Annotated in this window: 41 protein-coding genes and 1 pseudogene; 25 read left to right on the plus strand and 17 right to left on the minus strand. The window is 59.2% G+C overall.

Annotation, left to right across the window (positions count from 1 at the left end; translation table 11 throughout):
* Window positions 1-3: 3 nt before the first annotated feature.
* The 4 genes from K5E40_RS05750 to mreB form a co-directional block, all read right to left on the minus strand.
* Entirely contained in the window at window positions 4-600 is a 597-nt protein-coding gene (locus tag K5E40_RS05750; RefSeq protein WP_221730046.1) for a nucleoside triphosphate pyrophosphatase, read from the minus strand.
* 37 nt (window positions 601-637) lie between these two features.
* Window positions 638-1,129: a rod shape-determining protein MreD gene (gene mreD / locus K5E40_RS05755; RefSeq protein WP_221730047.1), complete on the minus strand. Its 492-nt coding sequence runs from the start codon at window positions 1,127-1,129 to the stop codon at window positions 638-640.
* The gene (mreC, locus tag K5E40_RS05760) at window positions 1,129-2,232 is read right to left on the minus strand and encodes a rod shape-determining protein MreC (protein WP_221730081.1); all 1,104 of its coding nucleotides are present in this window, start codon (window positions 2,230-2,232) and stop codon (window positions 1,129-1,131) included. The genes mreD and mreC overlap by 1 nt, the downstream gene beginning before the upstream one ends.
* A gap of 141 nt (window positions 2,233-2,373) precedes the next feature.
* On the minus strand, window positions 2,374-3,411 hold the full coding sequence (mreB, locus tag K5E40_RS05765; RefSeq protein WP_015093487.1) for a rod shape-determining protein MreB: 1,038 nt from the start codon (window positions 3,409-3,411) through the stop codon (window positions 2,374-2,376).
* 211 nt (window positions 3,412-3,622) lie between these two features.
* Here mreB and gatC point away from each other — a divergent pair, with 211 nt between their 5' ends.
* The 6 genes from gatC (at window position 3,623) to K5E40_RS05795 (ending at window position 8,843) form a co-directional block, all read left to right on the plus strand.
* Complete coding sequence (gene gatC / locus K5E40_RS05770) at window positions 3,623-3,910, plus strand: Asp-tRNA(Asn)/Glu-tRNA(Gln) amidotransferase subunit GatC (RefSeq protein ID WP_007915356.1); 288 nt, start codon at window positions 3,623-3,625, stop codon at window positions 3,908-3,910.
* A 16-nt stretch (window positions 3,911-3,926) separates the two neighbouring features.
* A complete protein-coding gene (gene gatA / locus K5E40_RS05775) occupies window positions 3,927-5,378 on the plus strand; it encodes an Asp-tRNA(Asn)/Glu-tRNA(Gln) amidotransferase subunit GatA (RefSeq protein ID WP_221730048.1) in 1,452 nt (483 codons plus the stop codon).
* A gap of 10 nt (window positions 5,379-5,388) precedes the next feature.
* Window positions 5,389-6,834, plus strand: coding sequence for an Asp-tRNA(Asn)/Glu-tRNA(Gln) amidotransferase subunit GatB (gatB, locus tag K5E40_RS05780; RefSeq protein ID WP_201235380.1), 1,446 nt, complete (start codon window positions 5,389-5,391; stop codon window positions 6,832-6,834).
* Between the two features lie 149 nt (window positions 6,835-6,983).
* A complete protein-coding gene (locus K5E40_RS05785) occupies window positions 6,984-7,358 on the plus strand; it encodes a septal ring lytic transglycosylase RlpA family protein (protein WP_221730049.1) in 375 nt (124 codons plus the stop codon).
* A 46-nt stretch (window positions 7,359-7,404) separates the two neighbouring features.
* Window positions 7,405-8,466, plus strand: coding sequence for a calcium/sodium antiporter (locus K5E40_RS05790; protein ID WP_221730082.1), 1,062 nt, complete (start codon window positions 7,405-7,407; stop codon window positions 8,464-8,466).
* A gap of 41 nt (window positions 8,467-8,507) precedes the next feature.
* Entirely contained in the window at window positions 8,508-8,843 is a 336-nt protein-coding gene (locus K5E40_RS05795) for a carboxymuconolactone decarboxylase family protein (RefSeq protein ID WP_260455539.1), read from the plus strand.
* 96 nt (window positions 8,844-8,939) lie between these two features.
* Here the strand turns inward: K5E40_RS05795 and K5E40_RS05800 are convergent, their stop codons facing one another.
* From K5E40_RS05800 to kdgD, 5 genes are all read right to left on the minus strand, one after another.
* Window positions 8,940-9,881: an AEC family transporter gene (locus K5E40_RS05800; protein ID WP_221730051.1), complete on the minus strand. Its 942-nt coding sequence runs from the start codon at window positions 9,879-9,881 to the stop codon at window positions 8,940-8,942.
* 156 nt (window positions 9,882-10,037) lie between these two features.
* Window positions 10,038-11,591: a galactarate dehydratase gene (garD, locus tag K5E40_RS05805; protein WP_221730052.1), complete on the minus strand. Its 1,554-nt coding sequence runs from the start codon at window positions 11,589-11,591 to the stop codon at window positions 10,038-10,040.
* An 11-nt stretch (window positions 11,592-11,602) separates the two neighbouring features.
* Window positions 11,603-13,054, minus strand: coding sequence for an MFS transporter (locus K5E40_RS05810; RefSeq protein ID WP_260455530.1), 1,452 nt, complete (start codon window positions 13,052-13,054; stop codon window positions 11,603-11,605).
* A 61-nt stretch (window positions 13,055-13,115) separates the two neighbouring features.
* The gene (locus tag K5E40_RS05815) at window positions 13,116-14,561 is read right to left on the minus strand and encodes an aldehyde dehydrogenase family protein (protein WP_221730054.1); all 1,446 of its coding nucleotides are present in this window, start codon (window positions 14,559-14,561) and stop codon (window positions 13,116-13,118) included.
* A 74-nt stretch (window positions 14,562-14,635) separates the two neighbouring features.
* Window positions 14,636-15,547 (minus strand): 5-dehydro-4-deoxyglucarate dehydratase, encoded by a 912-nt coding sequence (gene kdgD / locus K5E40_RS05820; RefSeq protein WP_221730055.1) that lies wholly within the window; start codon window positions 15,545-15,547, stop codon window positions 14,636-14,638.
* Between the two features lie 234 nt (window positions 15,548-15,781).
* Between kdgD and K5E40_RS05825 the strand changes: the two genes are divergently transcribed.
* The 4 genes from K5E40_RS05825 (at window position 15,782) to K5E40_RS05840 (ending at window position 18,364) form a co-directional block, all read left to right on the plus strand.
* Complete coding sequence (locus K5E40_RS05825) at window positions 15,782-17,095, plus strand: phospholipase (protein WP_221730056.1); 1,314 nt, start codon at window positions 15,782-15,784, stop codon at window positions 17,093-17,095.
* A 2-nt stretch (window positions 17,096-17,097) separates the two neighbouring features.
* Window positions 17,098-17,289, plus strand: a complete 192-nt coding sequence (locus K5E40_RS05830; RefSeq protein ID WP_221730057.1) for a hypothetical protein — start codon at window positions 17,098-17,100, stop codon at window positions 17,287-17,289.
* A 208-nt stretch (window positions 17,290-17,497) separates the two neighbouring features.
* The gene (locus K5E40_RS05835; RefSeq protein ID WP_311775940.1) at window positions 17,498-17,812 is read left to right on the plus strand and encodes a hypothetical protein; all 315 of its coding nucleotides are present in this window, start codon (window positions 17,498-17,500) and stop codon (window positions 17,810-17,812) included.
* Between the two features lie 198 nt (window positions 17,813-18,010).
* A complete protein-coding gene (locus tag K5E40_RS05840; RefSeq protein WP_221730059.1) occupies window positions 18,011-18,364 on the plus strand; it encodes a hypothetical protein in 354 nt (117 codons plus the stop codon).
* A gap of 7 nt (window positions 18,365-18,371) precedes the next feature.
* On the opposite strand, the gene K5E40_RS05845 is transcribed toward K5E40_RS05840, so the two are convergent.
* The 4 genes from K5E40_RS05845 to K5E40_RS05860 all read right to left on the minus strand — a co-directional run bounded on the left by K5E40_RS05845 (window position 18,372) and on the right by K5E40_RS05860 (window position 22,889).
* The gene (locus K5E40_RS05845) at window positions 18,372-19,118 is read right to left on the minus strand and encodes a FadR/GntR family transcriptional regulator (RefSeq protein ID WP_221730060.1); all 747 of its coding nucleotides are present in this window, start codon (window positions 19,116-19,118) and stop codon (window positions 18,372-18,374) included.
* A 131-nt stretch (window positions 19,119-19,249) separates the two neighbouring features.
* Window positions 19,250-20,977 (minus strand): ABC transporter ATP-binding protein/permease, encoded by a 1,728-nt coding sequence (locus K5E40_RS05850; protein WP_221730061.1) that lies wholly within the window; start codon window positions 20,975-20,977, stop codon window positions 19,250-19,252.
* Window positions 20,978-21,073: 96 nt separating this feature from the next.
* Window positions 21,074-21,634 (minus strand): response regulator transcription factor, encoded by a 561-nt coding sequence (locus tag K5E40_RS05855; RefSeq protein WP_003221630.1) that lies wholly within the window; start codon window positions 21,632-21,634, stop codon window positions 21,074-21,076.
* Entirely contained in the window at window positions 21,627-22,889 is a 1,263-nt protein-coding gene (locus K5E40_RS05860) for an ATP-binding protein (RefSeq protein ID WP_221730062.1), read from the minus strand. Before K5E40_RS05860 ends, K5E40_RS05855 begins: the two co-directional genes overlap by 8 nt.
* Window positions 22,890-23,202: 313 nt before the next feature.
* On the opposite strand from K5E40_RS05860, the gene K5E40_RS05865 reads away from it, so the two are divergent.
* Window positions 23,203-23,919, plus strand: a complete 717-nt coding sequence (locus K5E40_RS05865; RefSeq protein ID WP_221730063.1) for an SIMPL domain-containing protein — start codon at window positions 23,203-23,205, stop codon at window positions 23,917-23,919.
* A 188-nt stretch (window positions 23,920-24,107) separates the two neighbouring features.
* On the opposite strand, the gene K5E40_RS05870 is transcribed toward K5E40_RS05865, so the two are convergent.
* Entirely contained in the window at window positions 24,108-24,470 is a 363-nt protein-coding gene (locus tag K5E40_RS05870; protein WP_221730064.1) for a DUF6124 family protein, read from the minus strand.
* A gap of 763 nt (window positions 24,471-25,233) precedes the next feature.
* Between K5E40_RS05870 and K5E40_RS05875 the strand changes: the two are divergent.
* The 9 genes and pseudogenes from K5E40_RS05875 to K5E40_RS05915 all read left to right on the plus strand — a co-directional run.
* A pseudogene (locus tag K5E40_RS05875) lies at window positions 25,234-25,626 on the plus strand (ABC transporter substrate-binding protein); the annotation flags it as partial.
* Window positions 25,627-25,886: 260 nt separating this feature from the next.
* Complete coding sequence (locus K5E40_RS05880) at window positions 25,887-27,512, plus strand: ABC transporter substrate-binding protein (protein ID WP_221730065.1); 1,626 nt, start codon at window positions 25,887-25,889, stop codon at window positions 27,510-27,512.
* Between the two features lie 301 nt (window positions 27,513-27,813).
* Window positions 27,814-29,412, plus strand: a complete 1,599-nt coding sequence (locus K5E40_RS05885; RefSeq protein WP_221730066.1) for an ABC transporter substrate-binding protein — start codon at window positions 27,814-27,816, stop codon at window positions 29,410-29,412.
* 178 nt (window positions 29,413-29,590) lie between these two features.
* Window positions 29,591-31,012, plus strand: coding sequence for an OprD family porin (locus tag K5E40_RS05890; protein WP_221730067.1), 1,422 nt, complete (start codon window positions 29,591-29,593; stop codon window positions 31,010-31,012).
* A gap of 77 nt (window positions 31,013-31,089) precedes the next feature.
* Window positions 31,090-32,685, plus strand: a complete 1,596-nt coding sequence (locus tag K5E40_RS05895) for an ABC transporter substrate-binding protein (RefSeq protein ID WP_221730068.1) — start codon at window positions 31,090-31,092, stop codon at window positions 32,683-32,685.
* 73 nt (window positions 32,686-32,758) lie between these two features.
* A complete protein-coding gene (locus K5E40_RS05900; protein WP_221730069.1) occupies window positions 32,759-33,769 on the plus strand; it encodes an ABC transporter permease subunit in 1,011 nt (336 codons plus the stop codon).
* 12 nt (window positions 33,770-33,781) lie between these two features.
* The gene (locus K5E40_RS05905) at window positions 33,782-34,708 is read left to right on the plus strand and encodes an ABC transporter permease subunit (protein WP_221730070.1); all 927 of its coding nucleotides are present in this window, start codon (window positions 33,782-33,784) and stop codon (window positions 34,706-34,708) included.
* 10 nt (window positions 34,709-34,718) lie between these two features.
* The gene (locus K5E40_RS05910) at window positions 34,719-35,687 is read left to right on the plus strand and encodes an ABC transporter ATP-binding protein (RefSeq protein WP_221730071.1); all 969 of its coding nucleotides are present in this window, start codon (window positions 34,719-34,721) and stop codon (window positions 35,685-35,687) included.
* A complete protein-coding gene (locus K5E40_RS05915) occupies window positions 35,687-36,667 on the plus strand; it encodes a peptide ABC transporter ATP-binding protein (protein ID WP_221730072.1) in 981 nt (326 codons plus the stop codon). Before K5E40_RS05910 ends, K5E40_RS05915 begins: the two co-directional genes overlap by 1 nt.
* Window positions 36,668-36,977: 310 nt before the next feature.
* Here the strand turns inward: K5E40_RS05915 and K5E40_RS05920 are convergent, their stop codons facing one another.
* The 3 genes from K5E40_RS05920 to K5E40_RS05930 all read right to left on the minus strand — a co-directional run bounded on the left by K5E40_RS05920 (window position 36,978) and on the right by K5E40_RS05930 (window position 40,921).
* A complete protein-coding gene (locus K5E40_RS05920; RefSeq protein ID WP_221730073.1) occupies window positions 36,978-37,238 on the minus strand; it encodes a hypothetical protein in 261 nt (86 codons plus the stop codon).
* Between the two features lie 180 nt (window positions 37,239-37,418).
* Complete coding sequence (locus K5E40_RS05925) at window positions 37,419-38,621, minus strand: MFS transporter (protein ID WP_221730074.1); 1,203 nt, start codon at window positions 38,619-38,621, stop codon at window positions 37,419-37,421.
* Window positions 38,622-39,337: 716 nt separating this feature from the next.
* Complete coding sequence (locus tag K5E40_RS05930; RefSeq protein WP_221730075.1) at window positions 39,338-40,921, minus strand: peptide chain release factor 3; 1,584 nt, start codon at window positions 40,919-40,921, stop codon at window positions 39,338-39,340.
* A 358-nt stretch (window positions 40,922-41,279) separates the two neighbouring features.
* Between K5E40_RS05930 and K5E40_RS05935 the strand changes: the two genes are divergently transcribed.
* The 5 genes from K5E40_RS05935 (at window position 41,280) to K5E40_RS05955 (ending at window position 46,514) form a co-directional block, all read left to right on the plus strand.
* Complete coding sequence (locus K5E40_RS05935; RefSeq protein WP_221730083.1) at window positions 41,280-41,969, plus strand: ABC transporter permease; 690 nt, start codon at window positions 41,280-41,282, stop codon at window positions 41,967-41,969.
* A 20-nt stretch (window positions 41,970-41,989) separates the two neighbouring features.
* Window positions 41,990-42,883: a glycine betaine ABC transporter substrate-binding protein gene (locus tag K5E40_RS05940; protein ID WP_221730076.1), complete on the plus strand. Its 894-nt coding sequence runs from the start codon at window positions 41,990-41,992 to the stop codon at window positions 42,881-42,883.
* A 14-nt stretch (window positions 42,884-42,897) separates the two neighbouring features.
* Window positions 42,898-43,551 carry an ABC transporter permease gene (locus tag K5E40_RS05945; RefSeq protein ID WP_221730077.1) on the plus strand — a complete coding sequence of 218 codons (654 nt, stop codon included), beginning with the start codon at window positions 42,898-42,900 and terminating at the stop codon, window positions 43,549-43,551.
* Window positions 43,548-44,705 carry a betaine/proline/choline family ABC transporter ATP-binding protein gene (locus K5E40_RS05950; RefSeq protein ID WP_034154441.1) on the plus strand — a complete coding sequence of 386 codons (1,158 nt, stop codon included), beginning with the start codon at window positions 43,548-43,550 and terminating at the stop codon, window positions 44,703-44,705. Before K5E40_RS05945 ends, K5E40_RS05950 begins: the two co-directional genes overlap by 4 nt.
* 645 nt (window positions 44,706-45,350) lie before the next feature.
* The gene (locus K5E40_RS05955; protein ID WP_008088754.1) at window positions 45,351-46,514 is read left to right on the plus strand and encodes a type III PLP-dependent enzyme; all 1,164 of its coding nucleotides are present in this window, start codon (window positions 45,351-45,353) and stop codon (window positions 46,512-46,514) included.
* Window positions 46,515-46,646: the final 132 nt, after the last annotated feature.

A 46,646-nucleotide genomic window follows, 5' to 3' on the forward strand; every position in this document is an offset into this window, starting at 1 on the left:
CGCTCATTGCGCGTTCAGGTTTTGCCAACAGGGTATGCCGAAATGGCCCAACAGTTCTGCGGTTTCGCAAACAGGCAACCCGACCACCGCCGAATAGCTGCCATTGAGCCCCGCGACAAACACCGCGCCGAGCCCCTGAATACCGTAACCGCCGGCCTTGTCCCGGGGTTCACCGCTGGCCCAGTAGGCAGTAGCCTCTTCACTGCTGATCGGGCGGAACCGCACCAGACTGCGCACCACCCGCGACTCGCAATGCTGGTCTTCAAGCACCGCGATAGCGGTCAGCACTTCATGCTCCTTGCCGGACAACAGCATCAGCATGGCGCATGCGTCGGCTTCGTCCACCGGTTTGCCGAGAATTTTGCCGTTGAATACCACGGCGGTGTCGGCCCCCAGGACACAGCATGCCTGGTCGGACGCGAGCATACGGCGCCCGGCCTCGGCCTTGCCGCGTGCCAGGCGCTCAACGTATGCCGAGGGCGATTCTTCAGGGAGAGGGGTTTCATCAATGTCTGCGCTGATGGCGCAGAACGCAACGCCGATCTGCGTGAGCAACTCACGCCGACGCGGCGATCCAGAGGCGAGGTAAAGCGGCTTCATCAAAACATCTCCCTGTTCAGTGCCTTGCTTCACCGGATCAATTGATTTTGTAGCGCCGGCTCAACCCACGCAAAGCAAAGCTGACCCAAGGCCAAAGCAAGGCACTGACCAGTGCCGGCAGCAGCAGCGCCAGGGTCGGCTGACGGTTGCCAGTCAAAGCGCTGAGCCACAACTGTACGAGTTGCGCGAGGCCGAAAATCACCAGAATAACCAGACACTGCTGCCACATCGGGAACATTCGCAGGCGCTGTTGCAATGACAACACCAGGAAAGTGATCAACGTGAGGATGAGTGCGTTTTGCCCAAGCAACGTGCCGTAGAGCACGTCTTCACCCAACCCCAGACAGAACGCGGTGACCATGCCGACCATATGCGGCATGTACAGCGCCCAGAATGTCAGGAGCAAGGCCAGCCACAGCGGGCGAAGAATTTCCATGAATTGCGGCAGCGGCGACACGCTGAGCAGCATGCCGATGAGAAATGTCAGCCAGACGATCCAGCCGTTTCGCGATGCGGTAGCCCCGACCATTACTCTTGTCTCCCGGTGGTGGCCGGCGCGGCGACAGGCGGTTTAGCCGCTGGCCGGGCAGCAGGCTGGTTCGCCGGTGGTTTTGCAGCGGCGGGCGGTTTGTTCGCAGGTGGTTTCACGGGGGTAGCACCGGCAGCGGCGGGCGTTGCAGGTGTGGCGGCAGGCGTTGCAGCCGCCGCGGGTGCGGTTTTGGGCACAGTCGCCGGCATCATCGGGCCACCGCCCTGCGCATCCAGATCCTCCTGCGCTTGCGCTGCATCGTTGGCGCGCTCTTCGGCGGTGCGATTGTCGCTGAATACCAGCAGCATGTAGCGGCTACGATTGAGCGCTGCCGTCGGTACCGCACGGACGATGGCAAACGGCTGGCCGGAATCGTGAATCACTTCTTTCACGGTTGCGACCGGATAGCCTGCCGGGAAGCGCTGGCCGAGACCGGAACTGACCAGCAGATCGCCTTCCTTGATGTCGGCGGTATCCGCCACATGACGCAGTTCCAGGCGTTCAGGGTTGCCGGTGCCGCTGGCAATCGCCCGCAGACCGTTACGGTTTACCTGCACGGGGATGCTGTGAGTGGTGTCGGTCAACAGCAATACACGGGAGGTGTAAGGCATCAACTCGACCACCTGCCCCATCAGACCGCGCGCATCGAGCACCGGCTGACCGAGGACCACACCGTCGCGCTCACCTTTATTGATGATGATGCGATGGGTGAAGGGATTGGGGTCCATGCCGATCAACTCGGCCACTTCGACCTTTTCGTTGACCAGCGCGGAGGAATTGAGCAACTCGCGCAGCCGAACGTTCTGCTCGGTGAGGGCCGCTAGCTTTTGCATGCGCCCCTGCAGCAGCAGGTTTTCGGTTTTGAGTTTTTCGTTTTCGGCGACAAGCTCGGTGCGGCTGCCGAACTGGCTGGCGACACCTTCCCACAAGCGACCGGGCAGGTCAGTGATCCAGTAAGCGTCCATCAGCACCAGCGACATCTGGCTGCGTGCAGGCTTGAGCAGACTGAAACGCGCATCGACCACCATCAGTGCGACCGAGAGCACGGCCAGCACCAGCAGGCGAACGCCCAACGAAGGGCCCTTGGCGAAAAGCGGTTTAATAAGCCGCTCCTCCCAGGCAAATGTTCTGTTTATTCATACGGCATCAAACCGGCCTGGATGAAGACTGACAGAAGATAAACGCCAACAGGCAGCACTGCAAAGTGCTGCCTGCGCGCTCACCCACGTATTGCAATCCGCGACTTATTCGCTGGAGAGCAGATCCATGGTGTGCTTATCCATCATTTCCAATGCACGGCCACCGCCGCGAGCAACACAGGTCAGCGGATCTTCGGCAACGATCACCGGCAGACCGGTTTCCTGAGCCAGCAACTTGTCGAGGTCACGCAGCAGCGCGCCACCACCGGTCAGCACCAGGCCGCGCTCGGCGATGTCGGAAGCCAGTTCCGGCGGCGATTGCTCCAGAGCGCTTTTCACCGCCTGAACGATGGTTGCCAGGGACTCTTGCAGAGCTTCCAGCACTTCATTGGAGTTCAGGGTGAATGCGCGTGGAACGCCTTCGGCCAGGTTGCGACCGCGAACATCGACTTCGCGAATTTCGCCACCCGGGTAGGCCGTACCGATTTCCTGTTTGATGCGCTCAGCGGTGGATTCACCGATCAGGCTGCCGTAGTTTCGGCGCACGTAGGTGATGATCGCTTCGTCGAAGCGGTCGCCGCCAACGCGCACGGATTCGGCATAGACCACACCGTTCAGGGAGATCAGTGCGATTTCAGTGGTACCACCACCGATATCCACGACCATCGAGCCGCGAGCCTCTTCTACCGGCAGGCCGGCACCGATCGCAGCGGCCATTGGCTCTTCGATCAGGAACACTTCACGGGCACCGGCGCCAAGGGCCGATTCACGGATGGCGCGACGCTCAACCTGGGTGGATTTGCATGGAACGCAGATCAGTACACGAGGGCTAGGCTGCAGAAAGCTGTTTTCGTGAACCTTGTTGATAAAGTATTGCAGCATCTTTTCGCAGACGCTGAAGTCGGCAATTACGCCGTCCTTCATCGGACGAATGGCAGCAATGTTGCCCGGTGTACGGCCGAGCATGCGCTTGGCCTCGGTGCCGACAGCAACGACACTTTTCTGGTTACCGTGTGTCCGAATGGCCACAACCGATGGTTCATTCAGGACGATACCGCGCTCGCGCACGTAAATAAGGGTGTTGGCAGTGCCCAGGTCAATGGAGAGATCGCTGGAAAACATGCCACGCAGTTTCTTGAACATGGGAAAGGGACCCTAGGCAACGCGTGGGTAAAAAAGTGCGGCAAACTCTAACAACGACAGGGATTTTGGGCAAGGCGCCAATATGTTAAATTGGCCGCTTTTCTGTGCACCAAGCCCCACAATCGCGGCCTTATGACCGTAGAAGTGCGGTAGTGTTCCGACAATCTAACACACGGACGCCGTCCGTTCTGTTTTCCACTGGAGAATCCCGATGGCGCTAGAACGCTCCGACGTGGAAAAAATCGCTCATCTGGCCTGTCTTGGCCTTAATGATGCCGATCTTCCGCACATTACTTCCGCCCTCAACAGCATTCTCGGGCTGGTCGACGAAATGCAGGCCGTCAATACCGACGGTATCGAGCCTTTGGCCCACCCGCTGGAAGCCAGTCAGCGCTTGCGCGCCGACGTCGTGACTGAAAGCAATCATCGCGAGGCCTATCAGTCCATCGCACCAGCGGTCGAAAACGGCCTGTATCTGGTTCCGAAAGTCATCGACTAAAGGGAAAGAGCCTGCAATGCATCAAATGACTCTGGCCGAGATCGCCCGCGGTCTCGCCGATAAAAAGTTTTCCTCCGAAGAGCTGACCAAAGTCCTGCTGGCGCGTATCACCCAGCTCGATCCGCAGCTCAACAGTTTCATCAGCCTCACCGAAGAGCTGGCCCTCGAGCAGGCGAAAGCCGCCGATATGCGACGGGCCAACGGTGAGAGCGGCGCCCTGCTCGGCGCGCCGATCGCCCACAAAGACCTGTTCTGCACCCAAGGCATTCGCACCAGCTGCGGCTCGAAGATGCTCGACAACTTCAAGGCCCCGTATGACGCCACCGTGGTTGCGAAACTGGCGGCTGCCGGCGCCGTGACCCTGGGCAAGACCAACATGGACGAATTCGCCATGGGTTCGGCCAACGAGTCGAGCTGGTACGGCGCGGTGAAAAACCCGTGGAACCTGGAACACGTGCCGGGCGGTTCGTCCGGTGGTTCGGCGGCGGCGGTTGCCGCTCGTCTGTTGCCAGCGGCGACTGCCACTGACACGGGTGGTTCGATCCGTCAGCCAGCCGCATTCACCAACCTCACGGGCCTGAAGCCGACCTACGGCCGCGTTTCGCGCTGGGGCATGATCGCTTACGCTTCCAGCCTCGATCAGGGCGGCCCGTTGGCGCGCACTGCCGAAGACTGCGCAATTCTGTTGCAAGGTATGGCCGGCTTCGATCAGAACGACTCCACCAGCATCGATGAGCCCGTGCCGGATTACTCCGCCAGCCTCAATACGTCGCTGCAAGGCCTGCGCATCGGCGTGCCGAAGGAATACTTCAGCGCCGGTCTCGACCCGCGCATCGCCGAGCTGATCCAGAACAGCATTAAAGAGCTGCAGAAGCTCGGTGCCGTGATCAAGGAAATCAGCCTGCCGAACATGCAGCACGCGATTCCTGCGTACTACGTGATCGCGCCGGCAGAGGCCTCCTCCAACCTGTCGCGTTTCGACGGCGTGCGTTTCGGCCACCGTTGCGAACACCCGAAAGACCTGATCGATCTGTACAAGCGCTCCCGTGGCGAAGGTTTCGGTACCGAAGTGCAGCGCCGGATCATGGTCGGTGCCTACGCGCTGTCCGCCGGTTACTACGACGCCTACTACCTCAAAGCGCAGAAGATCCGTCGCCTGGTGAAGAACGATTTCATGGCGGCCTTCAACGAGGTCGACATCATCCTCGGCCCAACCACGCCGAACCCGGCCTGGAAGCTTGGCGCCAAGAACAGCGACCCGGTCGCGGCTTATCTGGAAGACGTCTACACCATCACCGCCAACCTCGCGGGCCTGCCGGGCCTGTCGATGCCAGCCGGTTTTGTCGACGGTCTGCCGGTGGGCGTGCAGTTGCTCGCGCCGTATTTCCAGGAAGGCCGTTTGCTCAACGTTGCGCACCAGTATCAGTTGAACACCGACTGGCACACTCGCACCCCAACCGGCTTCTGAGGAGACACACATGCAATGGGAAGTCGTGATCGGGCTGGAGATTCACACTCAGCTCACTACCCGGTCGAAAATCTTTTCCGGTAGTTCCACCACGTTTGGCTCCGAGCCGAACACGCAGGCCAGCCTGATCGACCTGGGCATGCCCGGCGTATTGCCGGTGCTGAACCAGGAAGCCGTGCGCATGGCCGTGATGTTTGGTCTGGCGATTGACGCCGAGATCGGTCAGCACAACGTGTTCGCGCGTAAAAACTACTTCTACCCTGACCTGCCGAAGGGCTACCAGATCAGCCAGATGGAATTGCCGATCGTCGGCAAGGGCCATCTGGACATCGCGCTGGAAGACGGCACGGTCAAACGTGTCGGCATCACCCGCGCGCACCTGGAAGAAGACGCCGGCAAGAGCCTGCACGAAGAGTTCAACGGTGCCACCGGTATCGACCTGAACCGTGCCGGCACGCCGCTGCTGGAAATCGTTTCCGAGCCGGACATGCGCAGCGCCAAGGAAGCCGTGGCTTACGTCAAGGCGATCCACGCGCTGGTGCGTTATCTGGGCATCTGCGACGGCAACATGGCCGAAGGTTCGCTGCGTTGCGACTGCAACGTGTCGATCCGTCCGAAAGGTCAGGTTGAGTTCGGCACGCGCTGCGAGATCAAGAACGTCAACTCGTTCCGTTTTATCGAGAAGGCGATCAACTCCGAGATCCAGCGTCAGATCGAGCTGATCGAAGACGGCGGCAAAGTGATCCAGCAGACCCGCCTGTACGATCCGAACAAGGACGAGACCCGTCCGATGCGTTCGAAAGAGGAAGCCAACGACTACCGTTACTTCCCCGATCCGGATCTGCTGCCGGTGATCATCGAAGAGTCGTTCCTCGGCGAGGTGCGCGCCACCCTGCCGGAACTGCCACCGCAAAAACGCGAGCGCTTCCAGAGCCAGTTCGGTCTGTCGGCCTACGACGCCAACGTGCTGGCCACCAGCCGTGAGCAAGCGGACTACTTCGAGAAAGTTGCAGCCATCGGCGGCGACGCCAAACTGGCGGCGAACTGGGTGATGGTCGAGTTGGGCAGCCTGCTCAACAAACAAGGCCTGGACATCGACGAGTCGCCGGTTTCCGCTGAGCTGTTGGGCGGCATGTTGCAGCGCATCAAGGACAACACCATCTCCGGCAAAATCGCCAAGGTAGTGTTCGAAGCGATGGCCAACGGTGAAGGCAGCGCTGACGAGATCATCGAAAAGCGCGGCCTCAAGCAAGTGACCGACAGCGGCGCGATCTCGGCAGTGCTGGACGAAATGCTCGCGGCCAACGCCGAGCAGGTCGAGCAATACCGCGCGGCAGACGAAGCCAAGCGCGGCAAGATGTTCGGCTTCTTCGTCGGTCAGGCCATGAAAGCCTCCAAGGGCAAGGCCAACCCGCAGCAAGTGAACGAACTGCTGAAAAGCAAGCTCGAAGGCTGACCACAATGGAGCCAGAGCCAAAGCCTGGCTCCGATCCCTGTGGGAGCGAGCCTGCTCGCGAAAGCGTCATGACATCCAATAGAGATATTGAATGTGATGGCCTCTTCGCGAGCAGGCTCGCTCCCACATTGTTAATTGGGAGCTTTCGAATGAAACACCTGCTCGGCGCCTGCGCCCTGCTCTCTTTACTGGCCGGTTGCGCCAGCACCGACATCATCGACCCGCACGGTTACGACCAGACCGGCGTCGCCTCCTATTACGGTGCCAGGCACCACGGTAAACGGACCGCCAGTGGCGAGCCGTTCAACCAGAACTCCCTGACCGCCGCCCATCGCCAGCTCCCCTTCGGCACGCGGGTGAAGGTCACCAACCTGAAAAACGATGAATCAGTCGTAGTGCGCATCAATGATCGCGGCCCGCATACCCGTGGGCGGTTGATCGATGTGTCTCGCGAGGCGGCCGAACAACTCGGTATGCTGCGCAGCGGCACCGCACGGGTTCGCGTGCAGGCCCTCGACGACTGATGGAGTGCCGACCATTTTCGGACTGACCGATCTACCACTGATCAGCGTGATCGAACTGCTTGCCGGGCTGTGCCTGCTGATCTTCGGCGCCGAACTGATGGTGCGTGCAGCCGTGCGCCTGGCCGCGCGGCTGAATGTACGGCCACTGATCATCGGTCTGACCCTTGTTGCCCTGAGCAGCAGCGCACCGCAGATGGCGGTGAGCCTGCAAGCCGCGCTGGCACACAACCCTGACATTGCCGTCGGCAGTGTGGTCGGCAGCAGCATCTTCAACATCCTCGTGACCCTCGGTTTGTCGGCGCTGATCATTCCGCTGCGCGTGTCGCGACAACTGGTGCGCCTGGACATTCCGCTGATGATCGGCGCCTGTCTGCTGGTGTTCGTCCTGGCCTGGAATGAGGAAATCGGTCGTTTCGACGGTTTCCTGCTACTGACCGCACTGGCGCTTTACCTGGGTTTACTGCTGCGCCAGTCACGGCATTCGACACGACCGCACTCGGAACACGGCGAAGCAACGCAGACGTCCTGGATCGGCAGTTCGCTGATGATCCTCGTCGGTCTGGCGATGCTGGTGTTCGCCGGGCACCTGCTGTTGGGCGCTGCTGTTGTGGTGGCGACCGATCTTGGTTTTTCCGAACGTGTCATTGGTCTGACGGTGGTTGCCGTAGGCACCTCGCTGCCGGAACTCGCCACGTCGCTGATCGCGGCATTGCGCGGGCAACGGGACATCGCCGTAGGCAACGTGATCGGCGCCAACCTGTTCAACTTGCTTGGCGTGCTTGGCATCACCGCATTGATCGCACCGACACCGTTGTCGGTCTCACCCAACGCGCTGGATTTCGACCTGCCGGTGATGCTCGGCGTCGCCGTGCTGAGCCTGCCAGTGTTCTATTCCGGCTACCGGGTGACCCGCGCCGAAGGTCTGTTGCTGCTCGGCTTGTATCTGGCGTACGGACTGCACGTGGTGTCGTTCACCACTGGCATGCCGCTGGCCGGCAAACTCGAGCGGCTGATGCTGTTTTATGTCTTGCCGACGCTGCTGACGTTTCTGCTGTTCACGTCGATACGCGCCTGGCGCCGCCAACACCACAAGAGGGATGTGCCGTGACCGATTCGAAGCAATCCGGGGTTGAAATACGCCGCCAGGTAATGGGCGATGCGTTCGTTGATCGCGCGCTGGGCAACGCCACCGAGTTCACCCAACCGTTGCAGGATTTCGTCAATGAGCATGCCTGGGGTGGCGTGTGGAATCGCGAAGGGCTGCCGCTGAAAACCCGCAGCTTGATTACGCTGGCCGCGTTGACTGCACTGAAGTGCCCACAAGAGTTGAAAGGTCACGTACGCGGCGCGTTGAACAATGGCTGCACAGTGGAAGAGATACGCGAGGCGTTGCTGCATTGCGCGGTGTATGCCGGCGTGCCGGCGGCGATTGATGCGTTTCGGGCGGCGCAGGAAGTGATCGACAGTTACCGGAAACCTGAGTGACTGGACTGACGTCTTCGCGAGCAAGCCCGCTCCCACAGGGGCATGCAGTGCAAATGTGGGAGATTCTATGTTGCTCAACACCCCTTGAATCTCAGGTCAGATCCACCCACCCCACTGCAAGATGAAGATCCCGAGATTGGTGGTCACCGCGGCCATCAACGTGGTCAGCACGATAATCGCCGCCGCGAGTTCATGATTGCCCTGCGCCGCCCGGGCCATGACAAAACTGGCCGCCGCCGTCGGGCTGCCAAAATAGAGAAACAGAATCCCCAACTCCGGCCCGCGAAAACCCCACAGCCAGGCACCGACCGTTGCCAGCAGTGGCAGACTGATCATTTTCACCAGACTCGAACTCAGCGCCATGCTGCCGCTCTTGCGCAACGCCGCCAGCGATAGCGTGCCGCCAATACAGATCAACGCCAGCGGCAAGGTGGTCTGCGCCAGATACTGACCCGAGGTTTCCAGCCATCCCGGCAGACTGATCTTGAAATAGGCAAACGGTGCCGCCGCAATCACGCTGATGATCAGCGGATTGCTGAACACGCTTTTACAGATGCTCCATGGATCGGACTTGATCACCGGGCTGTACACCGCCAGCACAATGGTCGAGAGCGTGTTGTAAAACAGAATCACCAGCGCGGCGAGAATCGCCCCGACGGAAATCCCGTAGTCGCCGTACATGCTGGCGGCGAGCGCCAGACCGATGACGCCGTTATTGCCGCGAAACGCGCCTTGGGTATAGATGCCGCGATCTTCGCGCGGGCATCTGAAAATCGCCCAGCCCCAGGCAATGGCGAAGCAGACAAGGGTGGCGAGCGAGAAGTAAATCAGCAACGCCGGTTGCAATGCGGCGTGCAGGTCAGCATGCAGAATGCCGAGGAACAGCAACGCCGGCATGGAAACATTGAACACCAGTGCCGACGCTGTATGGATGAAGTTGTCGTTGATCCAGTCGATGCGCTTGAGCAGCACACCGAGAAACAGCATGGCAAACACCGGCGCGGTGATGTTCAGGGTTTCGAGGAAAATAGCCAGCATGCCGCAGAGCCTTGGGTGAGCGTCGTTAGGGGGCTAATGATAAGCCACAAGTTCTCCGGCGTCTGTGAGTCACTCTTCGCGAGCAAGCCCGCTCCCACATTTGAACTGCGTTTCCCTGTGGGAGCGGGCTTGCTCGCAAAGAACGATGACGCGGTCTCAGGTAATCGGCGCCGGATTGAACAACGTAATGTCGTTGTGCAGCTTGTGTTTCTCCGCCCACGTTTGCTGCTTGCCGCTCGCCACATCCAGGTAGTAGTGGAACAACTCCCAACCCAGTTCCTCGATCGTCGCTCGCCCGGTGGCAATCCGCCCGGCGTCGATGTCGATGAGGTCAGGCCAGCGCTGCGCCAACTCGGTACGCGTCGAGACCTTCACCACCGGCGCCATCGCCAGCCCATAAGGCGTGCCGCGCCCAGTGGTGAACACATGCAGGTTCATCCCTGCCGCCAACTGCAATGTGCCGCAGACAAAATCGCTGGCCGGGGTCGCACAGAAAATCAAACCCTTGTGCTTGAAGCGCTCACCCGGGCCAAGCACGCCATTGATCGCGCTGCTGCCGGATTTGACGATCGAGCCCAAGGACTTCTCGACAATGTTCGACAACCCGCCCTTCTTGTTGCCCGGCGTGGTATTGGCGCTGCGATCTGCTTCACCCTTGGCCAGATACCGGTCGTACCAGTCCATCTCGCGGACCAGTTCCTCGGCGATCGCCTTGGTCTTGGCCCGAGACGTCAGCAGATAAATCGCATCGCGCACTTCGGTGACTTCAGAAAACATCACCGTCGCCCCCGCCCGCAACAGCAAGTCCGAGGCATACCCCAGCGCCGGGTTAGCGGTGATGCCGGAGAACGCATCGCTGCCGCCGCACTGCATGCCGAGAATCAGCTCGGACGCCGGCACGGTTTCCCGGCGGCGCTGATCGAGCTTCTTCAGACGGACTTCGGCCAGCGCCATGATCTGCTCGATCATTTCGGTGAAACCGTGACTGGAATCCTGCAAGCGATACAGCCACGGCTCGCTGAGATCCACCGACGCATCGTCCTCATGCATCACCTGCCCGGCCTGCAATTTCTCGCAACCCAGGCTGATCACCAACGCCTCGCCCCCCAGGTTCGGGTTGCGCGCCAGATTGCGCACCGTGCGAATCGGGATGTACGCGTCGGTGGCAGTGATCGCCACGCCGCAGCCGTAACTGTGGGTCAGTGCGACCACGTCATCGACGTGCGGGTACTTGGGCAGCAGCTCATCCTTGATGCGTTTCACCGCGTGATCAAGCACGCCGGTCACGCACTGCACGGTGGTGGTGATCCCGAGGATATTGCGCGTGCCGACGGTGCCGTCAGCGTTGCGATACCCCTCGAAAGTGAAACCTTCCAGCGGCGCCTGAGCGTCCGGCACCTCGGTGGACAGCGGCAAACTGTCCAGCGGCGGCGCAGTCGGCATGCGCAGTTGATCTTCCTTGACCCAACTGCCACGGGGGATCGGCTGCAATGCGTAGCCAATGATCTGGCCGTAGCGAATCACTTGCCCGCCCTCGGGAATGTCCTGCAGCGTGACCTTGTGGCTCTGCGGCACAAAATCTACCGTCACCAGGCCATCCGGAAATTCAGTACCGGCCGGTACCCCTTGGTCATTGACCACAATCACTACATTGTCCCGCTCGTGCAGGCGGATGTAGCGCGGCGAGTCGGAATGTTCAATCAACTGCATGACGCCGCTCCTCAGGAATGCGCTTGAGACAATTTACCCGTGGTTTCGGAACCACCCTGGGTGGGTGGCTCTTTGAGCACCACACGTTTGATCGGGCCGACGATGACCAGATAGCTGAACACCGCCACCAAGGCGTTGGCACCGACGAACACCAGCGCCCATTTGAACGAACCGGTGGAGCTGATGATGTAGCCGATCACGATCGGCGTGGTGATCGAAGCAATGTTGCCGAAGGTGTTGAACAGGCCACCGCTCAGACCGGCGATCTGTTTTGGCGACGTGTCGGACACCACCGCCCAGCCCAGTGCGCCAACGCCCTTACCGAAGAAGGCCAGCGCCATGAAGCCAACGACCATCCATTCAACATCAACATAGTTGCAAGCGACGATGCTGCTGGAAACCAACAGGCCGGCAATGATTGGCGCCTTGCGGGCGAACGTCAGTGAATGCCCCTTGCGCAGCAGGTGATCGGAAATCACCCCGCCCAGCACGCCGCCGATAAAACCACAGATTGCTGGCAACGACGCAATGAAACCGGCCTTGAGAATGGTCATGCCACGCTCTTGCACCAGATACACCGGGAACCAGGTCAGGAAGAAGTACGTGATGCCGTTGATGCAGTACTGGCCCAGGTACACGCCGAGCATCATGCGGTTGGTCAGCAATTGGCGGATGTAGTCCCACTTCGGGCCATCAGCCTTTTTGCCTTTGTTCTGATCCATATCGACCATGCCGCCGTTGTCGGCGATGAACTTTACTTCCGCTTCGTTGGCCATCGGGTGTTGGCGCGGGCTGTGGATAACCTTCAGCCAGATCAGCGAGAAGACGATGCCGAACACGCCCATCACAATGAACACGTGCTCCCAGCCGTATGAATAGACGATCCAGCCCATCAGCGGCGCGAACAGCACCGTGGCAAAGTATTGCGCCGAGTTGAAGATCGCCGAAGCAGTGCCGCGTTCAGCGGTCGGGAACCACGCCGCCACAATCCGTGCGTTGCCGGGGAACGATGGCGCCTCAGCCAGCCCGACCAAAAAGCGCAACATGAACAGCGCGACGATGGCCGTGGACATGCCGAACTCACCGACAAAGCCTTGCAGCACGGTGAACAGCGACCAGGTGAAGATGCTCAGGGCATAGACTTTTTTTGAGCCGAAGCGATCGAGCAGCCAGCCGCCGGGGATTTGCCCGGCCACGTAGGCCCAACCGAATGCAGAGAAGATGTAACCGAGGGTGACCGCGTCGATACCGAGGTCTTTTTGCAGGCTGGAACCGGCAATGGCGATAGTCGCGCGGTCGGCATAGTTGATCGTGGTCACCAGAAACAGCATGAGCAGGATCAGATAGCGGACGCGAGTCGGCTTGGACGATTGCATGTAGATGTACTCCCACTGATTATTTTTATGCGCGGGTGAATCTTCTTTGGTGTTGCTTTTGTGGGAGCGGGCCTGCCGGCGATGCAATCACCTCGGTTTTTCAATTACACCGCAGTGATGCCATCGCTTGCCGGCAAGCTCCCACAGATCAGGAGCCGATGTAGCTGGTCTTCACGACCGTGTAAAACTCTTGCGCATAGCGGCCTTGCTCACGAGATCCATAGGATGAACCTTTACGCCCACCGAACGGAACGTGGTAATCCACGCCCGCTGTCGGCAGGTTGACCATCACCATCCCGGCCTGGGAGTGGCGCTTGAAATGGTTCGCGTACTTGAGCGACGTGGTGGCGATGCCCGCCGACAGACCGAATTCAGTGTCATTGGCCATCGCCAGCGCAACATCGTAATCAGCCACGCGCACGATGTTGGCCACCGGGCCGAAAATCTCTTCACGGCTGATACGCATCGACGCTTCACTGTCGGCAAACAGCGTCGGGGCGAGGAAGTAGCCTTCGGTATCGCACGTCACCAAACCACCGCCGCTGACCAGACGCGCGCCTTCGGATTGGCCGATGTCGATGTACTTCATGTCCTGTTCAAGCTGCGCTTGCGAGACGACGGGGCCAATATCGGTGCCGGTTTTCAGCGCGTGGCCGACCTTGATCGACTTCATGCGCTCGGCCATGGCTTCCACGAACTTGTCGTGAATCCCGGCGGTAACGATCAAGCGGCTCGATGCGGTGCAACGTTGGCCGGTGGAGTAGAACGCGCTCTGCACCGACAACTCGACCGCTTGCTTGAGGTCGGCGTCGTCGAGAATGATCTGCGGATTCTTGCCGCCCATTTCCAGCTGAACCTTGGCCTGACGCGACACGCAGTTGACGGCGATCTGCCGCCCGACGCCAACCGAGCCGGTGAAGCTGATGCCATCGACTTTCGGGCTGTTGACCAGTGCTTCGCCCACCACACGACCGCTGCCCATCACCAGGTTGAACACACCGGCCGGGAAACCGGCGCGGGAGATGATTTCGGCCAGCGCCCAGGCGCAGCCCGGCACCAGATCCGCCGGTTTCAGCACCACGCAGTTGCCGTAGGCCAGGGCCGGGGCGATTTTCCACGCAGGGATCGCAATCGGGAAGTTCCACGGTGTGATCAGACCGACCACACCCAGCGCTTCGCGGGTGACTTCGACGTTGACGCCCGGGCGCACCGAGGGCACATAGTCGCCGGACAGACGCAGGCATTCACCGGCGAAGAATTTGAAGATATTGCCGGCGCGGGTCACTTCGCCGATGGCTTCGGGCAGGGTCTTGCCCTCTTCCCGGGCCAGCAGGGTGCCGAGTTCTTCGCGGCGGGCGAGAATTTCAGTGCCGACTTTATCCAGCGAATCGTGACGGGCCTGAATCCCCGAGGTCGACCACGCCGGGAAAGCGGCGCGAGCGGCGTCGATGGCGGCGTGAACCTGAGTCAGGTCAGCCTTGGCGTAATCGCCAATGGTGTCGTTCAGCTCGGACGGGTTGATGTTGGCCGAGTAGTCGGCACCGGCAACCCATTCACCGTTGATGTAGTTGTCGTAGCGTTTTGCATTGGTCACAGAGCAGCCCTCAAAACTAAAAGCCTTCACGCAAAAAGCCGCTGATTGCTCAGCGGCCTCGCATTTTTCAGGTGTTATTGCGCACCTTGCTTGTCGATCAGCGCGGCGAGCATTTCGTACTCTTCGCCCGTCAGATCGGTCAGCGGTGCCCGCACCGGGCCTGCGTCATAGCCGGCGATTTTGGCGCCTGCCTTGACGATGCTCACGGCATAACCAGCCTTGCGGTTGCGGATGTCCAGGTACGGCAGGAAGAAGTCGTCAATGATCTTGCCGACGGTGGCGTGATCTTCGCGGGCAATCGCGTGGTAGAAGTCCATCGCGGTTTTCGGAATGAAGTTGAACACCGCCGACGAGTAAACCGGCACGCCCAGCGCCTTGTAGGCAGCGGCGTAGACTTCGGCAGTCGGCAGACCACCCAGGTAGCTGAAGCGATCACCGAGGCGGCGACGAATCGACACCATCAACTCGATATCACCCAGACCGTCCTTGTAACCAATCAGATTCGGGCAGCGCTCGGCCAGACGTTCCAGCAACGGCGCAGTCAGGCGGCAGACGTTACGGTTGTAGACGACCACCCCGATGTTGACCGATTTGCACACCGCTTCAACGTGGGCGGCAACCCCGTCCTGGCTCGCTTCGGTCAGGTAGTGCGGCAGCAGCAAAAGGCCTTTGGCGCCCAGACGCTCGGCTTCTTGTGCGTATTCGATGGCCTGACGGGTCGAACCGCCAACGCCAGCGAGGATTGGCACGCTGGTCGCGCAGGTGTCGACGGCAGTCTTGATGATTTCCGAATATTCGCTGGCGGCCAGGGAGAAGAACTCACCGGTGCCGCCGGCAGCAAACAATGCCGAGGCGCCATAAGGGGCCAGCCATTCCAGACGCTTGATATAGCCCGCGCGGTTGAAATCACCCTGCGCGTTGAAATCGGTGACCGGGAAGGACAGCAGACCGGTGGAGAGGATGGACTTCAGTTCTTGTGGATTCATTATTCGAACACCCTGGGTAGCAATATTGTTTTGGTTGGACCGTTCAGCCTTCGCCGAGGTTGTAGGTCATCGTACAACTTAAAAAATAACCGTCAACTGCATTTCATCGCAGGGCACGTTTTTTTGTCGGACAAGATCGATTCTTGACGTAGGAGTTTTCTCGACTAAAGTTAGTTTTACTGTATATCCATACAGTCAAATAAAACCTGCCGACGACATATCAAGGAGATAGAAATGTCCGGTCTACAAACGAAACCCCAGGAAAAACCCAAACCGGTCACTGCCCGTTTTGATGATCTGTTTACTCAATCCGGCATCGACATCAGCACCGAAAATCCGCATCTGGTGCTGCACATCGCCGATGCCCACAGCGATGTAGAGCCTGCCACCGCCCTCCCCGATCAAGCCTTGAAGGGCAAGCTGCAAGCACGGTTCGAGGGCGCTGAACACACGGCCATCGGCGACAACACACTGCTGCGCTTCAACGAAGATGCCCAACCGATCCTCGCGCAAAACGTGCCATTGCATCTGCCCAATGGCTTGGTGCTCACCTACGGCCAAGTGCTGGCGCTGGGCGGCGACTTCTACGGCATCGTCGATCAGCCGATCAACGAAGGCGCAACACCGGTCGACCGCCTGCAACGCTTCAACGCGGCGTTCAATTCTCTCGCGGTCACTGCCGCTTCAAGGGCCGAAGCAACACAGATTCTCGCGGTCATGCAAAAAGAGATCGACGCGGTTAAACAGGCAATAAAGGACGGTAAACATCCTCACGAGGCCTATGACGCGCTAGGAGATACGTTGTCCGAAGAGTGGAACAGAATCACCGGCGGCGGCAGTTTTATCTCGGCGCTGTTTCCACTGGGGCGCTATCTGAAACTGGCGGCGAACAATGCTGATCATTTCGGCGAATGGGCAAAACTGGCCTACATCGCCGGCCACACTGCGGCCTTGCAAACCGCCATGGCCGCCCACGCCAATCACGATGAGCCGCAACTGGAACGGGCTTACGCGATGAACGCGTTTGCCGACCACTTCCTCGCCGACCTGTTTTCCTCCGGCCACCTGCGTGTGCCACGCAAGGCGTTGGCTGCTGCGGTCACGCCGAGCGATCTGGGTTCATTGATTACGCGTTTCATGCACGACGAGGACAGCAAATTCGGCCTCAGCGTGCGCAACGCTTATGGCGATCAATGGCGTGCGTTCGGCGACAAGCGCTACTTCGAAGCCACCGACGCCGACAACCGCCAGCAGGTCAATCAAGCGGTGCAAGCCTCGGCGGACGAAGTGTTTGCGGCGTATCTCAGCGGAAAAATGCCCGTTCCGTCCACGTTTTCTGCACTGCAACGGCTGCCGGATCTGACGGCTGTGTTGAACCCGGCAAACAATTTCTCGGCGCTGTTTCGCACACAGGGCAGCAAGGTGCTGCGGCGCAAGGATGTAAACAACCTCAATGACACCGCGACCGTCGACGACTGGTGGGGTTGGAGCACGTACCTGCTGCTCAAGGATTACCACCCCAGCGGCAACACCAATCAAGGAGATTGACCATGACGATCAAACTGAAACTGGAACTGGCCTCGGGCCAATCACTGAAGGGCGCGCCTCTGGAGTTATTGGCCAAAGGCCTGCCAATTGCCCGGGCGACGGTGGATGCCCAAGGTTATGCAACCTTTGATGCCAACCCCATTGCCGGCCTCCTCGCTGTAAGGGTCGACCGTTCAATTCTGCCGCGCCACTGACAACATCCGCCCCCCCTGTAGGGACTGCCGCAGGGGGGCTTTGAAATGGCTGGAAATGAACGGTTTAAAACACGCCCAGCAAAAGTCTCTTACCGTGCAGAACCGCCGTGAATGGATCACGGCCCACTACGCACGGAGAGCGCCCCTCATGATTTTTGTCCCACCCACACTTGCGCAATTTCTGCCTCATTCATCTGAAACGGCAACCGTGAACCTATCGGAACTGAGCGATCACCTGATCATTGAAGTCCCGGACTCCAGCGACTTTGCAGCCAACTGGAGCGTCTACGCCATTCTCGGCGAAGATCCCGAAGAGCCTGAATGGGCTGGCGAAGAAGTCGACACCGGCGCCTGGGATGACGCCGAGGACGAGATGGAAAAACTGACGGGCATCGAATTGCAGATTCCAAAGGAAGTGCTGAAGACGTACGTGAATTGCGAAATCGAACTGCGCTACAAGTTTCAGGATGAATCGAGCATGGAGCCGTTTTCGGCCCCGTTGATGCTGCGTATCGAAGCCTGATGTCCGGGCGTGCCTGTTGATCGGGCGCGCCGCTCAAAAGACATAGACCGTTCGTCGGGACTGGTATTTCTTACAGGTGCCAGCCATTTCGGATCTCGGCCTTAATGGCTGAGGAGTTAACGAACCGGCTCCGACAGCGCCAAGCCGTAACTTGCGCTCATTCAACGGTTTGAAGGGACAGTGAAAAGGAATTTGATCATGACTGCACACGTAAAAGTGTTGGCTGCTCCAGAGCTCCAGGAAGCCGTGAACGGGGTACTACACGTTGGCAAATTGCAGGAAAAAGCCCACGGTGTGGTAAACGCTTACGCAAACCAGGCTGCCGGCGACGTAGTTGCGCTACACGTAAAAACGTCTACCGGTAACAGCTTTGAAACCGAAATCACAGTGACTGACTTGCAGGCCGGAAAGCCCCTCGTGCTCGCTGTTCCCAAAGATGTTTTTGAGAAAAAACTCGTTCCAAAAGCCACTGCCGATCTGCACTACACCGTGGCAAGAGGAGGGCAGAATCTCGGGAGCTCCGACATTCTGCATGTGAATCTCGAACGCTAAACAGCAATCACCCCTGCGCCTGCGCCTCTTCATGGGCCTGGCGCAGTCTTTCACGGCTATTGGTCAGGTGCAGACGCATGGCCGCACGGGCCGCATCGGAATCCTGGCGGGCGATCGCCTCATAAATTTCTTCGTGCTCGCGGCTCAGGCGATTCATGTAGTGCTGTTGATCATCATGGGCCAGACGCGCCGAATTCAGCCGCGTGCGCGGGATGATGCTGGTGCCCAGGTGGGTCATGATGTCGGTGAAGTAGCGGTTGCCGGTGGACAAGGCTATTTCGAGGTGGAAGGCAAAGTCCGACGCGACGGCATCACTGGCATGGGACACGCTATCGTTCAGCGCATCGAGGGCGGCGCGCATGGTCGCCAGTTGCTCGGGGCTGCGGCGTTGTGCAGCGAGGCCGGCGGACTCCACTTCAAGGCTGATGCGTAATTCAAGAATAGCCAGCACATCACGCAGGGTGACGACCGTGGCCGGGTCGATACGGAAGCCGCTGGGGCTCGGCGTATCGAGTACAAAAGTGCCGATGCCATGACGGGTTTCCACTTGCCCGGCCGCTTGCAGTCGGGAAATCGCCTCACGCACCACGGTGCGGCTGACGCCATGGGCTTCCATGATCGCCGACTCGGTGGGCAACTTGTCGCCGCGCTTGAGCAGGCCATCACGGATCTGCTCGCTCAGCACCGTCACTAATTCCTGTGCGAGGCTGCGGCGCTTGCGCGGAAGGCGCGGGGTGTCGATCAGGTTTTCCATGGTTTGTATCGGGTCTCGAAAATTCGGCTTGGTTGGCATCATAGCTCAAGCGGGTTGTACGATCACTTTCCGTTAACACCACAAATCCTGTGGGCGTTGGCTTGCCAGTTCCCACGGGATTTGTGTCGTGATCATGCCGTTACGGTTTGCTCAACCAAATGGCCGCCGTCGATCCGCACATGCCGTGGGTGGAATCGTTTCAGGCTGCTGCGATGGCCGACGCTGACGATGCTCAACCCCGGCAATTGATCGATCAGCGCCTGATACAGCGTCGCTTCGTCTTCTTCATCCATCGCCGACGTGGCTTCATCCATGTACAGCCATTGTGGTGCGTAGAGCAGCGCGCGGGCGAAGGCCAAGCGCTGTTGCTCGCCCGGCGACAACATGCGCTGCCAGTGATTGGCTTCATCTACACGGGCTACCAGATGCGGCAACCGACAGGTTTCCAGCACTTGTGCATAACGCTGCGGCGTATAGGTATCGCCCGGCTGTGGATAACTCAGCGCTTCGCGCAGGGTGCCGATGGGCAGATAGGGTTTCTGCGGCAGGAACAGATAACGCGCCGCTGGCAGACGAATATTGCCGTGCCCCGCCGGCCACAAATGCCCCATCGCGCGCAACAGCGTGGACTTGCCACTGCCGGAACGGCCACTGAGCATGACGCGCTCGCCCGGTTCAACGGTCATGTCGGCACTGGTCAACAGATGACGACCGTCGGCCAGATCCAGCCCCAGGTCATGCACCTTCAGCTCACTGCCTTGATTTTGCACATCAATGGCCGGCGGGCGGTCTTCGTTGTCGGTCATCGCCTGCCGGAAACTCAGCAAACGATCACAGGTGGCGCGCCAGGAGGCGAGGCTCTGGTACGCGTTGATAAACCAGCTGAAACTCTCTTGAACGTTGCCGAATGCCGAGCTGATCTGCATCAACTCGCCCAGTTCGATCTTGCCGGCGAGGTAACGCGGCGAAGCAACGATGAACGGGAAGATAATCGCGGCCTGGCTGTAACCGGCGGTGAAAAACGTCAGGCGCTTGGACACTTTCATGATGTCCCAGAAGTTATGCCAGACCATCCCGAAACGGCTGCTCAAGCGACGGTTCTCGTTCGGTTCGCCGTTGTACAACGCGATACTTTCGGCATTCTCGCGAATCCGTACCATGGAAAAACGCAGGTCAGCTTCAAAGCGTTGTTGCTGGTTGTTCAGACCGATCAAGCGACGACCGATCAAATGCGTCAGCCAGCTACCCACCACGGCGTAAACCAGCACGCACCAGAACATGTAGCCGGGAATGGTGATGCCATAGATTTCGATGCTGCCCGATACGCCCCACAAAATGATCGAGAACGACACCAGACTGACGATATTGCGCAACAGCCCGATACCCAGTTCAAGGGTGTTGGACGTGAAATTGTTGAGGTCTTCGGAAATCCGCTGGTCCGGGTTATCGGTGTAACCGCCCTGCTCCAGTTGGTAATAATTCTTGTCGGCGAGCCAGCGCGAGAAATGCTTTTCGGTCAGCCACGCCCGCCAGCGGATCGTCAGCATCTGCGTCAGATATTGCCTGTACACGGCACCGACAATCGCCACGGCCGCGATCACACAGAAGTACAGAATCAGATGCCAGAACGCCGCTTCGTCCTTCTTTTGCAAAGCGTTGTAAAAATCCTTGTACCAGGTGTTGAACCACACCGAGATCCCTACGCTGAGCAGCGAGAGCGCTATCACCGCAATCAGCAGCGTCCAGGCCTTTACCTTCTCTTCACTGCGCCAGTAAGGCGTGATCATCGCCCACACTTTGCGAAAAAACTGGCCGCGCACAGCATCGTTGACCGCGGAATGTTCAGCGTTCGGATTCATGGATAAGGCTCGATATGGAAGAGAACAGACACGCACCGATCATAAATGATCGGTGCGTTTTATCGCGAGGGCTGCCGATAGTCGTTCAGCGCAGGTTCAGCGACGAACCGGGCGCTTCTGCAGTTTGCGCTGCAGGGTGCGGCGGTGCATGCCCAAGGCGCGAGCCGTGGCGGAGATGTTGCCTTCGTGCTCGGTGAGTACGCGCTGAATGTGTTCCCACTGCAGGCGATCGACCGACATCGGGTTTTCCGGCACCAGACTGTCGAGGTCGGCGTGTTCGGAGAGCAGCGCGGCGAGTACGTCGTCGGCATCGGCCGGCTTGCAAAGGTAGTTGCAGGCGCCGCGCTTGATCGCTTCGACCGCCGTGGCAATGCTCGAATAACCGGTGAGGATCACCACGCGCATTTCCGGGTCCAGCTCCAGCAACTTCGGCAGCAATACCAGCCCGGAGTCGCCGTCCATTTTCAGATCGAGCGCGGCGTAGTCCGGCAGGTCAGCCTGGGCAATGGTCAGGCCTTCCTCGGCGGAACCGGCAGTGCTGACGCGAAAGCCGCGGCGGGCCATGGCGCGCGCCATGACTCGGGTGAAAGTCGCGTCGTCGTCGACCAGCAGCAAATGCGGCAGTTCTTCGCCTTCCACTTGGATTTCGTCACTCATTTTGCTCTCCTCGGGCACCGTGAGGCAGGCGCAGCTCGGTGAGCGTGCCGCCTTCCTCATGACTATAGAGTTTCACTGAGCCGCCGGCGCGTGTCACGCTGGCCTTGCTCAAAAACAGGCCCAGGCCGAAACCTTTGCCCTTGGTGGTAAAAAACGGTTTGCCAATCTGCTCGGCGATGGCCAGCGGCACACCGGCGCCATGGTCCCGAATGCTGATGGTCAAGTTTTCCGCGTCCCAATCCAGCGTCACCTGAAGGTTCTCCGGGCAGGCGTCGGCGGCATTGTTGAGCAGATTCAACAGTGCCTGGGTCAGATCCGGCGGCGGTGCCATGCGCGGCACCGCACCCTGGCCGAGACGCTGGAAGCGATAACTGGCCTCCGGACGCATCAAGTGCCAGCGGTTCAGCGCTTCGTCGAGCCAGACCGTGACGTCCTGCATCTCGACGGCCAGGCGCCGATTGGCCTCCGCGGCGCGCACCAACTGTTGCAGGGTTTCCTTGCAGAGCTTGACCTGGTCCTGCAGCACCTTCAGATCGTCTTGCAGCATCGGGTCGGGATGATCCTGCTGCATCTCTTTGAGCAATACGCTCATGGTCGCCAGCGGCGTACCCAATTCGTGAGCGGCGCCGGCGGCCTGGGTGGCAACGGCGAGCAATTGCTGGTCGCGCAGACCTTCCTCGCGACGAATCGCACGCAACTCCTCCTGACGACGCAACTCCTCGGCCATGCGCGCAGCAAAGAACGTGATCACCGCCGCCGCGAGCGCGAAGCTCAGCCACATGCCATAGACCTGCAGGTTCTCCCGGGCGATCGGCAAGGTTTCCAGCGGGTAGAACCGCGTCAGCATCAGGGTGTACAGCGCCAGTGCGATACCGGACAGGACCACCGAATAGCGCCAGGGCAGCGTCACCGCAGCAATGGTCAGCGGCACCAGATAATAGGAAACGAACGGGTTGGTCGAACCACCGGAGAAATACAGCAGCGCACTGTGGATCACCAGATCACAGGCCAATTGCAGAGCGTATTCGAGTTCGGTCACCGGCCACGAAGTACGCAAGCGCACAGCGGTGAAAACGCAGAGCAGCGTCGAACAGCCAAGCGTCATCGCCAGTTGCACCCACGGCAACGGCAACAGTTGCAGCCAATAGGCCAAGCCTACGGACCCGGCCTGCGCGGCGAGCACCAGCGTGCGGATGAAAGTCAGCCGCCAGAGGTTCTGGCGAGTGGCGGAAGTCAGTTGTACGGGGGCGAGCATGAGCTCTCCTGATGAGCGCTCCAGGCGGATCGCACGGAGTATAACCAAGCCGCGCCCTCGAGAGGCGAAAGTGCGGCAAACGACCACATGGCGAAAACATGTTCGGCGGCTATAAAAACGCCTTCGCGAGCAGGCTCGCTCCCATAGAGGAATGCATTTCAAAGGTGGGAGCGAGCCTGCTCGCGAATGGCTGCGCAGCAGCCCCGGGCATCTGTATAGAAGTTGTAACTGGGCGAACCGGAGCGCAGAAGCTACAGTCTGATGGTTTCACGCAGGCCCGAACCAACCCCTGCGCCCTCATCAAGGAGCCTTCATGCACACATTTCGCCGCCGCGCCGCCCTTCTCGCCCTGACCGTCGGCAGCATCGCCAGCCTCCCGGCCCTGGCCGCCGATGAGCTGCACTACAACCAGATTTCCCTGCGCGCCGAAGTCAGCCAGGAAGTGGCCCGCGACCTCATGATCGTGACCCTCTACACGGAAGAGCAAAACACCGACCCGGCCAAACTCGCCGCCGACGTCAGCACCACCATGAACAAGGCTCTGGCCCAAGCCAAGCAAGTCAAAGACATCACCCTGCGCCAGGGCAGCCGCAACAGCTACCCGATCTACGACACCAAAGGCCAGAAAATCACCGGCTGGCGTGAACGCGCCGAACTGCGCCTGGAAAGCGCCGACTTCGCTGCCCTGTCCAAACTCACCGGCGAACTGCTGACCGACCTGAAAATGGGCGGCATGGACTTCGCCATCGCCGACCCGACCCGCAAAGCCAGCGAAGACGCCCTGCTCAAAGAAGCCGTCACCGCCTTCAAGGCCCGCGCCCAACTGGCCACCGACGCACTCGGCGGCAAGGGCTACAAAATCGTCAACCTGAACCTCAACAGCAACGGCTACCCACAACCGTACCTGCGCGGCCCGATGATGATGAAAGCAGCGGGCATGGATTCAGCGCCAGTGACGCCGGAAGTTGAAGCAGGTACCAGCCAGGTCAGCATGACCGCGGATGGTTCGATTGAAGTGCTGATGCCGTGATGTAATGTGGGCTGAATGAAAAACCGGCGATCAGACAATGATCGCCGGTTTTTTTGTGCCTGGATTTTGTGGTGAATGCTCCGCCGCCATCGCTGGCAAGCCAGCTCCCACAAGGTCATGCGTCGATTTCAAAATCAGCACAAAAACCTGTGGGAGCTGGCTTGCCAGCGATGAACGATAACGCGGTCTCAAGCCTGCGGATCAACCCGATCCAGCGCCCGGTTCACCGCCAGTTCGGCCAGCATGATGATCTGCTGAATACCCAGCACCGTATTGCGCTGCGTGCCGCCAAGCTCATTGGCGAAGTTGCTGGCTGCGGCACTGGCCGAGGCCAGTGATTCACAGGCGTGAGCCAGCAGGCTTTCGGTGTCGACGTTGGGACAGACCATAAACATCGTGCTCGGTTGGCGCGGTTTTCTGGTTTCGGGACAGAGATAGAAATCGAGGGCGCGCTTGATCGCTTCGCGGTTTCGGGCGAGGTCATCGGCGCGCAGGGCTTCTTCGAGCGGGGTTGGTTTATCTTCGGGTGGATCGGGTACAGGCTTGGTCATTGGAATGTTCCTAATCAATAGCCAATCACTTGCCGTTTCTCACGCGACGGAGTGGTGGCAGCAGTGTGCGGGGTGAGAAACCGGTAGGAACAAGCCCGGCCGGACCGAAGTCCGCCCGCACACAGCCGCCATAGAACATTGCAGACAGCAGAAATGCCGGCGGCAATTATGGTGGTACTGATGTTGGATTAACAGTTCCTATGGGTTCTCACACCCGATCGCTGAACCTTCAGCGACAACCAAAGCCTAGAGATCGCACGTCCGACGGACAACCTGAAAACCTTGTGGGAAGGTTCTGGTGATTTCACACATCTCTAAACACACCAAAGTAATCGGGTGACTGGACGGGCCTCTTCGCGAGCAAGCCCGCTCCCACAGTTTGCACGGAGTACACCTGCCAGAAATGGGTCGGTTGTCAGGCCGCCATCGCTAGCCGCTCCCACAGCAACAGCAAAAGATCGCAGCCTACAGCGGAGACAAGCACACCCCGCACGCGGCGCATGCCGCCCCACTCAACACAATGAGCGCAAGCTCGAGTACCGCTCTTGATCTTAAAAGGCCCGTCGGCAGGCTGAGTGGAGGGATTGATCCGGGGGTGGGAGCGCAGCGACCGCTTGGCGAAGCCAAGCACATCGAGAGGAGGTGCAGCGCAGCAAACCGCAGGCGATGCGCCCGGATCAATCCCACAGCGAAGGAACAAGGCCTACTGGAAAACCGAGGACGTGAAGCTCGACAACCTGATCTTCTCAATCACCCCGGACGCCGCCGTGCGCCTGCAGAAACTCAAGGAATGTCGGCGCAGATGATCCAGCAGGATTGGGACAAGATCGGGATCAAGGCCAACATCGTCAGCTATGAATGGGGTGAGAACATCAAGCGCGCCAAAAATGGCGAACACGACGCGATGATCTACGGCTGGACAGATGACAACGGTGACCCGGCCTACGACAAACTCGTGCAGCAAGCCAAGGTGTCCACCGACAAGTCGCAACGGGTAAAACTGTATCAATAGGCCCAGCAAATTCTTAAACAACAGGTACCGATCACACCGATTGCCAACTCGACGGTGTTCCAACCGCTGCGCAAGGAAGTCACTGACTTGCGCATTAGCCCATTCGGCCTTACACCCTTCTATGGTGTGGGTATAAATAAGTAACACCAAGCCCCAAGGCGGCGCGCACAACGTGACCAGCGCACCATTTTGGGGCTTCGTTTGCACCGAAAAAATCGCCCGCAAACGGTCAAATGCGTCAACTTTTACACATATGCGACATTAAGGTACGTTCGTGCCACGGTTTAAGGCCGACAGTCGCTCTGCATCTTGCAATGGGTATGGCCCCTGCATAAGTATCCGCAGGCACGACTCACGAGGTCGTACCTCACAACTAAAAAATGACAACAAATCATGAGGCCAACATGCTTAAACACGCGGTCATTCCGTTTTTAGTCGGCGCAGGCTTGTTAGCCTCCGCACCATTCGCATCCGCTGCGACTAACCTGGTGTTCTGCTCCGAAGGGAGCCCGGCCGGATTCGACCCAGGCCAATACACCACCGGAACCGACTTCGACGCCTCAGCCGAAACCATGTTCAACCGCCTGACCCAGTTCGAGCGCGGCGGCACCGCCGTTATTCCTGGCCTGGCGACCAAGTGGGACATTTCCGATGACGGCCTGACGTACACCTTCCACCTGCGTGAAGGCGTCAAGTTCCACACCACCCCGTATTTCAAGCCGACTCGTGAGTTCAACGCCGACGACGTGCTGTTCACCTTCAATCGCATGATTAACAAGGATGACCCGTTCCGTAAGGCGTACCCGACTGAATTCCCGTACTTCACCGACATGGGGATGGACACCAACATCACCAAGATCGATAAAGTCGACGACCACACCGTCAAGTTCACGCTCAAAGAAGTGGATGCTGCGTTCATCCAGAACATGGCCATGAGCTTCGCTTCGATCCAGTCCGCCGAGTACGCTGCCAAGCTGCTCAAGGAAGGCAAGGCTGCCGACATCAACCAGAAGCCGATCGGCACTGGGCCTTTCGTGTTCAAGAGCTACCAGAAAGACTCCAACATCCGCTACACCGGGAACAAGGACTACTGGAAGCCTGACGATGTGAAGATCGACAACCTGATCTTCGCCATCACCACCGACCCGTCGGTACGTATTCAGAAGCTGAAAAAGAACGAGTGCCAGATCACCCTGTTCCCGCGTCCAGCCGACCTGAAAGCCCTCAAAGAAGACAAGTCGCTGAAAATGCCTGACCAGGCCGGCTTCAACCTGGGCTACATCGCCTACAACGTGATGGACAAGGTCAAAGGCAGCAACGAGCCAAACCCTCTGGCTGACCTGCGTGTGCGCCAGGCGCTGGACATGTCGGTGAACAAGCCGCAGATCATCGACTCGGTTTACCAGGGCGCTGGCCAGTTGGCCGTCAACGCCATGCCACCGACCCAGTGGTCTTACGACACCACCATCAAGGACGCCAAGTACGACCCTGAGAAAGCCAAAGAGCTGCTCAAGGAAGCCGGCGTCAAGGAAGGTACCGAGATCGTGTTGTGGGCAATGCCGGTACAACGTCCGTACAACCCGAACGCCAAACTGATGGCTGAGATGCTGCAGTCGGACTGGAAGAAGATCGGTCTGAACGTCAAGATCCAGAGCTACGAATGGGGCGAGTACATCAAGCGCTCCAAAGGTGGCGAGAACCAGGCCATGATCATTGGCTGGAGCGGTGACAATGGTGATCCGGACAACTGGCTGAACGTGCTGTTCGGTTGCGACTCGCTCAGCGGCAACAACTTCTCCAAGTGGTGCGACAAGAAGTTCGACGGCCTCGTCAAGGAAGCCAAGCGCACAACCGACCAGGCCAAGCGCACCGAACTGTACAAAGAGGCGCAACACGTCCTCAAAGATGCAGTCCCAATGACACCTATCGCTCACTCGACGGTGTACCAACCCATGCGCGCCAACGTGCAGGATTTCAAGATCAGCCCATTCGGCTTGAATTCCTTCTACGGCGTCAGCGTCAGCAAATAAAAAGACACAGCGGCGACGTTTCCAGCGTCGCCGCTGTTTTTTTCTGCCGATCAGCTAGGAATTTGCCTACAACCATTTCCGCCTGGTCTTACCAGAGTGGTACAGGCTGTGTTGCCTTTTCCTACGAGTCTTTAGGACTCAACGCATTTACTGCCAGACCCACGGCCCCTACCGTCGGGTTCTGACCAGTGACTGTGTGGGCTAACGGTTTGCTGTCCGCACTGGTTTGAGCTTGATGCAGCCACAACGTCCCCGGATGGGATCGCAGCGCATCGAAAAACACTAAAAAAGAGGGAGCGTCATGCGCCATACCTTGGTTTTTTCCGCTTTGCTGGGCGCCGGCCTGTTGGCCGCCACGTCCGCCAGTTTCGCCGCCCCCAAAAGCCTGGTGTTCTGCTCCGAAGGCAGCCCGGCGGGTTTTGATACCGCGCAATACACGACGGCCACCGATAACGACGCCGCCGAGCCGCTGTATAACCGTTTGGTCGAGTTCGAAAAAGGCGCGACCAATGTCGTCCCAGGTCTGGCTACCAAGTGGGATATTTCCGAGGATGGTCTCAAGTACACCTTTCACCTACGTGAAGGTGTGAAATTTCATACAACGCCTTACTTCAAGCCGACCCGCGATTTCAACGCCGACGACGTGTTGTTCACGTTTAATCGCATGCTCGATGCACAACAGCCCTTCCGTAAGGCTTATCCGACCGAGTTCCCGTATTTCAACGGGATGAGCCTGAACAAGAACATTGCCAAGGTCGAAAAGACCGGGCCACTGACCGTGGAGTTCACGCTCAACAGCGTTGACGCCGCGTTCATCCAGAACATCGCAATGAGCTTCGCCGCCATTCTGTCCGCCGAATACGCCGACAAGCTGTTGGCCGAAGGCAAGCCGAGCGACATCAACCAAAAGCCGATCGGCACCGGCCCGTTCGTGTTCAAGAGCTACCAGAAAGACTCGAACATCCGTTACACAGCTAATAAACAATACTGGGACCCGAGCCGGGTAAAGCTCGATAACCTGATTTTCGCGATCAACACCGACGCCTCGGTGCGCGTGCAAAAGCTCAAGGCTGGCGAATGCCAGATCACCCTGCATCCACGCCCGGCCGATGTCGAGGCGCTGAAGAGCGATCCAAAACTGCAACTGATCTCCAAGCCGGGTTTCAACCTCGGCTACATCGCCTACAACGTGCGCCACAAACCGTTCGACCAGCTCGAAGTGCGTCAGGCGCTGGACATGGCGGTGAATAAACAGGGGATTCTCAACGCCGTTTACCAAGGCGCCGGCCAGCTGGCGGTCAACGCCATGCCACCGACCCAGTGGTCTTACGACGATACGATCAAAGACGCTGCCTACAACCCGGAAAAAGCCAAAGAGCTGCTCAAGGCTGCCGGCGTAAAAGAAGGCACCGAGATCACCCTGTGGGCGATGCCGGTACAGCGTCCGTATAACCCGAACGCCAAACTGATGGCCGAAATGCTCCAGGCTGACTGGGCCAAGATCGGTCTGAAAGTGAAGATCGTCAGCTATGAATGGGGCGAGTACATCAAGCGCACCAAGAATGGCGAACACGACGTCAGCCTGATCGGCTGGACCGGTGACAACGGTGACCCGGACAACTGGCTCGGCACGCTGTACAGCTGCGATGCCATTGGTGGCAACAACTACTCGATGTGGTGCGATCCGGCTTACGACAAGCTGATCAAAGAGGCCAAGGTCGTCACCGACCGCGACCAGCGCACCGCGCTTTACAAACAGGCGCAGCAGTTGCTCAAGCAGCAAGTGCCGATCACGCCTGTCGCCCACTCGACGGTCAACCAACCGTTAAGCACGCGGGTTGAAGGGTTCAAGGTGAGCCCCTTCGGTCGCAACGTGTTCTCGGGCGTCAGTATCGATTAACCCAACCGATTAGCCGCAATGCTGAGGGGGGCCGTCTATCCCCCTCACGCAAGCGCTTTGCCGAAATTCGCCAATCTGGCCTTTGGCAAACGTTTGCGATGTGTGATTGAGTTCTAAACCAAATAGCCGGACGACCAAAAAAAGACCGGTATAAAAAGAAAGTAAAGGAGCTTCACCCATGAAACTGAGCAGCACCGCGATACTGGCTTTGGCCATCAGCAGCATCACCGCCACGGCGTATGCAGAACCTGTCAGTCAGGAGTTCGTCCCGACTACCCTGGCCGGCAGTAGCGCCCAAAGCGAGGCCAAAGGCTTTATTGATGGACAGAGCCTGGGCGGCACAACCCGTAACTTTTATGCCAATGAACTGAAGCGTCGTGACGACAGTTTCAGCTACGTGAAGAACAGCGACAAGAACACCACGCCACAGGTCAGAACCAAAACCCCGCGTCGTATCAACTGGGTTCAGGGCACCATCGTTAACTACACCTCGGGCTTCACCCAAGGCACCGTTGGCGTGAGCACTGAAGTGGCCGCCTACAACGCCATCGTTCTGGATCGTGACCGTAAGGACATCGCTGGCGGCTCCAACCGCACCCTCGCCGACTCCGACGGCGACGCTGTCGGCCAGTGGAGCAAACTGGGTCTGGCCAACGTCAAGTTCCGCGTATCGAACACCACCCTGACCGCCGGTCGCCAGAATTTCAGCACGCCGATCGTCGATGTCATCGGCAACCGTCCGCTGCCTTCGAGCTTCGAAGGTATCAGCCTGCACAGCGAAGAATTCAGCAACCTGTCGTTTGACCTGGCCGGTTTCGACCGCGTCTCGCCACGTACCGAACAGAGCCTGTCGAAATTCCGTTCCGAGTACTCGGCCACTGGTGTTGAAACCGACAAGGTTTACACAGCCGGTTTGAACTACCAGCCGCTCAAGAGCCTGAAAACCAGCCTGTATGTCGCGAACGTTGAAGACTTCTGGAACCAGTACTACTTCGGCGCCACCCACGAACTGGGTGACAGCCAGGTCCTGAGCCTGACCACCGGTCTGAACTACTACAAGACTGTCGACGAAGGCAAAAAGTTGATGGGCAACATCGACAACGACACCTACTCGCTGTCGCTTGGTCTGACTCACCAGGCACACAGCCTGACCTTCTCGTACCAGGAAGTGAACGGTAACGAGTACTTCGACTACCTGCACGAAACCAACGGCATCTACCTGGCCAACTCCTTGCTGTCGGACTTCAACGGCCCGAACGAGAAATCCTTCCAGATCGCTTACGGCTTGAACATGGCTGAATACGGCGTACCTGGCCTGAAGTTCAACATCTACCAGGCGCGCGGCTGGGGCATCGACGGCACTCACTACCGTGGCACGGCTTACACCGATCCAGGAGCCAAGCGCGGCGACCTGAGCCTGATGAATGGCGAGAGCCACTATGAATACGGCGTCGGTGCTTCTTACGCCGTGCAGAGCGGCCCGCTCAAGGCCACCGCTATTCGTGCGACGTACACCACTCACCGCGCCAGCGAGCACCAGGCTGACGGCAACATCAACGAGTTCCGTCTCGTGACCACCATCCCATTCAACATCCTGTAAAAACGCTAACCGACGGCTGACTCATGAAGAGTCGGCCGTTCGGTTTTTTGTCTTCAACCGATTGCAGAGGGTTATCGATGAAAATGCTTCCCCTACGTGCGGCCGTTGCTGCCGCGTTGTTGAGCGCCGCCATCGGCGTCTCGGCCAAACCCTTGGTGGTCTGCACCGAAGCCAGTCCGGAAGGCTTCGACATGGTCCAGTACACAACTGCAGTCACAGCCGACGCGGTGGCCGAAACCATCTTCAACCGGCTGGCGGACTTCAAGCCCGGCACCACCGAAGTGATACCGGCGCTGGCCGACTCCTGGGACATCAGCGATGACGGTCTGACCTACACGTTTCACCTGCGCAAAGGCGTCAAGTTTCACACCACCGATTACTTCAAGCCGACTCGCGACATGAACGCCGACGACGTGGTCTGGAGCTTCCAGCGTCAGCTGGACCCGAATCACCCGTGGCACAAACTGTCGAGCGTGGGCTTCCCATACTTTGAGAGCATGGGCTTCAAGGAACTGCTCAAAAGCGTAGAAAAAGTCGACGACAACACGGTCAAGTTCACCCTGACCCGCCGCGAAGCGCCGTTCCTGGCCGACCTGGCCATGGCGTTCTCCTCGATCTACTCGGCCGAATACGCCGACCAGTTGCTCAAGGCCAACAAGACCGGCGACCTGAACAGCAAGCCGATCGGCACCGGCCCGTTCATCTTCCAGCGTTACGCCAAGGACGCTCAAGTACGGTTCAAGGCCAACCCGGACTATTTCCGTGGCAAGCCACCGGCCGATGCGCTGATTCTGGCGATTGCCACCGACAACAACGTGCGCCTGCAAAAACTCAAGGCCAACGAGTGCCAGATTGCGCTGTATCCGAAGCCGGATGACATCCCGAGCATCAAGAAAGACAGCAACCTGAAAGTCGCCGAACTCGACGCGATGACCGTGTCGTATGTCGCCATGAACACCCAGCACAAATACATGAGCGACGTGCGGGTGCGCAAAGCGATCGACATCGCCTTCGACAAGGAAGCCTACGTCAACGCGCTGTTTGGCAAAGGTAACGCCACCGTCGCAGTCAACCCGTACCCGCCAACGCTGCTGGGCTACAACCATGACTTGAAGAACCCGCCTCGCGATCTCGACAAGGCTCGCGCCCTGCTCAAGGAAGCCGGTGTTCCAGAAGGCACCACGTTTACCCTGTTTACCCGCAACGGCGGCGGCCCGACCAACCCCAACCCGATGCTCGGCGCGCAGATGATGCAGGCTGACCTGGCGAAAGTCGGGATCAAGATCGACATCCGCGTGATGGAATGGGGCGAAATGCTCAAACGCGCCAAGGCCGGTGAGCACGACATGGTCTCGGCCGGATGGGCGGGCGACAATGGCGACCCGGACAACTTCCTGACGCCTATGCTCAGCTGCGAGGCGGCCAAGAATGGCGAGAACTACGCGCGCTGGTGCAACGAGAAATTCCAGGCTCTGCTGGATGAAGCACGGGCTAAAGTAGATCCGGCCGAACGCGCGAAACTCTACGAGCAAGCCCAGGTCCTGTTTAATCAGGACCAACCGTGGATCAGCATGGCCCACACCCGGATGTTCACTGCAATGCGCAACAACGTAGAGGGCTACCACATCAGCCCTCTGACAACTAATAACTTCGCCACCACCCAGGTGAAGTAGATAAGAAACGCCCGGCCTCCCTGCCCCCAGGGAAGCCGGGTACGCCTAACCGGCTGATGAGGTACCACACAAGATGTTTAGTTTTATTGCCCGCCGACTGGGGTTGTTGATCCCCACGTTTTTCGGCATCACCTTGCTGACTTTCGCGTTGATTCGCATGATTCCGGGCGACCCCGTGGAAGTGATGATGGGCGAACGTCGGGTCGATCCCGAAATGCACGCTCAGGCAATGGAACGCCTAGGTCTGAACAAACCGCTGTATGCCCAGTATCTGGACTACATCGGCAAACTGGCTCACGGCGATCTCGGCGAATCCCTGCGTACGCGCACCAGCGTCTGGACCGAGTTCACCTCCCTTTTCCCGGCGACCCTGGAACTGTCCATGGCCGCCCTGCTGTTCGCCGGCATTCTGGGCCTTTTGGCCGGGGTGATTGCGGCACTCAAGCGAGGATCCCTGTTCGACCATGGGGTGATGGGCATCTCCCTGGCGGGGTATTCGATGCCGATCTTCTGGTGGGGCCTGATCCTGATCATGTTCTTCTCGGTGAGCCTGGGCTGGACACCGGTGTCCGGGCGAATCGACCTGCTTTACGACATCGAGCCGCGCACCGGCTTCATGTTGATCGACACGCTGCTGGCCGATGACGTCGGCGCATTCTTCGACGCGCTGCATCACCTGATCCTGCCGGCCATCGTGCTGGGGACCATTCCGCTGGCAGTGATCGCGCGAATGACCCGCTCCTCGATGCTCGAAGTCCTGCGTGAAGACTACATCCGTACCGCCAGGGCCAAAGGCCTGTCGCCGGCACGCGTGGTGTTCGTCCACGGTTTGCGTAACGCGCTGATTCCGGTCCTGACCGTGGTCGGCCTGCAAGTCGGCACGCTGCTGGCCGGTGCAGTTCTGACCGAAACCATCTTCTCCTGGCCCGGCATCGGTAAATGGCTGATCGAAGCCATCGGCGCCCGGGACTACCCGGTTGTGCAAAACGGCATCCTGTTAATCGCCTGCCTGGTGATTCTGGTCAACTTCGTAGTGGACATCCTCTACGGCTTTGCCAACCCACGCATCCGTCATCAGCGCTGAGGTCAATTACCCATGAGCACTCCAACTTCCTCAGCAGCCACCGCCGCGTCCGACGTGGATCAAAGCCTGCTGTACCCGTCACCGTACAAAGAATTCTGGCAAGCCTTCTCCAAGAACAAGGGCGCAGTTGCCGGTTTGCTGTTCATGCTGCTGATCGTCTTCTGCGCGCTGTTCGCGCCGTGGGTCGCACCGCATAACCCGAGCGAGCAATACCGTGACTTCCTGCTGACGCCACCGTCGTGGCTCGAAGGCGGGCAGATTCAGTTCCTGCTCGGCACCGATGAACTGGGTCGCGACCTGCTGTCGCGTCTGATCCAGGGTTCGCGCCTGTCGCTGCTGATCGGTTTGTCTTCGGTCGTGATGTCGTTGATCCCGGGCATCCTGCTGGGTCTGTTCGCCGGTTTCTTCCCCAAAGTCCTCGGCCCGACCATCATGCGTTTGATGGACATCATGCTGGCCCTGCCGTCCTTGCTGCTGGCGGTGGCGATTGTCGCCATCCTCGGCCCTGGCCTGATCAACACCGTGATTGCGATTGCTGTGGTATCGCTGCCGTCCTACGTGCGTCTGACCCGTGCCGCCGTCATGGGCGAACTGAACCGCGACTACGTGACCGCCGCGCGCCTGGCCGGTGCCGGGCTGCCACGCCTGATGTTCATCACCGTGCTGCCCAACTGCATGGCACCGCTGATCGTACAAGCGACCCTGAGCTTCTCCTCGGCGATTCTCGATGCCGCCGCCCTGGGCTTCCTCGGCCTTGGCGTACAACCGCCAACCCCTGAGTGGGGCACCATGCTGGCCTCGGCTCGCGACTACATCGAACGCGCCTGGTGGGTGGTGAGCCTGCCTGGTTTGACCATTTTGCTCAGCGTGCTGGCAATCAACCTGATGGGCGACGGTCTGCGCGATGCGCTGGACCCGAAACTCAAGAACGCCGCCTGAGGAGATTCCCATGTCACTGCTAGAAATCAAGAATCTCAACGTTCGCTTCGGCGACAAAACCGCCGTGCCGGTTGTCGACGGCCTCGACCTCAAAGTCGACAAGGGCGAAGTACTGGCGATCGTGGGCGAGTCCGGTTCGGGTAAATCCGTGACCATGATGGCCCTGATGGGCCTGATCGAGCACCCGGGGATCGTCACGGCCGACGCCCTGAATTTCGACGGCAAGAACATGCTCACCCTGAGCAACCGCCAGCGCCGGCAGATCGTCGGCAAAGACCTGGCGATGGTGTTCCAGGACCCGATGACCGCACTGAACCCGAGCTACACCGTCGGTTTCCAGATCGAAGAAGTGCTGCGCCTGCACCTGAAAATGTCCGGCAAGCAAGCGCGTAAACGTGCCATCGAACTGCTGGAAAAAGTGGAAATCCCGGGCGCCGCCAGCCGTATGGACGCCTACCCGCATCAACTGTCCGGCGGTATGAGCCAGCGCGTCGCCATCGCCATGGCGATTGCCGGCGAGCCGAAACTGCTGATCGCCGACGAACCGACCACGGCACTCGATGTAACCATTCAGGCGCAGATCATGGATCTGCTGCTGGCGTTGCAGAAAGAACAGGACATGGGCCTGGTGCTGATCACCCACGACCTCGCGGTCGTGGCTGAAACCGCCCAGCGCGTGTGCGTGATGTATGCCGGCCAAGCCGTTGAAGTCGGTCAGGTGCCACAACTGTTCGACATCCCGGCGCACCCGTACAGCGAAGCGCTGCTCAAGGCGATTCCGGAGCACAGCCAGGGCGCCGAGCGTCTGGCGACGCTGCCGGGCATCGTCCCGGGCCGTTACGACCGTCCGCAGGGTTGCCTGCTGTCGCCGCGCTGCCCGTACGTGCAGGAAAGCTGCCGCGCGCAGCGTCCGACCCTTGACCCGAAAAGCCACAGCCTCGCCCGCTGCTTCTACCCGCTGAACCAGGAGGTGGCGTAATGGCCGTCGTACTTACCGCCCGCGACCTGACCCGTCACTACGAAGTCTCCCGTGGCCTGTTCAAGGGCCATGCGACCGTGCGCGCGCTTAACGGCGTGTCGTTCGAACTGGAAGCCGGCAAGACCCTCGCGGTTGTCGGCGAGTCGGGCTGTGGCAAGTCCACCCTCGCCCGCGCCCTGACCCTGATTGAAGAGCCGTCGTCCGGCTCCTTGAAAATCGCCGGCCAGGAAGTGGCCGGTGCCGACAAGGCCCAGCGCAAGCAACTGCGCAAAGACGTGCAGATGGTGTTCCAGAGCCCGTACGCGTCGTTGAACCCACGGCAGAAAGTCGGTGATCAGCTCGGCGAGCCGCTGCTGATCAACACCAACCTGTCCGCCGCCGAACGTCGCGAGAAAGTCCAGGCGATGATGAAGCAGGTCGGCTTGCGTCCCGAGCACTACCAGCGTTATCCGCACATGTTTTCCGGCGGTCAGCGCCAGCGGATCGCCCTGGCCCGAGCAATGATGCTGCAACCCAAAGTGCTGGTGGCGGACGAACCGACTTCGGCGCTGGACGTTTCGATTCAGGCGCAGGTGCTGAACCTGTTCATGGATCTTCAGCAGGAGTTCAACACCGCCTACGTGTTCATCTCGCACAACCTGGCGGTGGTGCAACACGTGGCCGATGACGTGATGGTGATGTACCTCGGTCGCCCGGTGGAAATGGGTCCGAAAAACGCCATCTATGATCGTCCTCTGCACCCTTACACCCAGGCGCTGCTGTCGGCGACCCCGACGATTCACCCGGATCCGGACAAGCCGAAAATCAAGATCGTCGGCGAATTGCCCAACCCGCTCAACCCGCCCGCAGGCTGCGCGTTCCACAAGCGTTGCCCGTATGCGACCGAGCGTTGCAGCACTGAAGAGCCAGCCCTGCGCGAGCTCGACAACCGGCAGGTGGCGTGCCACTACGCCGAGCAGTTCCTCGACGGCGCGGCGTAAGCAAATCCAGAGGTAAATGCAAAAAACGGTGGGAGCGGGCTTGCTCGCGAAGGCGGTGGTTCAGTCAATATTTGTGTCGACTGACACACCGCTTTCGCGAGCAAGCCCGCTCCCACAGGGGATTTGAGTTGCAGGTCTGTACGCGTCAGCAAAACCCAGCGGCGACGGCGCGGCATCCGCAAATCCAGAGGCAAATGCGAGCCCGCTCCCACAGAGATTGTGTTGGACTTAGAGTCAAAGTGTTAACCAAACCCCTTCCGCTTCGATTGCGCATCAGTCGAGGAAGAAGGGGTTTTCTTTTGTCTGCAATTTACGTCTGGCTGTCGCCTTCGTCACCGTCGTCGGTATCCGGCTCGTCGGTGCTCGAATCATCATCGCCTTCGCTGCCGCCCTGGCCTTTATCACCGCCCTCAGAATCAGACTTGGCCAGCATCAGCCCGCTGTGCCCCACCTGCCCGCTGAAGGCCTGGGCATCATGATCCTCGCACTCGGCCCAAGCCGTCGCCGTGCCGAGGGAGAACATCACCATCACTTTCAACAGCAGCAAAACGCGTAGCAATCTGTTTTTCATGATCGATTCCATCCTCTGCGGGTGAGACAAACATGCCGATCCGGCGATGAATGAAATCTAGTTCCGATCCGCCGGGTTCACCAGACAAGACACTAATCAGCCGGCAGAAATACCCTCGGCACAAAGACTGGTTTCGAATAACGCCAATAGCCGGAGCCGCTAGAGGACGCCGGCCTGCCCTTAAGGCGCGTCCGAGACGCGTGTGCGAGTGGCCTGATAAATCAGCGGGATGGCCAACAGCGCCAGCGTCGCACTGACCAGCCAGACACTGTGCCCGCCAAAGTATCCGTACATTTGACCGCTCAGCACCGGTGATACCAGTGCGCTCGCACTCCAGCTCATGAAAAACAGACCGAAGTACTGCCCGCTTTTGCCACTCTGTGCATGCTGCATGACCAACACATTGAGCGGCGGCATGAACAGCGCTTCGCCCAGTGTCCAGACCACCGTCGACAGGCAGACGAAAAACAGTCCGGAGCCCAACGGCAACATGCCCAGCCCGATAGCCAGCAACAGACTGCCGGCCACCAGTTGCCGCCGCATGCCCCACCGTTCGCCCCAATGGGACAGCGGAATCTGCAGGGCCACGATCAGTATCGCGTTGAGCGCGAACTGCCAGCCGATGGCTTCTGTGCTCAAGTGGTAGTAGTCACGCAGATAGTTGCCCAGCGTGCTGTAGACGGTATCGAACGCCATGCCGAGCAAGACCGCCGCCGCCAGTAACCAGAGAAACGCCTTGTCGCGATACGCAGAGGATGAGCCAGAGCCCGCGTCGGCTGACGCCTCAACGATCAGCACCGGTCGACGCCAGGTCGTGCGGACAAACCAGAGCAACGCCAGTAGCGTCATCGCCGCACTGGCGAAAAACACCGAGCGAAAATCCGTCTGCGCCAACACCCCGCCAGCCACCCCGGCAGCGGCCATCCCGAGATTTCTCGCGACCCGGCTCAAAGCTTGCGCACGCGAACGCTGCGCAACCTCGCAATACTCCATGATCAACCGTTGATGCAGGGTGCGGATCGCCCCGTCGAGCACACCGCTCAACAGCAATAACGCCGCAAGCCACGGCACGTCGGTGACCAACCCCAACAGGATCAAGGTCCATACCGACAGGAAAAACAGCGCCGCCGTGAGCCGCGCCGTGGGAAAGCGATCACTGAGCAACCCACCGACCATCGAACCGATCAACAGCCCCGCGCCGTAACCGGACAGCAGCCAGCCCACGGTTTCAATCGCCAGCCCCAGTTCCTGACGCAGATACAAGGCCATGAACAGCTTGACCATGCTGCTCAAGCGATTGATGAACAGCAACGCCGCAAGCACCCAGGCCATCACGCCAAAATAGCCGTCCAGCCGCAGCAGGTGAGTCAGTCGACTCGTCATTCCATTGACCTCTTGAAGCCGCCTAAGTGAACCGGAACAGTAACGGGCAACACGCCAGTTGTCGCGCCTCTGAACGCCTGAAACCACAAAATCGTAACCACCCTACAACCCCAGCAGGAGCTGCCGAAGGCTGAGTTGGATCGAGTGCATTCATCTAGAAAATTAACGGCTGACAGGCCGCCATAGCTGGCAAGACAAACTCCCACAGGGATTGCATGCAACCTGTAAGAAATGGGTCGGCTGGCAGGCCGCCTTCGCGAGCAGGCTCGCTCCCACAAGAAAGCAATAGCAGAACGCACATCGCCTCTGCTCCTCACCACTCAACAGGATGAGCGTTAGCTCGGCTGCAGCTCTTGATCTTGATCCACGGGCGACGTCGGAAGGCTGAGTGGAGGGATTGATCCGGGGATGGGAGCGCAGCGACCGTTTGGCGAAGCCAAACACATCGAGAGGAGGTGCAGCGCAGCAAACCGGAGGCGATGCCCCCCGGATCAATCCCGCAGCGAAGGAACCCCGAGCCCCAGCGAGCGGGCCGCACGTAGGAGCAAGCGTTTTTTTGCTTACTTTTTTTAGGCGTTTGTAAAAAAAGTGAGTCGCCGTAAGGGCGAAACCGTCAGCCGCAACACCCGCAGAAATGGATATACACCCAAACCAACCAAGCAAAAAAAGCCCCCTAGGCATACACCTAGGGGGCTTTGGACAAAACAATTCAGCGCTTAGTGATGCTCACGCGTCGCACGGAATTTCACATCCGGCCAGCGCTCTTCCATCAACGCCAGGTTAACCCGCGTCGGAGCGAGGTAAGTCAGGTGACCACCGCCATCGACTGCCAGGTTTTCCACAGCTTTGTTGGAGAATTCCTCAAGCTTCTTCTTGTCGTCGCATTCAATCCAGCGCGCCGAGTAAACAGTGATCGGCTCGTACGAGCACTCGACCTTGTATTCCTCTTTCAGGCGGCTGGCGACCACGTCGAACTGCAGCACACCGACGGCACCAAGAATGATGTCGTTGCTGCGCTCCGGGAAGAACACCTGGGTCGCGCCTTCTTCGGCCAGTTGCTGCAGCCCCTGACGCAGTTGCTTGGACTTCAGCGGATCACGCAGACGCACGCGGCGGAACAGTTCCGGGGCGAAGTGCGGGATACCGGTGAAACCAAGCGCTTCGCCTTCGCTGAAGGTGTCGCCGATCTGAATGGTGCCGTGGTTGTGCAGACCGATGATGTCGCCGGCAAACGCCTCTTCCAGTTGCTCACGCTCGGAGGAGAAGAACGTCAGGGCGTCGCCGATGCGCACGTCCTTGCCGGTACGCACATGGCGCATCTTCATGCCTTTCTCGTACTTGCCCGAGCAGATACGCATGAAAGCGATGCGGTCGCGGTGTTTCGGGTCCATGTTCGCCTGGATCTTGAAGATGAAGCCCGAGAACTTCTCTTCGACCGGTTCCACGGTGCGCTCGTTGGCCACGCGTGCCAGCGGGCGCGGCGCCCAGTCAACGACGGCGTCGAGCACGTGGTCGACACCGAAGTTGCCCAGCGCGGTACCGAAGAACACCGGGGTCAGTTGGCCGTCGAGGAACTCTTGCTGATTGAACTCGTGGCAGGCGCCCTGTACCAGTTCCAACTGCTCGGTGAAGCGGTCGTACTCGTCGCCCAGATGCGCGCGCGCTTCGTCGGAGTCGAGCTTCTCGATGATCTTGGTTTCGGTGCGTTCGTGACCGTGACCGGCGGTGTAGACAATGATGTAGTCGTCGGCCAGGTGGTACACGCCTTTGAAGTCGCGGTAGCAACCGATCGGCCAGGTGATCGGCGCCGCCTTGATCTTCAGAACGGCTTCGATTTCGTCGAGCAGTTCGATCGGGTCGCGGATGTCACGGTCGAGCTTGTTGATGAAGCTGACGATCGGCGTGTCTCGCAGACGGCAAACGTCCATCAGCGCAATGGTCCGTGGCTCAACACCCTTACCGCCGTCGAGGACCATCAAGGCCGAGTCCACTGCCGTCAGAGTGCGGTAGGTGTCTTCGGAGAAGTCTTCGTGGCCCGGGGTGTCGAGCAGGTTGACCATGTGATCGCGATACGGGAACTGCATGACCGACGTGGTAATGGAAATACCCCGTTGTTTCTCCATCTCCATCCAGTCGGATGTCGCATGGCGGTCGGATTTACGGGATTTCACCGTACCGGCCACCGCAATCGCCTTGCCCATCAACAGGAGCTTTTCGGTGATCGTGGTTTTACCGGCATCGGGGTGGGAAATAATGGCGAAAGTGCGGCGTTTCGCGACTTCGGCGGCCTGGTTGGTCATGGGAAATCGCCTGGCGGTGATTCAAAAAAGGGCCGCGATTATAGCCCAAGTCCAGACAATAACCGAACCGTTGAGCACATCAGGGGTGGCCAAATGCTGTCTCAGATGGGAACCTTTTAAAGCACGGAGACGTCCATCCCCTGTTACGACATTGCGTCAGGGGCTGAAAAATCAGCAAGTTAGCCTGACGAGGCTGCGCTCATGGCTCGCTTTCAGACCGTTTTTTGCCGGTGCTGAGGGAGCTGCTTCTCGCGAACGTTCTTTCCCGGCAGCCAAGGTTTGGCCTGCCACGCAGGATGGCGTTCGCCGACTAAAAAAAAGGAGTCCGCCTGTGGCTATCCGCTATGGCAAAGGGCTGATGGGAGGTGCGGTGGTGATCGCGCTCCTGGCCCTGCTGGTCCACTGGATCGGCATCAACACGATCGAACACTACCGCGACGATTTGTTGTTTTACCTGCAAGCTCATCTGATTCTTGTCCTCGCTTCAATGCTGGCTGCCCTCGTCGTGGGCATCCCCGCCGGCATCTTCCTCAGTCGCCCGAACATGGTCGGCCGCGCTGAACGCTTCATGCAGATCTTCAACATCGGCAACACCGTGCCACCGCTGGCCGTGCTCGCGATTGCCCTGGGGATTCTGGGCATCGGCAGTGGCCCGGCGATCTTCGCGCTGTTCCTCGCGTCACTGTTGCCAATTGTGCGCAACACCTACGAAGGCCTGAAAAACGTTCAGGGTTCACTCAAAGAAGCCGCCGTCGGCATCGGCATGACCCCGCGTCAGGTGCTGTGGAAAGTCGAGTTGCCCAACGCTGTGCCGATCATCGTCGGTGGTGTGCGTGTGGCGCTGGCGATCAATGTCGGGACAGCGCCGCTGGCGTTCCTGATCGGCGCCAACAGCCTTGGCAGCCTGATCTTCCCGGGTATCGCGCTGAACAATCAGCCGCAACTGCTGCTCGGCGCCGCGTGTACCGCCTTACTGGCGCTGCTGCTCGATGGCGCTGTCACCCTGGGCAGTCGACTCTGGCTCGAACGCGGCTTGCGCCCGTCTTAAGCCTCGGCAAAGGAATCTTCATGAAACGACTTAGCTTGATTTTAGGCTGCGCCCTGCTGTTCGCAGGAATCGCCCAAGCCGCCGACAAACCGGTTATCCGCATTGGCGCCCGGGTGTTCACCGAACAAACCCTGCTGGCGCAAATCACCTCGCAGTACCTGCGCAGCAAAGGCTACGACGCGCAAATCACCGGTGGGCTGGGTAGCAATCTGGCGCGCAGCGCTCAGGAAAGTGGCCAACTGGACATGCTCTGGGAGTACACCGGTGTGTCGCTGGTGTCCTACAACCATGTCACCGAAAAACTCGACAGCGAACAGTCCTACGCTCGGGTGAAAGAACTCGACGCCCAAAAAGGCCTGACCTGGCTCACGCCGTCCAAATTCAGCAACACCTATGCACTGGCCCTGCCGAAGAAAATCGCCGACCAGTACCCACAGATCAACAACATCAGCGAACTGAACACCGTGCTGCGGGATGAGGCCGAGGCCAATCACCTGGTGGCTCTGGACACTGAGTTCGCCAACCGCTCCGACGGCCTGGACGGCATGGTCAAGCTCTATGACATGAACCTGACACGCGAGAACACCCGCCAGATGGACGCCGGTCTGGTCTACACCGCCCTGCGCAATGGCCAAGTGTTCGCCGGTCTGGTGTACACCACGGACGGTCGCCTGAGCGCCTTCAATCTGAAATTGCTGGCGGACGACAAGCATTACTTCCCGGACTACACCGCCGCGCCCGTGGTGCGCCAGGCCTATCTGGACGCCCACCCGAAACTGGCCGGGCAACTCAAGCCGCTGGCCGAACTGTTTGATGACGAAACCATGCGCCGGCTCAACGCGCGGGTCGATGTCGATCATGAAAGCCCATCCGCTGTTGCCGCTGATTTCCTGCGCCAACATCCATTGAATTGAAGGGAGGAAACGTCATGGAATTCTTGAACGCGTTTTCCCATCTTGACTGGCAGCAGGTGTTGCACCTGACCTTGCAGCACATTTCTCTGGTGGGGATCGCCGTCAGTCTGGCGATTGTCGCCGGTGTGCCGCTGGGCATTCTGATGACCCGCTTTCCGAGCCTCGCCGGCCCTTTACAGGCCAGCGCCACAGTGCTGCTGACCGTGCCGTCGATTGCCCTGTTCGGCCTGCTGTTGCCGTTCTACTCCAAGTTCGGCCAAGGCCTGGGCCCGATGCCGGCGATCACCGCGGTGTTCCTTTATTCACTGCTGCCGATCATGCGCAACACCTACCTCGCCCTGACCGGCGTCGAACCGGGCATCCGTGAAGCCGCACGCGGCATCGGCATGACCTTCGGCCAGCGCCTGCGCATGGTCGAGTTGCCGATTGCGGTACCGGTGATCCTCGCCGGTGTGCGTACTGCCGTGGTGATGAACATTGGCGTGATGACCATCGCCGCCACCGTCGGCGCCGGCGGTCTCGGTGTGTTGATCCTTGCTTCCATCAGCCGCAGTGACATGTCGATGCTCATCGTCGGCGCGCTGCTGGTCAGTCTTCTGGCGATCTTCGCCGACCTCCTCCTGCAGTGGCTGCAACGCGCGCTGACTCCAAAAGGACTCCTCAAATGATCGAACTTCAAAACCTCAGCAAGACCTTCCAAAGCAACGGCAAAGATGTCAAAGCCGTGGACTCGGTGAGCCTGACCGTCAATGAAGGCGAAATCTGTGTGTTCCTCGGGCCATCGGGTTGCGGCAAAAGCACCACGCTGAAGATGATCAACCGCCTGATCAAACCGACCTCGGGCAAGATCCTGATCAACGGTGAAGACACCACCGACCTGGACGAAGTGACTCTGCGCCGCAACATCGGCTACGTGATTCAGCAGATCGGTCTGTTCCCGAACATGACCATCGAAGAGAACATTGTGGTGGTGCCGAAGCTGCTCGGCTGGGACAAACAGAAATGCCACGACCGCGCCCGCGAACTGATGAGCATGATCAAGCTTGAGCCCAAGCAGTATCTGCATCGCTACCCGCGTGAATTGTCCGGTGGCCAGCAACAGCGCATCGGCGTGATCCGAGCACTGGCAGCGGACGCACCGCTGTTGCTGATGGATGAGCCGTTCGGCGCGGTCGACCCGATCAACCGCGAGATGATCCAGAACGAGTTCTTCGAGATGCAGCGCGCGCTGAACAAGACCGTGATCATGGTCAGCCACGACATCGACGAAGCGATCAAACTCGGCGACAAGATTGCAATCTTCCGCGCCGGCAAGCTGCTGCAGATTGACCATCCGGATACCCTGCTCGCGCACCCGGCAGATGACTTCGTGAGCAACTTTGTCGGCCAGGACAGCACACTCAAACGCCTGCTGCTGGTGAAAGCAGAAGATGCCGCGGACAACGCGCCGTCGGTGAGCCCGGAAACCCCGGTGGCCGATGCGCTGGAGTTGATGGACGAGCATGACCGTCGTTACGTCGTGGTGACTTGTGCCGAGAACAAGGCGCTGGGTTATGTGCGTCGCCGCGACCTGCACCGCCAGACCGGCACCTGCGCGCAGTTCCTGCGTGAGTTCAACGCCACGGCGGCGTATGACGAGCATTTGCGCATCCTGTTGTCGCGCATGTATGAGTTCAATCGTTCGTGGTTGCCGGTGATGGACGCGGAACGGGTGTTCCTGGGCGAGGTCACGCAGGAGTCGATTGCGGCGTACCTGAGTTCGGGGCGATCACGCGGGATGAAGACCAGTATCGTCTCGCCGGCTGAGGCGGTGGTCGCCTGATTAATCGGTAAAAACACAAAACCCTGTAGGCGTGAGCCTGCTCGCGATAGCGCCATATCAGTCAATGAAGATGTCGGCTGAAAAAAAGTCATCGCGAGCAGGCTCACTTCTACAAGATCGGGGGTGTTACCAAGCCATTCACAAGGCGGAAAAGAATCTCAACACTTGATAACTTGGCAGCCCGTCTCGGGCAGCCTCTGCAATAGGCAAAATCCCCCTCACACCCACCTCTCGCCGCCAACGTCGCCGATGTTGCGCCGATCACACTTACCCACGAATTCGCCGACAAAATCCGCGAACGTGCAGGTATTTTTAACACTGAAAAATTCTCGGGGAACATCTGCCCGTCATCTCGGTCGGCTACAAAGAGTGATGAACGCGACGCACGTCAGAAGCGTGCAGAAACGCGACATTTTTAGTTGATCTCACGCCCCTCACGCCCTAAAGTTCGCGCCGAACGTCCATGCTGGAAACGATCCATCCGGCTCAAGTACTGACGACGAGACAGCAAGGCCAAGGGCAGCGCCCCATGGCCTTTTTGCTTTCGGCGACATGCCTTGGGAAGTAGGCGAACCAAAGTGGGGATACGGAGGACGTTCATTTGCACCCATTGTTTTTACTTGTTTGCCCATAGGAGCTCCCAGCATGTCGATCCAGGTCGAAGACTATTTCGCGCGCGCTACATTCGACAAAATGAAGGCGTTCGCCGACAAACAGGAAACCCCGTTCGTGGTGATCGACACCGCGATGATCAGCCAGGCCTACGATGACCTGCGTGCCGGTTTCGAATTCGCCAAGGTCTACTACGCGGTCAAGGCCAACCCGGCCGTCGAGATCATCGACCTGCTCAAAGAGAAAGGTTCGAGCTTCGACATCGCCTCGATCTATGAGCTGGACAAAGTGATGGATCGCGGCGTCAGCGCCGACCGTATCAGCTACGGCAACACCATCAAGAAATCCAAGGACATCCGCTACTTCTATGAGAAGGGCGTGCGTCTGTTCTCCACCGACTCCGAAGCCGACCTGCGCAACATCGCCAAGGCTGCACCGGGCTCGAAAGTGTATGTGCGCATCCTCACCGAAGGCTCGACCACCGCTGACTGGCCCCTGTCGCGCAAATTCGGCTGCCAGACCGACATGGCCATGGATCTGCTGATCCTCGCTCGCGATCTGGGCCTGGTGCCTTACGGCATCTCGTTCCATGTGGGTTCGCAGCAGCGCGACATCAGCGTTTGGGACGCGGCGATCGCCAAGGTCAAAGTGATCTTCGAACGCCTGAAAGAAGAAGACGGCATTCACCTGAAGCTGATCAACATGGGCGGTGGCTTCCCGGCCAACTACATCACCCGCACCAACAGCCTGGAAACCTACGCTGAAGAAATCATCCGTTTCCTGAAAGAAGACTTCGGTGATGACCTGCCGGAAATCATTCTGGAGCCGGGCCGTTCGCTGATCGCCAACGCCGGCATCCTGGTCAGCGAAGTGGTGCTGGTTGCACGTAAATCGCGCACCGCCGTCGAGCGCTGGGTGTACACCGATGTGGGCAAGTTCTCCGGCCTGATCGAAACCATGGACGAGGCGATCAAGTTCCCGATCTGGACCGAGAAAAAAGGCGAGATGGAAGAAGTGGTCATCGCCGGCCCAACCTGCGACAGCGCCGACATCATGTACGAGAACTACAAGTACGGCTTGCCGCTGAACCTGGCGATTGGTGATCGTCTGTACTGGTTGTCGACCGGTGCGTACACCACCAGCTACAGCGCGGTTGAGTTCAATGGCTTTCCGCCGCTGAAATCGTATTACGTGTAATTGTTGAACCGGTGTCTAGTCCTGAAATAGGTTTACACCTGTTTCACCCCAACGCCCGATGCACTGCATCGGGCGTTTTGTATTTTAAGGACAGGTGCGGGCGTTCCTGGTTGTAGATCAGGATCGCTTCTC

This window comes from Pseudomonas baetica, assembly GCF_019733355.1.
Lineage (GTDB): Bacteria > Pseudomonadota > Gammaproteobacteria > Pseudomonadales > Pseudomonadaceae > Aquipseudomonas > Aquipseudomonas baetica_A.

What these genes read in the sequence shown, in the direction of transcription:
- K5E40_RS05750 (WP_221730046.1), bottom strand. Translation starts at nt 600, where the DNA reads ATGAAGCCGCTTTACCTCGCCTCTGGATCGCCGCGTCGGCGTGAGTTG.
- mreD (WP_221730047.1), bottom strand. Translation starts at nt 1,129, where the DNA reads ATGGTCGGGGCTACCGCATCGCGAAACGGCTGGATCGTCTGGCTGACA.
- mreB (WP_015093487.1), bottom strand. Translation starts at nt 3,411, where the DNA reads ATGTTCAAGAAACTGCGTGGCATGTTTTCCAGCGATCTCTCCATTGAC.
- gatC (WP_007915356.1), top strand. Translation starts at nt 3,623, where the DNA reads ATGGCGCTAGAACGCTCCGACGTGGAAAAAATCGCTCATCTGGCCTGT.
- gatA (WP_221730048.1), top strand. Translation starts at nt 3,927, where the DNA reads ATGCATCAAATGACTCTGGCCGAGATCGCCCGCGGTCTCGCCGATAAA.
- gatB (WP_201235380.1), top strand. Translation starts at nt 5,389, where the DNA reads ATGCAATGGGAAGTCGTGATCGGGCTGGAGATTCACACTCAGCTCACT.
- K5E40_RS05785 (WP_221730049.1), top strand. Translation starts at nt 6,984, where the DNA reads ATGAAACACCTGCTCGGCGCCTGCGCCCTGCTCTCTTTACTGGCCGGT.
- K5E40_RS05795 (WP_260455539.1), top strand. Translation starts at nt 8,508, where the DNA reads ATGGGCGATGCGTTCGTTGATCGCGCGCTGGGCAACGCCACCGAGTTC.
- K5E40_RS05800 (WP_221730051.1), bottom strand. Translation starts at nt 9,881, where the DNA reads ATGCTGGCTATTTTCCTCGAAACCCTGAACATCACCGCGCCGGTGTTT.
- garD (WP_221730052.1), bottom strand. Translation starts at nt 11,591, where the DNA reads ATGCAGTTGATTGAACATTCCGACTCGCCGCGCTACATCCGCCTGCAC.
- kdgD (WP_221730055.1), bottom strand. Translation starts at nt 15,547, where the DNA reads ATGAATCCACAAGAACTGAAGTCCATCCTCTCCACCGGTCTGCTGTCC.
- K5E40_RS05825 (WP_221730056.1), top strand. Translation starts at nt 15,782, where the DNA reads ATGTCCGGTCTACAAACGAAACCCCAGGAAAAACCCAAACCGGTCACT.
- K5E40_RS05830 (WP_221730057.1), top strand. Translation starts at nt 17,098, where the DNA reads ATGACGATCAAACTGAAACTGGAACTGGCCTCGGGCCAATCACTGAAG.
- K5E40_RS05840 (WP_221730059.1), top strand. Translation starts at nt 18,011, where the DNA reads ATGACTGCACACGTAAAAGTGTTGGCTGCTCCAGAGCTCCAGGAAGCC.
- K5E40_RS05845 (WP_221730060.1), bottom strand. Translation starts at nt 19,118, where the DNA reads ATGGAAAACCTGATCGACACCCCGCGCCTTCCGCGCAAGCGCCGCAGC.
- K5E40_RS05850 (WP_221730061.1), bottom strand. Translation starts at nt 20,977, where the DNA reads ATGAATCCGAACGCTGAACATTCCGCGGTCAACGATGCTGTGCGCGGC.
- K5E40_RS05855 (WP_003221630.1), bottom strand. Translation starts at nt 21,634, where the DNA reads ATGAGTGACGAAATCCAAGTGGAAGGCGAAGAACTGCCGCATTTGCTG.
- K5E40_RS05860 (WP_221730062.1), bottom strand. Translation starts at nt 22,889, where the DNA reads ATGCTCGCCCCCGTACAACTGACTTCCGCCACTCGCCAGAACCTCTGG.
- K5E40_RS05865 (WP_221730063.1), top strand. Translation starts at nt 23,203, where the DNA reads ATGCACACATTTCGCCGCCGCGCCGCCCTTCTCGCCCTGACCGTCGGC.
- K5E40_RS05870 (WP_221730064.1), bottom strand. Translation starts at nt 24,470, where the DNA reads ATGACCAAGCCTGTACCCGATCCACCCGAAGATAAACCAACCCCGCTC.
- K5E40_RS05880 (WP_221730065.1), top strand. Translation starts at nt 25,887, where the DNA reads ATGCTTAAACACGCGGTCATTCCGTTTTTAGTCGGCGCAGGCTTGTTA.
- K5E40_RS05885 (WP_221730066.1), top strand. Translation starts at nt 27,814, where the DNA reads ATGCGCCATACCTTGGTTTTTTCCGCTTTGCTGGGCGCCGGCCTGTTG.
- K5E40_RS05890 (WP_221730067.1), top strand. Translation starts at nt 29,591, where the DNA reads ATGAAACTGAGCAGCACCGCGATACTGGCTTTGGCCATCAGCAGCATC.
- K5E40_RS05895 (WP_221730068.1), top strand. Translation starts at nt 31,090, where the DNA reads ATGAAAATGCTTCCCCTACGTGCGGCCGTTGCTGCCGCGTTGTTGAGC.
- K5E40_RS05900 (WP_221730069.1), top strand. Translation starts at nt 32,759, where the DNA reads ATGTTTAGTTTTATTGCCCGCCGACTGGGGTTGTTGATCCCCACGTTT.
- K5E40_RS05905 (WP_221730070.1), top strand. Translation starts at nt 33,782, where the DNA reads ATGAGCACTCCAACTTCCTCAGCAGCCACCGCCGCGTCCGACGTGGAT.
- K5E40_RS05910 (WP_221730071.1), top strand. Translation starts at nt 34,719, where the DNA reads ATGTCACTGCTAGAAATCAAGAATCTCAACGTTCGCTTCGGCGACAAA.
- K5E40_RS05915 (WP_221730072.1), top strand. Translation starts at nt 35,687, where the DNA reads ATGGCCGTCGTACTTACCGCCCGCGACCTGACCCGTCACTACGAAGTC.
- K5E40_RS05920 (WP_221730073.1), bottom strand. Translation starts at nt 37,238, where the DNA reads ATGAAAAACAGATTGCTACGCGTTTTGCTGCTGTTGAAAGTGATGGTG.
- K5E40_RS05925 (WP_221730074.1), bottom strand. Translation starts at nt 38,621, where the DNA reads ATGACGAGTCGACTGACTCACCTGCTGCGGCTGGACGGCTATTTTGGC.
- K5E40_RS05930 (WP_221730075.1), bottom strand. Translation starts at nt 40,921, where the DNA reads ATGACCAACCAGGCCGCCGAAGTCGCGAAACGCCGCACTTTCGCCATT.
- K5E40_RS05935 (WP_221730083.1), top strand. Translation starts at nt 41,280, where the DNA reads ATGGGAGGTGCGGTGGTGATCGCGCTCCTGGCCCTGCTGGTCCACTGG.
- K5E40_RS05940 (WP_221730076.1), top strand. Translation starts at nt 41,990, where the DNA reads ATGAAACGACTTAGCTTGATTTTAGGCTGCGCCCTGCTGTTCGCAGGA.
- K5E40_RS05945 (WP_221730077.1), top strand. Translation starts at nt 42,898, where the DNA reads ATGGAATTCTTGAACGCGTTTTCCCATCTTGACTGGCAGCAGGTGTTG.
- K5E40_RS05950 (WP_034154441.1), top strand. Translation starts at nt 43,548, where the DNA reads ATGATCGAACTTCAAAACCTCAGCAAGACCTTCCAAAGCAACGGCAAA.
- K5E40_RS05955 (WP_008088754.1), top strand. Translation starts at nt 45,351, where the DNA reads ATGTCGATCCAGGTCGAAGACTATTTCGCGCGCGCTACATTCGACAAA.